We start from the raw sequence: 57671 nt of genomic DNA on the forward strand, positions 1-57671 counted from the left end.
AACTTTGGTTACTACGCCGTTATACACCGTCTGCACTAGTGGCAGATCGGGTAGGGCCTGCTCCAGGTTGTGCTGGCAGTAGCGCGACACAGCCAGAATCCGCTCGGCCGTGCGCAAGACCGGCGCAAAGTCGCGGCGACCTTCCAGCAGAAACTTGTTGTACTCGCCGTGCTCGGTAATCACAAACGGAATGCCCAGACGCTGGGTAAGAGGCGCACATATTTCGTCCGAGACGGTAGCGTGGCTATTCACCAGCTCGATGCGGTAGCGCTGCAGGCAATCGGCCAAGTAGGCTTGCTGCCGCTGCTTATAGAAGGTGGCCGGCCGCCCCAGCCGCTGTTGTAGCGCGTTTACCTTATAGGACCAGAACGTACTGCGTGGGTTATCGGCCATTGACAGCACCTTCACCTGCGGCGGCAATAGGCGGGCTACCAGCGCCGGATCAATCAGCTCGGCCCGCTGGTTGAACACAAATACATCGTGGCCGCGACGGCACAGCTCGGCGGCTAGGTTCATGGCCAGCACCTCTCCCCCACCTACCTGCAATGACCACGTGGAAATCAGTATCCTCATTATTGCTGCTCTATTCGTTTGTCAAGCGCTGAATATGTTTTATTTCTGATCTAGACTGCTATGCATAATGCTATGCAAACAGCGTAGTTCGATTAAACATGTCGCTCAATCAATTCGTCGTAGGTATGAACGGCAATGATTTTTCCGTCCTTCAGCTCATAGATTCTGTCGCACTGGCGCAAGGTGGTAATGCGGTGTGCAATGATAAGGATGGTGATATCAGTGGCAGAAAGCTTGTTAATAGCTTCACTCACTTCTTTCTCGGTCTGGGTATCGAGGGCACTGGTCGCCTCGTCCATCACCAGGATTTGCGTCTGCTTGTACATAGCGCGGGCAATGCCAATCCGCTGGCGCTGTCCACCAGATAAGCGGGCACCACGCTCACCCGAAACAGTATCCAGGCCTTGGGGCAGGGAGGCTACGAATTCGGCCAAGGATGCCTGTTCCAAGGCATACTGCAGGCGCTGGGGGTCAGGGTTGGTTTCACCAAGCGTAATATTATCGCGCAGCGAAGCCTGCATCAGAAAAGTATCCTGCTTTACGTAGCCTACCAGCCGGTGCCAAGCTTCCGTATTGTCTAAGCGCAATGGCACACCATCAACCCGGATTTCACCATTCTGCTGGGTGTAGAAGCGCAACAGCAAGTTCATCAAAGTTGTCTTGCCAGAGCCAGAGCTACCGATAAACCCAATTTTCTCGCCCTTCTTAACAGAGAAACTTACTCCTCGCAAAACCGGTGTTTCACTACCTGGGAAGGCGAAAGAGATATTATCAAACTCAACCTTATCCTGAAACTTAACCGCCGACTGCTGCTCAACTAAATGCTCCTGCCATTGTGGTTCCTCATAAGCATCCAGCGCCTCCAGCGTGTAGAAGTGCTGCTTCATCATAACCATGCTGGCCAAGATACGGTTGACAGATGGCATCAGCTTGTAGGCTGCCGCCGCAAACAACCCTACAATCGTAATTAGATTGGTGGAGTCGCCTGAGAAAAGCAGGGAGTAAATGATGATGGTGCTGACAGCCAGGATAGAAACCATTTCAATAATACGCACTGGCAACAATCCATATACGTATGCTTTGGCATCCAGACCTTGCATTAACGCTTGATTCTCATTTATGCGCTGGCGGAACAGCTGCAGTTTGTTGGCAAGCTTTAATTCAACATATCCAGCAAAAGTATCGCTCACAATACCGTATGCTTTGGGCGCCTGTAAGTCGCGCTGGTTGCCCAACTCTTGGGACCGGTTCCGCAGCAATTTGTAGGTAATAACAGTAGCCGGAACAAGCGTAAAAGCCAGAATCACAAACAAAGTGGGCTGATACACCAAAATACCTAACACCACTATTAGCACTATTACAATTTCAGAAAGCAGTACAAATACTTGCCGAACAATACCATTCAAGTAAGAGTTAGGTACAGTCAGCACTTCGTTGACAACTTCAAAAGTGCCTATTTCCTGAAATTTCCAAAAAGGCAGACCAATATATTTAATATACTGACTATCAATTATTTTCAAGGCAATTTCAGCGGTAAATTTGACCTGCTTATAATTAATCCAGCTGATAAAGATATTTTTAATTAAAAAGAATATAAAAATAACAACAACAACAAAAATAAAGAATCCTGCTTCGGTCTGAAAGCCAGTTGACTTATACAGGTACGCAGACCACTTTTGGTCCATAACAGATCCTGGGTGCGAAGCCAGCGTCACTACAGGAATTAGCGATGCCAGGCCAAATACATCCAGAAAGGAAGTGAATAGTTGCAGCAGAAACATCATTATCGCCCGTTTCTTCTCGGCCGGCGACAGATAACGCATGATGCTATTGACTGCTTCTGTCAGAATGTTATTTTTCAACATTTTTTTACTTAGGAACCTAGATACAGAGAAGGTTATGCGCTGAATCCCAGCACATCTACAGCTGTCCGATCTAACACTTCAAGCTGCAAAGGTACGGGATAAATGCCTGAGATATCCCAACTAACTACTCAGGACCTCACTGCTGCACTGGTAGGCTACCACAGTAGACAGGCTTAATTAGGCCTTTTTAGGCCTTATGCAGGAGCATAATATGGGGCAGTTTTTGGCCAGCACCGCGCAAAACCGCGCGGGTCATTACGCTGGTGGCCGTCGGATGGTTACAGGGTCTTGCTTACAACGGGCTCAGCTTAGTGTTAAGCCTAGTTGCTACCTCTATTTGCATGACTTTGCCAGCTACTGTCAACATTAGTGCGCTGACGGTAGCTGGCAAGCATAAGGTTCCCTGCCCTGATTGGTCTAGCGGCCCAGTAGGCGTTGCATACGTACTACTTTTTGCCCTGGTACGCCCAGCTTAGCTAGTATGTACAATACCCGGCTCACTACGTCCCGGCTATCTTCCCAACGCACCTTCAACCAATGCGCTGCCTTCGGGCTGCCTATCTGATAAAGCAACTCTGAGCGCAATCGTGTCTGAGCTTTGATAATGACATCGGCTTCAGGGCTAGCTCCACGGTGCTTGTTCAGCAGCATCAGGGAGCCTTCTTCCATCTGACGCTTACGCGTATCGAAAACGGCATTACCATGTCTGCGATACCGGGCACTTACTTTAGGCGAGTACACAAATTTATATTCTCTCGATAGTCGCAGCCACATATCCCAGTCTTCAAAAGGCAGGCTTTCATCATACAAACCCACCTTATCAAAACAGGAGCGCCGCATGAGTACACTCATGGCAGCTACTACACAGGATTTGAGCAACGTCAGGAAAATATCCTCCGGGTGAGGAATAGCAAAGTCGTTTGGCTGGGGAATGGTATTACCAGCTGCATCCATGAACTCAATTGCACTGGTAATAACGCCTACTTCTGGGGGTGCATTAAGCAGCAACGGCACTTGAGTAGCCAACTTATCGGGCAGGTACACATCATCAGAACCAATGATGCAAACAAATTCTCCCTGCGCCTGAGTTACAATATCATTACATACCCGGCACACCCCAAGATTAGTAGTGTGGCGAATAAGTTTGCCATTTACCTCTGGATGCTCTGCCAGCCATGCCTCCGCTACCGCTACCGACTGATCGGGAGAGGCATCATCCACAATTATCAGCTCGACATTTGGGTAAGTCTGCAGACGTATGCTTTCCAAAGTCTCGCGTAAGTATGCTTCATTCCCGTAAGAAGCGACACCAACCGTAACCAAAGGCATTTTTTCCATGAATCTGTACTGTGTGAAAAATTTCCGGCTTTGGTAACGAACTGCCATAAGGAACTAGCATCCTATTCCAACCAACGGAATTGGACGATGCTAGACACTATCTTTTCGTATTATCCCACTCAGATACTATCGACCATTCAACTTCCACTAGTCAGGTATCAGGCGTCAAGCGTTAGGCCGGTGCTCGTTTCACGATAGATGCGTTGGCCATCAGCAGAACGCCAAAGGCCAGGCTCAGCAGCCAGCAGCTTCTCCCCGGTCTCATCTACCCACCCTCGCTGCCGGGCTGGATTGCCATACACCAGTGCATAATCCGGTACATCGTGGGTAACGACGGCGCCACTGCCCACCAGCGCGTAGCGGCCTACCGTAGTGCCAGCCAATAGCGTACTATTGGCCCCGAGAGAAGCGCCCTTGCGTACTACAATAGGCAGCAAAGTAAAATCCTTATTTTTACTTCGCGGGTGCAAATCATTAGTAAATACCACATTAGGCCCTACAAATACATCATCTTCCAAGGTGGTGCCACGCCAAAGATAAATGCCGCACTTCAGGGTCACATTGTCACCTAGCACTACTCCTGCTTCGGCAAAACAATGGTCACAGATATTACAGTTTTTTCCTACCTGCACTCCTGGTAATAAGTGCACAAATGCCCACACGGTAGTGCCAGCCCCGATATCGGTAGTCTCAACTAACGATGAAGGATGTACATAATAGTCTGCGGTGTTCATTTCAGGCATTGTGAGTGATAAATGTGGGTTACTGTATACTAGACAGTGGTATTTTCAACCAGCTTTACATACTCATAATAGCTGCGGATGTAATCAGCTTCTTCATATTCCATTGATGCCAAGCATAACAATACTGCACCATGTCCAAATTTTATTTCCCGCCAGCACATCCGAGGAATGTATAAAACTTTGCTTGGATGATCGAGCAGGAAAGTATGCCTGACTCTATCGGGCGTTTCTACTGTCATTTCAAGGGTGCCATGCAGTGCAATAATGAGTTGTTGCAACTCATAGTGCGCATGATGCCCGCGAATTTTGTCGGAAGGAACGTCAAAAGTCCAGTATGCTCGCTTTATCGCAAAAGGCAAATTTGCACCTTCAGCTACTACTAACCGCCCAATATCTTCCGATCCAATGTCGGGCAATGAGAGAATGTGGGGTTGCGTCATTAAGGAAGTATTTATTGAGTGCCGAAGGTAAATAGCTATACTAACAAAGAATATGAACTTTGCTACCTGCCTTTTTATGAACTACAGTTTGCCGAGTCAGCCAACGCCTTGCGAGTGAAGGGCGCCGTAAACTGTCGTCTGACTCGGCAAACTGTAGGATTCTTTAGGCTTATGCGCCAGCGTAGAAACTCCGGATTGCCGTAGCAACCGCTGCGACATGCTCAATGGTCATACCAGGCCACATGGGTAAGCTCAAGCTTGTACGAGCCAATTCCTCCGCAATAGGATATTGTCCTTCGGCTATAGCTAGATGCGCATAAGCTTCCTGGCGGTGTGGCGGCACCGGGTAGTGAATAAGTGTCCCGATTTCTGCTGCCGTAAGATATTGCTGGAGTGCGTCTCGCTGAGCAGTGCGCACTACATACAAATGGTAGACATGGGTGCTACCTTCAGCCGTAGTAGGTAGCTGTAAATCTCCGATTCCGGCTAATTGCTCATCGTACCACCGGGCAACCTGTTGACGTTGAAGTGTCCACTCGGGCAGATAGTGCAGTTTTACCGACAATGCTGCCGCCTGCAGTTCATCTAGGCGAGAATTGTAACCGATTACTTCGTTGTAATACTTGCGCTGCGAGCCGTAGTTACGCAGTGTTCGGATCTTTTCGGCAACTGCCTCATCATTGGTTGTTACAGCTCCAGCATCACCCAGAGCACCCAAATTCTTCCCCGGATAAAAGCTTGTCCCGTTGGCATGCCCCATGCTTCCCGTCAGGTTGCCATCAGCTGAAGCTCCCTGCGCCTGCGCATTATCTTCAATCACAAGCAAGTTGTGCTGCCGGGCAATTTGCATAATAGCCGTCATTTCACAGGCCTGCCCGTAGAGGTGAACTGGCATGATGGCGCGGGTACGAGCTGTAATAGCCGCTTCAATTCGACGCGGATCAATATTATATGTCGCTGGATCGGGCTCTACTGGCACCGGCGTAGCGCCTACGTAGGATATAGCCAGCCAAGTAGCTATGTATGTATTTGAGGGTACGATTACCTCATCTCCCGCACCGATACCCAGGGCCAGCAGCGATAAGTGCAATGCATCGAGCCCATTGGCCACCCCAACTGCATAACGTGCACCGGAGAACGTGCTATAGGCTTGCTCAAAATCCAGCACATGCTGGCCAAGCACATACCATTGCGAATCATACACGCGGCCTAAAGCCGTCATAATTTCTTCGCGAATGGGCTGATGCTGAGGCGAAAAAGAAAGAAAAGGAACTTTCATACGAAACTAATGAGCAGAGTTACAGAATGGCAAAAGTAGGGAATGTTCTATACTGATGGTATAAGTTGAGATTTTCAGCTCGCTTGTTATGCCTAGCTGCCAAGGCCACCCACGAAGTACTAGACTATCATTCAACAGCTTACCTACCTGTGTTCAAAACCTCCTGCCCCACTTCCGATCAAGCTGCGGAATTAGAGTGAATACCAGAGCAGCAGCAACAAGTTTAACTTGAACACTTAAGCAGAAGGCTGGCTGTAAGCCAAGCGCATTTTTCTGGCAGCCATTTTATTGGATAACCAACGGTGCGCTCGGCTTTCCAATAGATGGTAAGATAAAATGGCTAAGATAAGATTAACAGCCAGAACCAATAAGCTTGATTTAATACTATGTGGTGCAAGTACACCTTTTAGAACTTTACCTTCAAGAACGAGCATAATTACAATTTGCCAGATGTAAAAGCCGTAGCTTACTTTTCCCAGATAAGCTAATACTGGAGAGCTTAGCAAGTTTAGCGGTAAGCCTGGGTTCCGGCAGATACCAATAATCAGTACTATTAAGACTGGCAGTAACAACCAATTGTGGCCAACATAACCTTCCAAAGAAGGGCCAAAGTAAGACAAATAGACGAACAGTATGCCAATACTAATTATTGGCGCCCATTTCGGCACTTGCCAGTCGAAACGGAATATCAGCACTGCTAAAAGTACTCCACAAACAAATTCGGGTAAGCGTGCTGGGGGGAAGGGATAGACCCAGTTAAAAAGCTTCATTTCCGAATTGAAAGCGGCGAATAAACCAGGCAAGGCAGCTAATACAATAACAAGCAGCAATAACATTACTATAGTACGCTGCTTCAACTTCAATGCTACGGGCAGCAATACCGGAAACAAAGAATAAAAAAACATTTCGGCAGATATAGACCATGATCCACTACTATACCACTCCATCGCAACTGGTGGTATCCAAGCATTCAGAAACGTGAGGTTAAGAAATACTAACCAAGGTAAATTAGCCGGAATTTCGTGCATTAATACCACAACCACTATTGCAGCTAACAGTCCTGCTAAGTAGACCGGACCCACGCGAATAATACGCTTGAGAATGAATGGAATAAAGAGAGTTGGCCCACGGTGCTCACCCATATGGCTGTAGGTGAGAACTAGGCCTGACAAAACAAAGAATATATTTACTCCTAGAGCGCCCTGGCCGATAATATTATTTAAACGCCAGCCAAAATCGGGCAGTATACCACGAAGTTGTAAGTGAAATAAGAAAACATACAAAGCTGCAATAAACCTCAGACCGGTTAGTTCTTTTATTTCTCTCATTTTATTTTAAAGAAGCTTGAAAACAGCAAACCACACAAAAAGCTTTTTGTCGTCCAAAAATACATCAAATATATTATTTTGACAATAAAAGCATGAATCAATGATTATTCAGATAGAGCAGATTCATATCTAAGTGCGTGGCTTTAGCTTGGGACGAACAGGCCTAAGGATATTGAGACCGGTGCTCCTAGAGAGCAAAAATCTACCTGAAGCTGAGCAATGGCATGCCAGATACTTAAGGCTAAACCTTCTTAAGTTGCAGAAGTCCCAAGTTTGAACTGCGCTCAACAGCCCCGCAGTGGAGCAGCAACACACGATTTGTCCCAACGTCAAAAGCTGCAGCCCTATACTCTGTTGATCAGCTACATGCGCCGACACTCTCCTACAACATACGTCGGCCTAGCTGCTGAGCTATTCAGTATTTAACCCACTGTCACCTCCTACTCCAGTCAATCAGGTTTAGAGCTTGCTAGGCATAGCAAGTGCCCCAGCGAATGGCTCAGTGTACCGACGGCAACTTGCTATTTCACTATTGATCGGCTGACCCCATTGTACCAAATTGTGGCCTACGTCGGACATTCAAGGCCGTCTATGGAGAAAACAAGAGTCTGCTTGAAGTTAGCAGACTCTTGTTTTACAAACACTTATTTCAAAAAGCATCTTTAAATAGAATGCAATTCATTTTCACACTCTGTATATATAATTTTCATTTGCCTATAACTCCCTTCAGGCGGCGCCACACATTACCCACTTCTGGATAGTCAAAATACGTTTCCAGAATTCGGTTATAAAACAACTGTGCTAGCCCTTTACGGGTAATAGTTTTCTTCATATAGCGCCCCAAATGCGCACGAGGTGACTGATGCAAGTATTGCGGATATAGAAAGCGAAATTTATTTTCGCAAGCACGATGCCACGGTTTATTACGGCCATTATAATGAATAATTACCTTGTCTTGCAAGAATTTCTCATAGTCCCGCTTTGGCAAATCATATGGAATATAAGCCTTCATTAGATTATAGCGGCTATCCAATCGATACCATTTGCCTTTAAACACCATATTCAAGGCATCTTGATCATGATATTGCAGCTTTTCTGGTTGAGTGGCAATTATTCTCAGAGCTTGATCGGTAATGTGTTGCTCACGCCACTTGTACATATCCATCAGCAGAACACCGGCATTGAAATAATCTTCCAGACGGTTCATACCAATCTCAGGCCGCAAAGGCATTTCTGCTTCCATAATAGCACCAACCGTATACTCACCAAGGTCAGTTTGATATAGTCCCAGTAAATTACCAACAATAAGCATATCTACATCTAAATAGAGTAAACGCTCTATTTCTTGTGGTATCAGACGCGGAAAGAAAAGACGATAATAGGTTGCTAATGTAATGTATGCCTCCTGCTCGTCGGGTACTGGAAAGCCTTCAGTAACTTCAGGACTCAACTCATAGAAATGCATGTTGCCGCCCTGCTGGCGAACATAAGCTACAATTTTGGCCTTTTCTGTATCCGACACATCTGTTGCAATAGCATGGACCTGAACCTGACAGTCCTTGTTATTTACGAAAATAGAAGTCAGCAATACGTAGACAGGTGTGATGTAGCCTTCATCAAAGGCTATTGCTGCGTGAATGACAGGTTGGGCGTTCATAAATGAGAATGGTAAGGCTCAGAAAATCTTTGCCGCAGCTAGCTGCTACAAACACATGATTTGCTTTGACTAGCAAAGATACGGCTTCCTTCCATACTAGCGTAACTGCGAAGGATGGTTTGATTTGCCTATGGTATTGCAAGAACCGATTGACTCCGACAACGCTTTATACTACTTTATCGGGAACCGTTCTTACTTACAAGGATGTGGCCTCAATCTTTCATTGAGCCTTTTTGCCGGCTATTTGATGTTAACAATTTATGAATGGGATGTTCCACCCACAGATAAGCCGCTACAGAAACAATAATAGTAGTCAAAAATTTCAAAAAAATATTGTTATAAAGAAATTGATTCATAAAGACATTTAGTATACCCCCGTGTAATAAATAGAATGCATACGAACTTCTACCCAAAAGATCCAACAATTTCGTTTCGAGTATTTTTTTAAACCATGTTTGTTCATAAAGAAGTCCCCAAAACAGCGTAGCTATACCAACGGGTAGGACAGCATTCCTTACTATTATCGCACTTACACTGAACAAATCTGTTCCCATTAAATCCCGTGGCACATTACGCTCTATTACCACTAACGCATATAATACTAACAAAACGCAAGCAAATCCAACAGCAGTAACGAACCCCCGAGAGGATTGTGCTTCTGCTTTTCTATAACTGATGAGTAATGCGAGAGTCATACCAGCGAAGAACTCCAGGCAGCGGCCAAAGAACGTCCAATTCAGCATGAATTTGACGGAGCCGAAGAAGCCGAAAAACTGATTGTGAAACCGGGTGCCAATTGTTGCCAACACCAAGCCAATTCCGAGCAGTGCTAACGGGTAGACTAGGACTCGCCACCACTGCCGACGAATACCAAGTAACAGTAGCGGGGCACTTAAGTAAAAGCACTCTTCCACTGTTAAAGTCCACCCCTGTCCGACTATAGAGAGATGATACCGGTCGAAAAAGCCGCGCAGGAAAGTTAGGTTGAGAAAGGCAACCCAAATCTTATCCTTCAGATTGTAAAACTTCCAAAGCCCTGATGGGTCATAAGCAATAGTGAGTTGACTAGCAACTACAGTTAATACTGTAATTAAGAAGTACATGGGGTAGATGCGCGCTACACGGTTTCGCAAATACTTTTTTATCCATGCCTTACTCAACTCAACCCCATTTTGATACCGCACCGTTATCAAAAATCCACTTAAAACGAAGAAGATAGACACGCCGATGTGAAAATGGCTACACACGTCATGTAAAAATCTATAGAAAGAATTCCTATTCGATAAGGAATCAAACGGATTATAGTGAACAAAAAAAACCAGATAAGCGGCTATTGCTCTGATACCTGTAAGGGCAGGATAGTAAGCTCCCGCTATTGCTTGATTGTTCTTCCTTATCATCACATCACGTTAACATTCAACATAATTTGCAGCAAATGCCTGATACGCATCATTTTACACAAAATCGTTACAGCTCCCATACACACTAGTCGCACAGGATAGTTTACAAGATATAACATAAATTAAAAGCATCTGGTCTACATCGTCGTAAGACAATGCACACCAGATGCCCTATCAAAAATATTTATTCCAATAATTATATTAAAACATCAATGTTTAACACATTGTTTTTATTTTTTACTGGCGAGAATTCGATGCATTGGATGCTCTACAAACTTATACAAGGCAATTGCCACAAAGTTTATTATAATAAACTTGCCTAATATATTTTTCGTCACGAAATCGTTTAGAAAAAAATCTAATACACCAACATGAATGAGGTAAAAAGAATAGGAGCTCTTGCCTAATAAATCAAATATCTTAGTCTCGAGCAGACGTTTCAGCCAAGTTTGTTCGAATAACAAACCCCAAAAAAGCAGCACTATGCCGATGGGAAGAATTGCATTTCTAACAAGAAACGAATAATAATTGGACATGTTCATCGCCCCAACTTGCGTATCACGTTCTAGGTAAGCCATCAAGCCAGCACAAACTGCCATCCAGATAATACCAAGGCAGGTAATTATCAACCCGCTGCCGGCTTTGACAGTACTTTTACGCATATACAATGCGAGAGCCATACCGGCAAAGAACTCCAGACAGCGGCCGAAGAACGTCCAGTCGAGCATGAATTTGATGGAACCGAAGAAGCCGAAGAGCTGATCGTGAAACTGGGTACCGACCATTGTCAATAGCAGGCCGATACCGAGCAGCGCCAGCGGGTAGATCAGTATGCGCCACCACTGCCGACGAATACCAAGCAACAGTAGCGGGGCACTCAGGTAAAAGCACTCTTCCACAGTTAGCGACCACCCCTGCCCTGCCATCGTAAATCGATACCGGTCGAAAAAGCCGCGCAGGAAAGTCAGGTTGAGAAAGACAACCCAAATCTTATCCTTCAGATTGTAAAACTTCCAAAGGCGCGAAGGGTCGTAACCAGCATTAAGAATAGTGCCGATAAGTGTGAATATCGTTACAAGGAAATACATTGGGTAGATACGAGCTACCCTATTTTGTAAATAGCGGCGAGCCCATTGCCAGCTTAGCTGCAAATTGCGCTCATAACGAATGGTTATAAGAAAGCCACTAAGCACGAAAAATACGGAGACACCGATAGAGAGTACCGCAAAAAAGCTAAAAAGGCCATTTTGTATCAAACTCCTGGGACCTTCACTATCGAATGGATTATCATGCGATAGAAACACCATATAGGCCGCAATGGCTCGCACGCCTGTCAAAACAGAAAAGTATTGAGCCTTCGTAGCCACAACAGGGCCAGATGATATAGGGGCCCCTGGGACGACAACTTGTGGTACTGACATGTAAATGTTTATCTCAAATTAAAATCCTTCAAATGAGTGACTATTAATGTACGCCTGTTTCTTGAAACCGCACTAAACATCAATTGACAATACGTAGCTGCAAATTTAAGGCATTAATAGTAGTTCTGAGTTACAACTCAGGAAATCAGATAAACTATTTTTAGTTATTAGAAGATTCTCAGCACAGATGTAACTATACTATAAATCAACACTTTGCTTACCTAAGTATCTGCTGACGAAACACGGTTCACGATTAAAACCAGGCTAACATTATGCCATCTATATTTTACCAATAATATTATAATATCTACATATTACGAATAAAGATGTATGATGCTCATCCAGGTCTTAATGAAGCCAGTGGTTGCTTAAGGTTGGGAAAAGATCATATGATGTCGTAGCACGGCTGTTCTGCTAGTTATAAGCCTGCAGGCAAAGATTGTAACTTATATATCTGATGCTGGCTTCGTAGCATATACCTCTTGTACTACATACAATGGACGTTTGCGCGCAGCATCCATTGAGCGCCATACATATTCACCAATGACACCCAAGGCAATCATCTGAAAAGCAGATACGAAAAGAACAACTACCATTAGTGTTGTCCAACCGGGAGGGCCCTGGGCATCCAACAGTTTCAGGCCAATTATATAAAGACCGTAGACAAGAGCCACCAGGCCGAGCAAAAGTCCAACAACGGAAATGGCACGGATGGGAAAGAACGAAAAAGACAGCAATGAGTCGATCAGCAACTTGATCTTCTTGGAAACTGTCCACCGTGACTTCCCAATTTCCCGCTTACGGCGTACATAAGGAATGTTGACGTAAGCAAAGCCGAGCCATACCATCAGGTAGAATACATTGCTATTACGCTCATGCATTTTAATGACCTCATCAGCTACTTGCCGGTCAAAAAACACAAAATCAAATCCACCATCTGGTATGTTGGGCAAGGCCAACTTTTTCATCAACCAGTGAAATGTTTGGGCAAACCACTTGGAAAAACCAGTTTCCTCTCTATCCTGACGGTTTCCAATCACAAGCTTAAACCCCTGTTTCCAGTGCGAGTACATTTGCACCATCAGTTCCGGCGGGTCTTGCATATCAGCTGTAATCACAGACATACAATCACCTGTTGCGTAGGTGATACCAGCTACTATAGCATTGTATGACCCTACATTACCAGCAAGCTGTATTACTCGAATCCGGTCTGGATAGCGCTGCTGCGCAGTTCGCAGCGCTTGTAGGGTGTTGTCGCCAGATCCATCGTCTACAAACACATATTCAAATGTTACCTCAGCTGGAAACTGCGCTTCATTACTGATCAATTCCTGTAGTGTGACCGGGATGTTCTGCTCGTTGTAATAGCAGGGAATAATGACCGAAAGCTTGGGCATGGTCTGGTATCAAATTAGTAAGAGTGGCTAAGGTACTACAGCAGAAGCTACAGTCAGCAAAGCTACTTAGCACAATGTGAACAGTGTGAAGAGTCAGGATACGTAATCAGCTACAACTGCCATCGTAAAGCGCTGAGTGAGCTGATCATGCGTAAATGACATGCAATACTGCCTTACAATTTACAAAAGAGAAAGCAATTCAGGCATAGGCATTATTTAAGTAAATAGCAGCGATTTATATCGATGCTATCAACTCCATGATAATTGGCAAAAGCTTGTGCATCCGATTCGCCATATTCTATTGTGTACAAAGTTTGAGGAAGCATATACCGCTCTTCCGGAAGAAACAAAGGTTGCAACAGTGCCTTTTTATTTCGGCTAGCTGCTTGCTTAATATTAGCATCTCGCCGCAATAATCGACGTTGATACTCAGGCGCTTTGAGTAAGTCCAAGTATGCGATATTAATATTACTACTTGAGCTGATAAATATTATAAACAAAAACAATCCCCTGCATACAGCAACAAAATGAACATGCATAATCAATTTGTTAATACCGTAATATTTTTCTAAATAAGAAGCAAATGCACTGGCTACTACTAACCAACCCAATAAGAAAAATACATAAATTGATTGCCAAGTATGTTCCCACACTGCTTGGTAGACTATTATCGATGGCAGAATACTAATACTAATACCCACGAAAAGCCAAAGGGCCAATAGTACAGGTGATACTGTAAGAGGAGACATTATATTTATCTCTTTCTTGTGTATTAGCTGTAAAAATAACAAAGTCCCAATCATCAATAGCAAATTATCTAGCCAACCTGTCATCGCGCCCGCAGCAAAGAAGAGGCTTTTGAATATCGACAGCAACAAACTGCTAACTGATATAGCCGGGTCAGAGGAATGGGAAGCAGCCGCTCGAGCTATGTTTCCTGGTGCCAGTACTGAAACTGCAGCACTTGACAGGCTAACAGCAAATAATACGCAAGCATCGGCAAAACCACTATTGATTAATTTAGCATATATCAAATTAGAAAGTGTAATCCATATGATCATCATCATTACTACCTCATATGACCCGACCGCTGAAAACACCAACAAACAACACAAGGCTAAAATCACATAGGTGAATTTAGATCTCAACCTATATAGCAACGCCAAAAACAAGATACTAAATATAACTCCATATGTATAAGCAGTGTAACCTCCAGACCAATAAAGAAAGGAACTAATGTTAGTAAAGCCGCTTAGCAGCATCACAAACAGCAAAACACTTATCTGAAAATATTTATACTTATAAAATATGGCCTTGCACAAAAACAACAAAGCGCCGAACAGCGCTACTAATGTTGTTAACGTAAAAATCTTTTCCCTTACTATTGAGTCATTGTATGTAAGCGGGCTAAGAGCAGATTTTAGCAACAGCTCAGTGTATCGTCCTGTCCAGTTATTGTAATTATTTTTAATATAGGCAATTCTACCTGCTTTTAAAATTGAATTGGCATCCAAGTAATCATCATGTATACTTGGATGGGTATAATAGCATAATAAAACAAAAGGCAGAATACACAGCAGCAGCCCGCTTTGCCATACAGGTTGCAAGCACTTGGCAATGAGATATTTTATCTTATTAGCAAGCAAATTATTGTCTACTAAAAAGCATACGCTAGTATGCAGTTAGTGCTTCCTAATTTAAAACCAAGTTTTTCACACGTGCGAAATACCGCCCGGTTTGTTGCCTGAGTAGTCATTAACACACAGTTGGCTTCCATAGTACGAGCGCGCTGTATAGTTTCAGCTACTAGCTTTATATGCCATCCGCGGTTAGATGGACCTACTGCAGTTAGGGTAATACGTGAAGAACGAAACGCTGAGTTAAATGCATAGACAGGAGAATCAGTAATTGCCAGGAAGGAATCGACCGGCAATTCTGGCTCAGCAGGAACTAAAACTGCATCACAATAGCCTTGCACGGCTGCTGTTGCATAACGACGTAGAAAGGCATCTGCTTTTTCATGCCCAAACCAGGAATCAGCATGAAATCGGTCGTAGTCATTACGAGCAGCACTCGAAATAGCACCAATATGCTCGGCTTCCGTAATGTTAGCCAAGCGCACAGGATAACGGTGTTGCTCAAATTTATCTACAGCATCATGGTAGAAATTTAATCTGGTTTCAACCAGTCGCCATCCAACGCTACCCAATGCCTGCGCAACACGTGTATCCTCAACCGGCAATTCCACAAAACAATATTGCACTTGCTGATGGGCTAATTCCGCTCGGAAAGCAATACTTGCAGCCTCCAGTACTGAAGCAGGTGTTTGATCAGTAAACAAGATGGTGAACACCTTATACACCTTAGCCTCAAAAAAGGCAGTATCCCAAGGAAGAAAGGTGTACAAAAATTGTACAACATCATTTCCACTTTGAAACTCGAATACTTGGTGGTTTGGCTCAGCAGTGTACTGCTGAGCCAAACCAGTACCAAATAGCTCCTGCTGCCTTCCGACATCCAGATAGCGCAGAAAATTGTAGGGAGAGTAAAAAAACAGCTTATCTGCCCTTGCCGCTACCAGCTCCGAGTTTACTTGCTGCCCCATACTTGCAGGAAGTTTTCCCGCTTCCGGATGTAATCCTCCTCGTTGTAGCGGGTAGACGCAAACACCAGCTGTACGGCAGTATGCGAATATTGCATAGTATGCCAAGCGTTTGGAGGAACATATAGTCCTACATGAGGCGACTCCAGCACAAAAGTCATCAATTCACCGTCGGGCATTTCGGTAGTAACAATAATGCGGCCAGCCACAGCAATTAGAATTTGTTCTGTTGCATGGTGTGCATGACGGCCACGGACGATACTTTCCGGTGTAAAATACGTCCAGAAAATACGCTCTATCGGGAACGGAACAAGCCCTTGTACTTCCTCAACAGAAATGTAGCCAATATCAGGAGCACCCAACTTTGGAAATTCAATGAGATGTGGCTTCTGCATACTCGCTAGCTACTTAGAACGTACGTGGAGTGTTGTCTACTTGGCCGGAAGTTACCCCTTGGACATGTTCCTTGAAGTATTCCAGAGTGCGGCGTAATCCTTCGGCACGACCTACTTTGGGCTCCCAACCCAGAATTTCGCGAGCCTTGGTAATGTCTGGCTTACGCTTCATAGGGTCGTTCTGGGGCAGTTCCTGGTAGGTTGGCTTAAACTCAACGCCCATCAGGTTGGCAATTTCTTCTCCGAACTCTTTGATGGTAATTTCGTCCGGATTGCCCACGTTTACTGGCAGCGCGTAGTCGCTCAACAGCAAGCGGTAGATGCCCTCCACCAAATCGTCTACATAGCAGAACGAGCGGGTTTGGGAACCGTCGCCGAATACGGTCAGGTTTTCGCCGCGCAGGGCCTGGCTCAGGAATGCTGGCAATACACGGCCATCGTTGAGGCGCATGCGGGGCCCATAGGTGTTGAAGATCCGGACGATGCGGGTCTCCAAACCGTGGTGGTTGTGGTAGGCCATCGTAATGGCCTCCTGGAAGCGCTTGGCCTCGTCGTAGCAGCCGCGGGGGCCAACGGGATTTACGTTACCAAAATACTCTTCTACCTGCGGATGAATTTCCGGGTCGCCATACACTTCCGAGGTGCTGGCAATCAGCATGCGGGCACCTTTCACGCGGGCCAGGCCCAACAAGTTGTGCGTACCGAGTGAGCCTACTTTCAGTGTCTGAATTGGAATCTTCAGGTAGTCAATAGGCGAAGCAGGTGAAGCGAAGTGCAGAATGTAGTCCAGCTTGCCGGGCACGAATACGAACTTCGACACGTCAGCATGGTGAAACTCGAAGTCTTCACGGCCGAATAAGTGCTCAATGTTCGCCAGATCCCCCGTAATAAGGTTATCCATGGCAATGACATGGTAACCTTCCTTCAAAAACCGGTCACAAAGGTGAGACCCAAGGAAGCCGGCACCGCCGGTAATCAGAACACGTTTTTTATCAGACATTGTAGTTGATTCTAGGTTGGTGGTTGTCAGTTGATTGTTGTCAGTTGTTAGTCATCAGAACTCCTGACAACTAACAACTGCTAACGGACAACTAGCTAACCGGCTCTTTGTGGTCGGTACGAATACCGATGCAGTGGTAGGTAAAGCCGGCTTCGTGCAGCTCCTTGGCGTCGTAAATATTACGACCATCGAAGATAGCCTTTTGCTTCATCAAGCGGGCTACTACCTCGAAGTTAGGCGAGCGAAACTCGGGCCACTCCGTCACAACCAGCAAAGCATCAGCATCAATGAGAGCTTCAAACTCATCTTTAGCGTAAGTGATACGGTCGCCGAGCGAGTGCTTGGCCTCGGCCACGGCCACTGGGTCGTAGGCCGTTACGGTGCAGCCTTCGGCCAGCAGCTTCTCGATAATAACCAGCGAGGGCGCTTCGCGCATATCGTCGGTTTTGGGCTTGAACGACAGACCCCAAACGGCCATTTTCTTGCCTTTCAGGTCGCCACCAAAGTGCTTTTTCACTTTATCGAACAGCACCTCCTTCTGAGCATCGTTTACGCTTTCCACCGCTTTCAGCACCTGCATCTCGTAGCCGTTTTCGGCCGCCGTTTTGATGAGAGCTTTTACGTCTTTGGGAAAGCAGGAGCCGCCGTAGCCAATGCCAGGGTAGATGAATTTGGTACCGATACGGGCGTCGGAGCCGATGCCTTTGCGGACCATGTTCACATCAGCACCCATGATTTCGCACAGGTTGGCAATGTCATTCATAAACGAAATCTTGGTCGCCAGCATTGAGTTGGCAGCATATTTCGTCATTTCGGCCGATGGAATATCCATGAAGATAATCGGGTGGCCGTTGAGCAGGAAGGGTTTGTAGAGTTTGGTCATTACCTCCTCGGCACGCTCAGAAGCCACACCCACCACAATACGGTCGGGCTTCAGGAAGTCGTCGATGGCAGCCCCTTCCTTCAGGAATTCAGGGTTGGATGCTACATCGAACGTAATATCAGCGCCGCGCTTAGCTAGGGCCTGCTCGATTTCGGCGCGTACTTTGGCGGCAGTGCCAACGGGCACCGTGCTTTTGGTGACGATAACGCCGTAGTTGTTCATGTTTTCACCGATGCCCCGGGCCACGGCTAGCACGTACTTCAAATCGGCCGAGCCATCTTCGCCGGGAGGCGTACCCACTGCGATGAAAGCTACATCGGCATCTTTGATACCCTCCGCCAGGTTGGTCGAGAAGTGCAGGCGACCTTTTTCTACGTTCCGGCTCACCATTTCTTCCAGGCCGGGCTCGTAAATTGGCAGAATACCCTTGTGGAGGTTGTCAATTTTCTTCTGGTCGATGTCAATACAGGTGACATCAATCCCTACCTCGGCGAAGCATGTGCCAGTAACCAAGCCTACGTAGCCGGTACCTACTACTGCAATTTTCATATTAGGGGAGTGTTTGGGAGAGATATTTATTGAGTTTAAGCCCCAACCGCGTGGCGAACGACGGTCTGTGATGGGCAAAAGATGTTAAGCGTAAAAAGCTGAATCGTAGGACAAAAGTACGACCAGGGGTACAGCTTCCAATCAGGCAGGCTATTGAGTAGCCAGCAGGCCATACTTAAGAATGCAATAGATGGCCCGGAACCCGTCGCGCCACCCGATTTTTTTTCCTTCCGCGTAGGTTCGGCCGTAGTAGCTGATGCCTACCTCGTAAATCCGGACGTTGGGTACCCGCGCTACTTTGGCCGTTACCTCGGGCTCGAAGCCGAAGCGGTTTTCCTCCAGCCGCAGGCCCTGAATAATGTCGCGGCGAAACAGCTTGTAGCACGTTTCCATATCGGTCAAATTCAGATTGGTGCACATATTCGACAGCATTGTCAGCCAGTAGTTGCCGATGCTGTGCCAGAAGAACAGGATGCGGTGCGGGTTGCCGCCCATAAAGCGGGAGCCGTACACGACATCAGCAAAGCCGCGCAGCACCGGATTCAGCAGCACGTTGAATTCTTCCGGGTCGTATTCTAGGTCAGCATCCTGGATGATGACGTAGTCGCCGGTGGCTTCGCGGATGCCGGTGTGCAGCGCCGCACCCTTGCCTTGGTTGACGGCATGCTTGAGGTAGCGGATGGGCAAATCGGGGTTGGCCGCTATATACCGCTCAATGGCTTCCTCGGTGTTGTCGCGTGAGTAGTCATTGACGATAATGACTTCCTTCTGCATGCCGCCGAGCAGCTGCACCGCCTTGAGCTTGTCCAGAATCAGGTGAATCGTGGATCCTTCGTTGTACGCCGGAATAACGATGGAAAGCGTACGAGGAGGAAACTGAATACCTGAAGACGGAGAAGTAGGCGCTGAAATCATTAAAACGAAGCAAACAGGGTGTAGAAAACGGCCGTAACGAAGCGGCTGCGGCTTACATCATGTGCCGTTTCCACCAGTGCTGGAACACGATAAGGGCCCAGATGCGGGCGTGTACGTCGCCGGGGCTGCGGGAGAACAGCTGGGTTTTCAGGGCCCGGATACCGTCGACGCTGAAGATGCCCTGGGCCTCGATGAAGCCGTCGGACAGCAGGTCGTCCTCAATCAGGGGGCGCAGCTCGTTGCGGAACCACTTGAGCAGTGGCACCTCAAACCCGTGCTTGGGGCGCTTGTAGAGCTCCTCGGGCAGCAGCGGCCGGAAGGCATCCTGCACGATCTTCTTCTTCATCTTCGCGTCGATTTTGCTTTCGACCGGGATAGAGAAGGCGAAGTTCACCACGTTGGGGTCCAGAAACGGCGGGCGCACCTCCAAGGAGTTAGCCATGCTCATCAGGTCTACCTTGGCCAGCATGTCGTAGGGCAGCACCAGGTTCATATCCGTGAGCAGCACCTCGTTCAGGTCGCCATCGGCATGCAGGTGCTGCAGAACATCCTTGCGGCGCTTCTCAGCCAGCTTCTTGCCCACTTTGCGGCGCGAATCGGCACTCAGAATATTGCGGGCGTCCTTTTCATTGACGAAGGTGGCCCAGTCCCAGTACCGGTCTTTGGGGCCGCTGAGCATGCCGCGCGAGAAGCGCTGAAACTGCCGGATGCGGTTGCCAAAGAAGGAGTTGCGCGACTTGGGCAGCACATCCCAGAGCAGGTTCAGGCCCGTTACGGCTTCGGCCTTGAAGCCGCCCTGCCGCACCTGAAACTCGCCCATATGCTTGTTGTAGCCGGCAAACATTTCATCGGCACCATCACCCGACAGGGCCACAGTAGCCTTTTCGCGGGTGCGCTTGCTGAGAATGTACACGGCCAGCGCCGACGAGTCTGCAAAGGGCTCGTCGATGTAGTCGAGGACGTCGAAGATGTGGTCGTAGAGGTCCTGGTTGGTGAGCGAGAAAACCGTGTGGTTGGTTTTGTAGCGCTCCGCTACCAGCTTGGCGTACTTGGTTTCGTCGAAAAACGGCTCGTCGCGGTACCCGATGCTGAACGTGTTCAGGTGCTGGGTGTGGCGCGAGGCCAGGGCCACGATAACCGAGGAGTCGATGCCGCCGCTCAGGAAAGCGCCCACGGGCACGTCGGCCACGAGGCGGCGGGCGGTGGCATCGTCGAGCAGCTCGACCAGCTTTTTCTGCTGCTGCTCGTAGCTGGTTTTATTTTTGGCGACTTTCTTGGGGTCGTAGGGAATCTTGTACCAGCGCTTCTTCACCACTTTCCCGCCCTTAATAAACAGGTAGTGGCCGGGCAGCAGCTTCTTCACGCCCTTGAAGATGGTGGCCGGGCCGGGAATGTAGTTGAGCTGCAGATAGTGGCTCAGGGCCACGTAATCGAGCTTGCGCGGTACGCCCAGGGCCAGCAACGACTTCATTTCGGACGCAAAGAACATCTTGTCCTCGTCGCGGTACACGAGCAGGGGCTTCTCCCCCATCCGGTCGCGGGCAATGAACAGCGAATCTTCCTCCTTATCGTAGATAGCCAGGCCGAAGAAGCCGTTCAGCTTCTTCAGAAAACCACGCCCTTCCGAGATATAGAGGTTCAGAATCACCTCGGTATCGGTTTGGGAATGGAACTGGTAGCCCTTCTTGATCAGCTTCTGGCGCAGCTCACGGAAGTTGAAAATCTCCCCATTGAAGACAATCGTGTAGCGTCCCGACGCGTCGGACATCGGCTGGTTGCCGTCAGCCGTCAGGTCGAGAATCGCCAGCCGGCGGAAACCCAGGCCGCAGCGGTCGAACACAAAATGCCCCTGAGAGTCAGGCCCACGGCTAACAATAGCGTCGGTTGAGGCATGCAACGCGGACAGCGAACGGCGTCCTGCGTCGGTAAAAGCGAATACTCCGGTGATTCCACACATAATTGGCGGGCAAAAGTACGAACTCTGAGGACTTACTTTCCGAAAAAGTAGCAGCGCGGCCTCGCAACCAAAGCCGTGCCATGGTAGTAAACCCTGTTACTTTTCCACTCTTTAGCTATTTCTGACCTTATGGACCTTCAGCAGCAAATGGATTTACAGCAGCAATTTGAAGCCGCTGTATCGCGCGTAGACAGCCTGCCGGGCGACAAAGCCGCCGCCCACATGACCGAACTCTACGGCTTATACAAGCAGGCCACCGAAGGCGACCATGATACGAAAGGAGAAACCGTCGGCGACGACTCCCCCGACAACCCCAGCGGCACGCCCGGCATGTCGCAGGCCCAATGGGACTCCTGGAGCAAGTTTAAGGGCGTTAGTGAGGACGATGCCAAGCGCCAATACGTAGAGAAAGTAAACGCGTTGGCGGGTCCCGTAGGCGAGCAACCGACGATTATTACCGGCAACGGCCAGCCTGCCACGTCCTCCCAGGTGGGCGGCGCCGATGCGGCCTCGGGCCCCGAAGTGGAGCTCGATGACAACACTACTACCTCTCAGCAGCCCAACAGCGGCCCCGGCGTTTCGCAGGGTGGCCTGCGCGGCGACATTACGGCTGGCGCTCCTTACGGCGGCGAAGACAAGCTCAAAGGCGACCAAAGCTAGGCTCTGAACCACGGATGTATCGGATTTTTCGGACAAGTCGGATTTTGTGGACGGCGGTGCCGTCTGCGCCATTTGGCTGATCCAAATCGTGTAAGCAAGCAAAAAGGCCATCCCTGCGGGTGGCCTTTTTGCTTGCCAGGAGTCGTCCACGAAATCCGACCAGTCCGAAAAAATCCGCCGGAATCCGTGATTAGTGCCTAAAAAATCTTGCCGGGATTCATGATGCCGTGCGGGTCGAACACCTTTTTGATGCCGCGCATCAGGTTCAGGTTGATGTCGGGCAGGGCAATGCCGATGTAACCTTTCTGCACCAGTCCGATGCCGTGCTCCCCACTGATGGTGCCGCCCAGCTTCACGCACAGCTCGAATATCTCGGTAATGGGCTGGCGCAGGCCTTCGTTCCACATTTCATCGTCGAAGTCGCCCCGGATGATGTTGACGTGCAGGTTGCCGTCGCCGGCGTGGCCGTAGCACACGCTCTTGAAGCCGTAGCGCTGCCCGATTTCCTTCACGCCCTTCAGCAGCGTAGGCAGCTCGGCGCGGGGCACCACGGTGTCCTCTTCCTTGTACACGGAGTTGTAGCGCACCGAATTGCCGATGTTGCGCCGGATTTTCCAGAGCTCTTCCTTCTGGGTGGCATTGTCGGCCAGCAGAATCTCGTCGACATCGTAGTTTTCCAGCACCCCATACACCTGCTCGGCTTCCTTGTAGAGCTGGTCCATATCCTGCCCATCGAGTTCGATAAGCAGGTGGGCGCGGATGTCTTCGGGCAGACTCAGCGGAATCTTTAGGTAGTCGGAGGACCAGGCAATGGCTTCGCGCTCCATAAACTCCATACCTGATGGAATAACCCCGGCCCGAAATACAGCCGATACGGCCTCCGCGGCCTGCTCTTCGCGGCGGAAGGGTACTAGCATCAGAATGTTGTGCTGCGGAAAAGGCAGCAGGCGGAACACTACTTTGGTGATAATGCCCAACGTGCCTTCTGAGCCCACCATGAGTTGGGTCAGGTTGTAGCCGGTGGAGTTTTTCAGCGTGTTGGCCGCCGTCCAGATAATTTCGCCGGTGGGCAGCACCACTTGCAGATTCAGCACATAGTCGCGGGTGGTGCCGTATTTCACGGCTTTGGGCCCTCCGCTGCTATGGGCCAAATTGCCGCCCAGAAAGCAGCTGCCCTTGCTGGCCGGATCGGGCGGATAAAACAGGCCCACTTCCTTCACCGCATTCTGAAATGTCTCGTTTACCACGCCCGGCTCCACGGTAGCCTGCAGGTTGCGCTCGTCTATTTCCACAATCCGGTTCAACCGGTCGGTGCTCAGTACTACGCCGTGGTGCACCGGCAGGGCCCCGCCGCTCAGCCCGGTGCCGGCCCCACGGGCCGTGACGGGCACATGATGCTCGTGGCAGAGCCGAACAATTTTGCTAATCTCTTCGGCGTTGCCAGGCCGGAGTACAACATCCGGCGCAAAGTGCAAATCTTCGGTATGGTCGCGGCCATAGTCGGCGTACGCGTCGGCTTCTACGCGCTGGGCAGTAAGCACATACGCTTCCCCTACGATTTGCTCGAAAGCGGCCACAAGTTCAGGAGTCAGCGGTTGGAAATTCATATATAGACGACAGAATGAGCGATTCGCGTATCTTTGTCCCGATGCGGGAACACCTTACGAAGGTACATTATTCACATCAACGCAGTCGTTGGTGGTCAGTTGTACTGCTTGGTATACTGGTATTTTTGGCAAGTTGCGGCGGCTCCCGAAAGCTCAACCAACGCAATGGCCGCTACTATTCGGCGCGCGAAATGGCCCGGATGAAGGCCGAGGAACGGCGGCGCCGGGGAGCCCGGCCGGTGGCCAAAGCCAAATCTAAGACTTCTACGCCGGTCGGCAAATCGAAGGTGGTGGTAAAGCGGGCCAGCAGCCCGGCCACCGTTTCCAGGAGCCTGGCCACGGTTATTGAAGCCGCTCGCTCCTACGAGGGCACCCCTTACAAATACGGTGGCACTACCCGGCTGGGCATGGACTGTTCGGGGCTGCTCTGCGCCGCTTTTGCCGCCATCGACGTGCAGATTCCGCGTTCTTCCAATGAGCAAGCCGTGTGGGGAGAGCCTATTAAACCGCAGGAGCTACAGGCCGGTGATTTGGTATTTTTGGAGCTTCACCTGGCAGCGGTACTATTACGCACGTCGGTTTGGTTACGGAAGCCAGCCCCGAGAGCGTACAGTTCATCCACTCCTCCAGCTCTTTAGGTGTTGTGGAGAACAGCCTGGAGAGTGACTATTACCTCAGTCGCTTTATCAAGGCTGTCAGACCAAGATTGTGAATTTCCCTCTTACCTTTGTGGTGTTGTAGTTGCTGAGCTGTGGACCGGAACCAAAGACAATGATTTGGTAATGAACCCGGTGAAATTCGTCCGTACTTTTGCATTCCTTTTCAACTTAAGCCTCCTCTTTTTTCACCTACTTACCCATTTATGAAACACTCACGTTTACGCCTCTTACTCTTGCTGGTGTTGACGCTGTTGTCAGCCCCAGAGGCGTGGAGTCAGGTAACTACTTCGGCTATGAACGGTGTTATCACCGACAAGTCTGGAGCCGGTTTGCCTGGCGCAACGGTAATTGCCGTTCACACGCCGACGAATACCCAATATGTGTCGCCTACCAACTCGGAAGGACGCTTCAACATCAGCGGCATGCGCGTAGGTGGTCCGTACTCGGTCCGCGTAACCTTCATCGGCTACAAAGAGACAGCACGTGATGGCATCTTCCTGACCCTGGGTCAGAACCTGCGCCTGGACATTAACCTGAGTGAGGCAACCACTGAACTGGCGAACATCGTGGTTCGTGGTCAGCGTGACAACATCATCAACTCCGACCGGACGGGTTCGGTAACATCGGTACAGCGCGAGCAGATCGAGCGTTTGCCCACTATCAGCCGGAGCCTAAACGACTTTACGCGTTTGACGCCCCAGGCCAACGGTGCCAACGTAGGTGGTGGCAACAACCGTCAGAACAACTTCACCGTCGACGGTTCCGACTTCAACAACAACTTCGGTATCGGCGGCAACCTGCCCGCCAACGGCTCGCCCATCTCCCTGGACGCCATCGACCAGTTGACAGTGAGCGTAACGCCTTACGACGTTCGTCAGTCGGGCTTCGTAGGTGGTGCCATCAACGCCGTAACGCGTTCCGGTACCAACAACTTCAGCGGCTCGCTCTACACCTACTTCCGTGACCAGAGCTTTATCGGTAACAAAGTAGGCAACGAGAAATTCGACCTGCAGAACTCGCAGTTCAACCAGTACGGCTTCCGTCTGGGTGGCCCGATCATCAAAGACAAGGTGTTCTTCTTCATCAACGCTGAAATTGAAAAGAACACCGTACCTGGCCAGACGCGCGTAGCCGCTACGGATGCCAACAAGTATGGCTCGGCCACGAACATTGCTCGTCCTACGACGACTGAGCTGGACAACATCAGCAACTACCTGAGCAACAGCCTGGATTACGCTACGGGTCCTTACCAGGGCTATGATTTCGTTAGCGACCGGACCAAAATCACGGGCCGTATCGACTGGAACATCAGCCAGCGTCACCGCTTCAACGTGCGCTACAGCCAGACGGAAGGCAAAACGCCTAACTTCCCCAGCACCTCGTCGAGCCCGCTCACGAACTTCCCCTTCGGCACCGGCCGGACCGACATTAACGCCCTGCCCTACAAGAATGCTGGCTACTATCAGGAAGCCAACTTCTACTCGCTGGCCGCTGAATTGAACTCGACCTTCGGCAGCACGATGGCTAACACCTTGCGCGCTACCTATACCAAGCAGAACGACCCGCGCAGCTCCGACAGCAGAATTTTCCCCTTCGTGGATATCCTGAAAGACGGCACGCCCTTCACCTCGTTTGGTTATGAGCCCTTCACGCTGGGCAACCTGCGCGATGTAGAAATCTACTCGTTCCGCGACGACTTCTCCTGGACGCTGGGTAAGCACAACGTAACTCTGGGTGCCCAGGTAGACCAGAGCGTTACCAAAAACGGCTTCCAGCGCTTTGCCGCCAGTTACTACCGCTTCAACTCCTTCGAAGATTTCGTAGCAGCCAGCGACCCGAGCCGTACTCCAGCACAGCGCGCTGCTGTGCTGCCAACCGACTTTGCCATCACCTATTCGCTGGAGCCCGGCTTTGCTCAGGCTTTCCCCTCGTTTAAGTTTGGCCAGTACTCGTTCTACGCCCAGGATGAATTTGCTCTCACGAGCCGTATTCGTTTAAGCGGCGGTCTGCGGGCTGATTACATCACCTTCCCGGATCCGCTGAAAGAGCACCCGCTGGTTTCGGCCCTGACCTTCGCCAATGGCGAGAAAATCAACACGGCTAACCTGCCCGAAGGCAAGGTGATGTGGTCGCCCCGTATTGGCTTCAACTGGGATGTGGAAGGCAACAGCACCATCCAGCTGCGTGGCGGCTCGGGTATCTTCACCGGCAAAGTGCCTTACGTATGGATCGTGAGCCAGGCCGGCGACGCCGGCATGCTGCAGGTAACACGCACGTACTCCGGTACGGCCGGTATCAACGGCCTACCAGGTGGCTACCGTGGCTTCAGCCCTGACCCTGCCTTCTACCGTCCGGAAACCGTTCCAGCTGCTGGTACGGTTATTCCGAACCCAATTTCGGCTGTTTCAACCGACTTCAAATTCCCCTAGACCTGGAAAAGCAGCCTGGCTGCTGACGTGAAGCTGCCCCTGGGCATTGTTGGCTCGCTGGAAGGCATTTACAACAAAGACCTGAACACGGCAATCTTCCGTAACCCCAACATGGTTGAGCCGAAGCACCTCAACGTAGGTGGTTATGTTGACAACCGTCTCATCTACCCTAACGCTAACCAGGACAAGTTTATCAACCCGATCAACACGGCTGGTAAAGCTGTACCAAATGGCACCGCCGGTGGTCAGGCCTTCAACACGATTGTTCTCGACAACGCTACGAAAGGTTACTACTGGTCGGTAACGGGTAAACTGGAAAAGCAATTCGACAGCGGCCTGTTCGCTTCGGTGGCTTACGTACGCAGCGATGCCCGCAATCTGTTTGACGGTGGTGGCGACCAGCCTTTGTCGTCTTGGCAGCAGAACCCCTCGATCAATGGGTCGAACTTCCCCGAGCTCAGCTATGCTAGCTACGTGGTTCCAGACCGTGTAATTGCTTCGCTCTCGTACCGTAAGGAATACCTCGAGCACCTGGGCACTACTTTCTCGCTGTTCTACGAAGGCAGCCAAGGCGGCCGCTTCTCGTACGTGTATTCGGCTGACTTCAACCGTGACGGCGCCAACGCTGACCTGATCTATATCCCGAAGGATCCATCGGAAATCACCTTCGCTTCGCAGACGGTGAACAACGTGGTAGTCGATGCTCAGACGCAGAGCGACCTGTTCTTTAAGTATATCGAGCAGGACAAGTACCTGAGCAAGCACAAAGGCGAATATGCTGAGCGTAACGGTGCCTTGCTGCCATGGCGCAACCAGATTGACGTGAAACTGCTCCAGGATCTGTTCGTGAACCTGGGCGACAAGCGCAACACACTGCAGCTGACCCTGGACGTATTCAACGTAGGTAACCTGCTCAACAGCGACTGGGGCACTACTCAGACGATCAACGCCAGCTCCGTGCTGATCCCGGCCAACCAGGCTGCCCTGGTTCCCGGTGGCACGGTGAAGCCAACGTTCCGTCTGCAGCTCGACCGTGGCAACCTGGTGCAGGAAACCTTCCGCCGGACGTTGTCGCCTTCGTCGACCTACTACATGCAGTTGGGTTTGCGCTACATCTTCAACTAATCCTTTCCCAGATTGGTCTCGAAAGCGGGTGGAACGTTGTTCCACCCGCTTTTTTTTGTTCCTAATTATCAGTACGATGCGTTTTTTACCGTTTTTTTTATTTCCCCGGGCTTGCACATTCTAAAACCAGCCTTACCTTTGCATCACAATTACGCAGTACACGACTGCTTAATACTACAAACGGGGGATTAGCTCAGCTGGCTAGAGCGCTTGCATGGCATGCAAGAGGTCATCGGTTCGACTCCGATATTCTCCACCAAAAGCCCAACCTTAATCGGTTGGGCTTTTTTGTTTTTATTCCGGCAGCTACGCAATGATTGGCTGACATAAAAAAAGCCCCGCTTCAACGGGGCTTTTTTTATGCGGACTTCCGGCTGCTTATACGAAGAGCCCATCTACCGACAAGTACCGCTCACCAGTATCGTAGCAGAAGGTCAGGACGCGGCTGCCCTGGGGCATTTCGGGGAGCTTGCGGGCAATAGCAGCCAGCGAAGCACCGGAAGAAACGCCCACGAACATGCCTTCTTCGCGCGCCGCGCGCCGGGCCATGTCGAAGGCTTCCTGCTGGCTGATCTGGATGGTGCCGTCTAGAATAGCGGTGTGGAGGTTGGCCGGAATGAAGCCTGCGCCGATACCCTGAATCGGGTGCGGACCGGGCGCGCCGCCACTGATGACGGGCGACAACTCGGGCTCCACGGCAAAGGTCAGCATGTTTGGAAACTTGGGCTTGAGCACTTCCGTGACGGCTGTGATATGGCCGCCGGTGCCCACGCCGGTAATGTGGTAGTCGAAGCCTTCGGGCGCGTCGCGCAGAATTTCCTGGGCCGTGGTTTCGGCGTGCACCTTGATGTTGGCGGGATTCTCGAACTGCATCGGCATCCAAGCGCCGGGCGTATCGCGCACCAGTTCGTGGGCTTTTTCGATGGCCCCTTTCATCCCCTTCTCCCGGGGCGTCAGCTCCAGATTGGCCCCGTAGGCGGCCATCAGGCGGCGGCGCTCAATCGACATCGACTCGGGCATTACCAGCGTAATCTTGTAGCCTTTCACGGCGGCCACCATGGCCAGGCCTACGCCGGTGTTGCCGGAAGTAGGCTCTACAATCAGGCTGTCGGGAGTCAGCAGGCCATCCTGCTCAGCCTGCTCAATCATCGACAGCGCAATCCGGTCTTTAATGCTGCCCCCGGGGTTGGCCCGCTCCAGCTTCACCCACACTTCCACATCGGGGCGCTGGGCAAACAGACGATTCAGACGCAATAGGGGCGTGTTGCCAATGGTATCAAGAATGGAATTAGCTTTCATGAGAAAGAAAAGATAAAAAGGTGAACGTGTAAGAGTTGGTTGAATACCACGGGCGGTAGGTGCGCCGGCCTTCGGGCAATCAGATGGAAAACGTAATGTCGGCGGTGGGGTCTTCCGAGCGGGTGACGTGAATCTGGGCCCGATGGTAAACCCGCGAATGGGACGGCACACTCTCCGTGAGCCACACGTTGCCACCGATGATACTGTGGCTGCCCACTACGGTGCTCCCCCCTAGGATGGTAGCCCCAGCATAGATTACGGCGTAATCTTCGATGGTAGGGTGGCGCTTGATGTTGGCTAGGTGCTTGGCCACGCTCAGCGCACCGAGCGTGACGCCCTGAAAAATCTTGACGTGGGCCCCAATTACTGCTGTTTCGCCAATAACGATGCCCGTACCGTGGTCGATGCAGAACGAGGGACCAATGCGGGCCCCCGGGTGAATGTCGATGCCGGTGCTGGTGTGGGCGTACTCGCTGAGCAAGCGCGGCACCCGCGGCACCTGCAGCTGATACAGCGCGTGGGCGAAACGGTGCAGGGCAATGGCGTAAAAACCCGGATAGGTGCTGATAACCTCCGCGCTGCCCTGAGCGGCCGGATCGGCGGCCACAATGGCAGCGGCGTCGCGCAGGAGCAGTTCCCGCAGCGGCGGCAGCCCCTCAATGCAGGTAGCCGCAATTTGGTCGGCGGCTTTGGCGTCGAGCACCGAGCGCAGCAGCTCTGCCAGCTCCGTTTGCCAATGATAGAGCACGGCTTCGATGGCATCGGTGCTGCCGAGGGGGCGCGCAATCCGCTCGGGAAACAGAACCTGCAGCAGCTGATCGGCGAGCAGACAAAAGGCTGGACCAGGTAGCGGCGCGGCGGCCTGCCGGTGGGCAGCAGCCAGCGACTGAATAAAAGCAGCGTGCATGAGGCGGGGCGAAAACTGGGGCCGCCCGAAAAAGGCGGCTGACTTGCGGCGCAAGATAATGGGCGCAACGTATGCTGCAACCGGCAGCCAGGCGGAAGGTTTGTCACACAACCGCCGGCGGCCGGGCTGCGTTAGTCTACCCAACATACGTTGTACTCAACCCCTCACCTCACTCCTACTTCATTATGGCTGATACCACCATCACCAAAATCGACTCTAAGTATTCACCCAAAGGCCACGACGGCGAGAAATACCTAGCCTCCGGCGTGCACGTATCTATGCGGCTGTGGGAAAATGAGCAACCCGGCGAGGCCAAAGAAGCCGTGACGCGCCCCTACGAAACGGTGGGCTACGTTATCAGCGGCCGGGCCGAGTTGCAGATCGAAGGGCAGACAGTGGTGCTTGAGCCCGGCAACTCCTGGGTAGTGCCCAAAGGCTCGTCGCACAGCTACAAGGTACTCGAAGCCTTTACGGCTGTGGAGGCTACCACACCCCCAGCCCAGGTACATGGCCGCGAAGAGGCCTAGACTTCCCTACAATTCTCATTATGAGAAGCGCCGGTCCTTATAAAGGACCGGCGTTTTTTATGGCAGTCGTTTGCATTTATCTGATACATACTAACTTCAGCAGACTGCGAAACCAACTAATATTTTTATCGTTTGGCCATTCTGATGAGCAGCTGGCGGCAAATAGAGCAGCAGCTATAAAATTATTTATATACATCTATAAAACAATTACTTATCTTATAACTTACTTCCAAACCACCCTGAATTTAGCACATTAGGGGCAGTAGAAGGCATGATCTGACAAAAATCAGAATTTCACGCCCTAAAACAGAATTATTCCTAACCTAACGCGGCTAAATCCCGTTCAGGGGCCACCGCACTTTCTCACTTTGGCTATGAAACACTCTGTACGACTTCTCCCTTTCTTTTTACTCCAGTTCCTGGCGGGTGAGTTTCTGCCGGCCGCGCAGGCCCAGCCCAGCCGGCCGGCGGCAGCCGCACTGTATGTGAATGATGCAGCCCAAATCGGGGACGCCTTCACGACGGCAACTGGCAATGATGCCACCGGTAATGGGAGCAGCAGCGCACCCTACGCCACTGTGGCCCAGGCCTTGGCTAACGCCGATGCCACGACAACAACGATTTTCATCGACGCTGGCACCTACCCGGAGCGGGTAGTACTCAACAAGAACATCAGCCTGCAGGGCGTGGATACGGCCCGTACAGTGTTTGACGGCGGCTTAGCCCCAAGTGACATCCAAACTCAGGAAACGGGCATTTTCATTACGGCCGTGGGTGGCACGCCCGGCAACCCAGTTACCATTGCTGACCTGAAAGTGCGGGCCTACGACTACGGTATTCAGAACGACAACCAGGTAAACCACGTCAACTTCCTCATTGAAGACGTGGCCGTGACCCAGAACCGGCAGTTTGGCATTTACTGGAACGGGCAGCTCACGTTCACCGAGAATATCACTTTTCGCCGGGTGCGCGCCACCAAAACGGCGTTGGAGCCCAATACGCGCAATAATGGCGCAGGCCGTGGCCTATTTCTGGTGAATGGCAACAAAATCAACATCACGATTGAGGACGGCGTATTTGAGCAGAATCGCCGGGCTGGCATCGACATCAACGACGGCAGCGTTAGTGGCCTTATTATCCGCAACAACCGGCTCGGCTTCAACCTCGGGCCGGGTATTGCGGTGCTGGGCGCGGCCGGCTTGCGCGACGGTGGCGGCAATTTTCTGACGCCGGCGGCCCTGATTGAGAACAACTTTATCCGCAACAACGCCTCTAATGGCCTAGAACTCAAGTCGTGCACGGGTACGGGCCGCAGTAGCGGCCCGGGCAGCTTCGTGGTGCGTAACAACTACGTAGTACGCACCATTGGAGCCCCCACCAACTTGGCGGAGGACAATGCTGGCCTGGCCTTCGTTGACCGGGACCGGAACGTTATTATTACCGGGGGTGGCGTAACCGGCGACCTGACCACGGGCGGCGCCTATATTCAGAATAACATCGTGCGCGGCTACCTGGCCGATGCTCTCCGCACGTTTATCGGTATCAATGGGTTTGGCATGGTGCTGGAAGGACCCAATAACAAGGTTTTTGGCAACGTGGTGGCTCAGTGCCAGCGCGGCATTCAGGTGCAGGACCGCCCCGCCAACAGCACTGGCTCCACAGCCTTTTTCGACATTGACCGCAACGCCTCGCTCAGCTCCGTGGGCGACAGTATTCAGCGCAACCGCCTCGACAGCTGCACTACTGCCATTCGGGCCGTAAACCTGACTTCCCTGGTAAATGCCTCCCTGAACTGGCTGGGCAGCAGCACAGCTACTACTGTGCGCGGTGCCAGCGGCCAGAACGGCTTGGTAATAACCCTGGGTGGACCGGCCACGAGCTTCGCGCAGGTATCGTCGCTGGGGGCTACGGGCCGGCTCGACTACACGCCTTTCCTGCATACCAGCACCGATATGGCGGCCACGGCTGGCTTTCAGGGCAACTTCAGCTACCTGCACGTCGACGGGTTCGGACCTAACATGGGCGCCGACAGCCGCTTACAGGAAGGCCTAACGAATGTGGAGGAAGCGGGTACCTTAGAGCTGGTAGCAACTACCTACGATGGCACGGCCACCGTTACCAAAACCGTAACCCTGACCAACGACGGCGCTACGACACTGCAAAACCTACTGCTGAACGCGCCGGCCAAAACGGCCAGCCTGGCCGCGCCCTTCAGCTTGTCGGGTAACCTTACGCTGACCAGCGGCTTGCTTAACACCTCGGCGGGCCTGCTAACTCTCACGGCCGGAGCTACGGCCACGGAAGGCAACGCAGCTTCCTACGTGAATGGGCCGCTACGCAAGCTTGGCAACACGGCTTTTGTATTTCCCATCGGTAAAGGCGGCGTGTGGGCCCGACTTGCTATTTCGGCCCCTGCTGATGCAGCCTCGGCTTTCACCGGCGAATATTTTGCCACCCGCTACGCTACGCTCACGGCGGCCCCGCCCCTGAGTGAGCCCAGCTACGTAGAATACTGGAACCTGGACCGCACTGGCTCGACCAGCCCCGTCGGCGTGCGGCTCTACTGGGAAAATAGCGGCCGCAGCGGTATCAACGAGTTTTCGAACGATTTGCAGGTGGCCCGTTTTGATGGCAGCACCTGGGTAACGGAAGGTAACGGCGGACTGGGCGGCACGTTGCCGGCCGGCTCGGTAGCCTCGGCCGGACCGGTGGCCAGCTTCGGACCGTTTACTTTCGGCTCGTTGTCGCCCAACGTCAATCCGCTGCCAGTGGAGTTGGTTGCCTTCACGGCCATCGAACGGCAGCCGGGCGTAGTAACGCTGGATTGGCGCACGGCTGCTGAGAAAAACAACAAGGGTTTTGCCGTTGAGCGCAGCATCGATGCCACGAAGTGGCAGCAGTTGGCTTTTGTGGAAGGCCAGGGGACTGTGACGAAAACCAGCAGCTACACCTACCGCGACCAGCTGGATGACGTGGCTGCTCCCCTACTCTACTACCGCTTGCGCCAGGTCGATACCGATGGGCAGGTGTCTTACTCGCCGGTTGCCTCCGTAGCTCGCGGCACCGAATCGGCGCAGGCAGTCACGTTTGCCCTGGTTCCCAACCCCGCTACCAGCTATACCACGCTGCGGCTTTCGGCACCCGTAACCGGGCCGCTTCAGGTTGCCATTACTGATCTGGCGGGCCGGTCGGTGTTGCGTACCGAAGTGCGCGACCCGGCCCGCCAGCAGCTGACGTTGCCCGCGACCCTGCCAGTTGGTACTTACTTGGTGCGGGTAACGGGTCCGGGCGTTTCCGGCCGTGCCCTGCGCTTGGTGAAACAGTAGGCCCTGCTTAGGATTCCATAAAAAGAGGCTACCGGAGTTCCGGTGGCCTCTTTTTATGGAATCCTGTTGGATTATTGCCGCTCAGCGCATCAGCTCAATCTTCTGGATACGGTCCCCGATTTCGAGGCGGCTTACGACGTCCATGCCACTTATAACCTGGGCGAAGATGGTGTATCGGCCGTCGAGGTGGGGCGTGGGAGCGTGGGTGATGAACCATTGGCAGCTCTCGGTGTCTTTGCCGGCCGAGGCCAACCCTACAGCACCTTCCCCATAGCGCAGGTCGGCAAACTCGGAGCGCAGGTTGTAGTCGGAGCTGCCCCAGCCGTCACCGCGCGGGCAGCCGCCCTGGGCCACGAAGTTGGGCACCACGCGGTGAAAGTTTTTACCGTTGTAAAAGCCCTTATTCACCAAATCCACGAAGCTGGCCACCGAGCCGGGTGCCTCATTTACGAGCAGCCGAAAAACCACTAGGCCCTTACTGGTGGTAATAACCGCCCGCTGGCCTGCTGGAATAGCCTGCACCGCGCTCCAGTTGATGGGATGGGTAGCGGCTTTGGCCACCGGGAAAGGCGCGGTTTCCTTTTTCTCCAGGTAATCAATAGTTTGCTGCAACGACTGCCAAGCTTCCAGGTCGCGGGGTAGTACCAGCTTTTCGCGGGCCTGCTTGAGAAAATCCGCGTTGGCAAACAGGCGGCGCATATCCAGCTTTGGGTCCCGGATGGCCTCGGCAGCCGTACCCATCAGGGCCACGTCGCCGCTGGCTATAGCCCGCTGCATGGTGAGGGCAAAGGCCGGCTGCTGCTCCACCGCAAATCCAGCTAGTCGCCGCATAGCCACCAATGCCTCGATGCCATAAGTACCGATGACCACGGGCCGGGCCGGAGCAAACGTAACTTTGGTTACGAACTCATACGCCCCGGCATCTTCACCCAGTGCCTTGAGCAGGTAGCCTTTCTCGTACACATCGGTAGCGGTGGCGTAACGTTCCTGCACAGCGGCCCGAATGGCATTCTGCTCGGCTCCACCCAACCTCAGGGCAGCGGCCAGCAAGGTGGCCCGGGGCCGCCAGGCAGTTAGCTTATTGGCTTTTTCCAGAAACATTACGCCCGGCTCCCCGGTGGCATTGTTCAGGAAAAACTCGGCCGCCGTAAGGGCTACGTGCTCGTGCGCATCAGTCAGGGCGGCCCAGGCGGCCTCTTTTACGGGGGCATACTGCGCGGCCGTCATGGCCCGTAGCGCGCTAATCCGGACTCGATAATCCGGGTCGCGGCGGGCCAGATTTGCCAACACGCCGGGCACGGTAGGGGCCTGGCTGGCTTTGCTCAAAGCAGCAGCGGCAGCGCTACGCACGGCGTAGGCTGGGTCGTTTTGGGCTACGCTGCCAATAGCCGCCGCGTAGGAATTCAGGTTCAGGCCCCGGGTGCGGGCCAGAGCACTGGCCGCCGCCAGCCGGGCCCGGTACGGATTGGCCGAGTTGAGCAGCTGCACAAGCCGCCCTACGGCTCCTTCCGATGTAACACCGCGCAGCCCGGCCCGGTACAAGCCCCAGGCCTGCCCCGACAAAGCGGCGGTATCGGCGCCTAGCGCCGGGGGCAGCCGCACGAGATTGCCAAGTCCCGCCCGCGACACGCAGCGGCCCAGAGACTCCAGCGCATACTGGCGAGCCAGCGCGTCTTTTTCCTGGAATATCCGCTCCCGCAACGCCATTTCGGCCGTGCTGTCGGCCGTTTGGCCTAGGGCATAGGCCGCCGCCACCCGCACCCCGGCATCCGCATCGCCCAGGCGGGCCGACAGGGCGGCTACGCTGGCTTTGTCCTGCACCGAGGCCAGAGCCAATGCGGCTTCGCGGCGGTAGAGGGCGTCGGGCCGGTCGAGGAAAGGCAGCAGAGCGGCCGTCTGGCGCTCATCCTGGGCGGTGGCAATCTGCCGCAGGGTTGCATCCGCGAATTTGTTGGGAGCCGTGGCGGTGGCGGCCGTGCGGGGCGAGATGGTACAGGCAGGCAGGCCCAGGCTCAAGGAGCCCAGCGCGGTAGTGGCCGCGGCCAGCCGGCAAAAGGAGAGGTGGTTCATGGTTGCCCCAAAATAGCCAAAATCCGCGGCGCTGCTACGCCCACGCCCGAACTATCGTGCACGGTAGCTCGGCGGGCGACTAAGTATTCTACCGGGCGGCTACTTCGCTTTCCACTTCCTTCAGCACGCCCGCCAGCTGCCGGAACAGCTCTTCGTTGCCGGTTTGGTGGTAGCCGGCCAGGGCCTGCTCGTAGCCGGTCAGGTCGTAGAGAAAGGCCTTCACACTGTCGGCCGTCAGGGCGCTGAAATGGCGGCCGTAACCCAGCTTCTCCACTTCGGCCGCGTTGAGAAACTGCTCGAACTGGGCCGGAATCGGGATGGCACAGATGGGCTTGCGCAGGTACACGGCCTCACTAATGAGCGAAAAGCCGCCGTTGGTAATAACGGCCCGGGCCCCGGCCAAATCGTCGATAAAACCCTGCTCACTAAAGCTCCTCAGCTGCACGTTGCCGTGGCTTTCTTCCTTATTGAAGCCATAAACCCGAAACTGCTGGCCGGGCAGCTGCTGCAGCATGGGTACCAGGTCCTTCTGGTTGGTAGCCGACTGGTACACGAGTACATAGTCGCCGCGGGTAGGCTTGGCGGCCAGAATTTCGGGCCGGATGATGGGCGGCACCAGCGTGGTATTTTCCCGGATAACGGGCAGCGGGAAAAACGTAGTAATGAGGTAATGGCGGCTACGCGGCAGCTTCACGCGCACAATTTGTCGCGCCAGGTTCAGGTTGGCCCGCTCGGCCGGCGGCACCGGCACATCCAGCTGGGCCCGGCTGATGATCTGCATGTTGTCGATGCTGATAAGGGGCAGGCGGCGCCACTTGGCAAAGAAGTAGCTAAACGACTCGAAGTCGGAAATAACCAGCTCGGGCTCGAAGTCGCAGAGCAGCTCGCGGTATTTGGCGAAGTTGACCCGCAGATTGTCCGGAGCTGTGCGCAGGGTGAGGGCCGCCGTGCGCGACTTCGACACCGTCAGGTTGCGGTAGGCCAGGTGAAAGCCGCGGATTTCGTGGACGCGGCCGGGGAAGTTGACGGCCAGCATCTGGTAGGCCCGGGCGCTGCTCACCACGCACACATTATGCCCCTGACTGAGCAGATGCCCGATAACAACTTTGCTGCGGGTAGCGTGGCCGAGGCCTTCGCCGGGCACGCCGTAGAGAATATTCATGGCTGGATTCTTAGCTGCTTGGTGCTGTCAAATAACCGAAATGTTGGCCATAGCCCGTTAGCTTCCCCAGCAGCCGGCGTATTTTCGCCGCCCAACGGCCCTTTTCCGCTCATCTGGCAAACCAGCCCTGCGTACTTTCGGCCTGGTTTTCGTTAACGGGCCTTGCTGGCTTCTCCCCTCCTACTCTAGCCGTACTGGCTGCTTTTAGCTTATGAAACGACCTACTCTCCTGCGTGCCGGCCTGGCCCTGGCTTCTCTGACTACGCTGCTAGCCACCAGCTGCACCGCGCCCCGCATCATGACGATGTCGGGCAAAGTGACGCCCAAGGGCGAATTCAAGGCTGGCGGCAACCTGGCATTTAACCTCCCGACGGAAACCATCAGCAAAACCAGCTCGGCCGTGAAGGAAGCCGCCACCCAGCTGGCCAGCCAGGATAAAGTAGACTACAGCACCTCCGGGGAGCTGGTGGAAAAGCTGCAGGTGGCGGCCCTGGCATACGTGCTGGACCCCGTACAGACGGCCCCCGACCTGTACGTGCGCTATGGCGTCATCGACCGGCTCGACGTGGGCTACAAGTACGCGTTTGGCTCCCATGTTTTTGATGGCATGTACCAGTTTATGGGTCCCGTGGGCACACCCGAGCAACCCGGCGGCGCGGCCGGCGCCATGTACGGCAGCATCGGGCTGCAATTTGCCACCCAGCGTGCCAAGCTGCCCGACATTCCTTACCTCGACGACATCAACGGCCTACTGCAGTTCCGGGCCACCCGCAACGATTTGCTGGTACCGCTGGTGTTCAGCCATTCCTTCGGACCGGAAGAGGAAATCGGAGCCATTTCTTACGGCGTGGTGTACTCGCACACGTTTCTGCGCTACGGCTTCGATCCGCGCAATATCTACGTCAGCAACTCGGCCAGCCAGCTGATTCCGAGCTTGCCGGAGCGCAAGCAAAGCTTCTCGTCGTACGGGGCTTTCGTGAACGTGAAAGTCGGTTTCCGCTACGCCTACATCGTGCCGGCTCTGGCTATGTACTACCAAAACTACGGCACTTACCAGCTGCTGAACAGCAAGAGCGCCAAGCTCAGCGGCATGACCTTTATTCCCTCCATTGGCGTGCAGTTCCGCATTCCCACCGGCCGCCGGTAACTATCCGTACTTTCTTTCCAACGCCCGACTACCGCGCTGCCGGTGGCCGGGCGTTGCTTTTAGAGGCTACCCGAAATCAGCCGCTGGGGGCAACAGCCGGCTTCAATGACAGAGCCTGGCTTTCCGGCGTGCCGACTTTTTACTAACTTCCGCTCTTCGCTTTGGTTTTTTCCGCTTCGCATGCTTCATTTTTACCTCAATAATCAGCGCATTCGCACCGAGCAGCCCGCGGGCAGCACCCTGTTGGATTTTGTGCGCTACCAGCAACATCTAAAAGGCACCAAAATCGGCTGCCGCGAGGGCGACTGTGGGGCCTGCACCGTACTGGTGGGCGAGCTGCAGCCCGATGGCACCGTGCAGTACCAGTCCATGACCTCCTGCCTCACGCCGCTGGGCAATGCGCACGGCAAGCACATCGTGACGGTGGAAGGCATCAACGCGGCGGCCGGCACGCTCACACCAGTGCAGCAGGCCATTGTGCAGGAAGGCGGCTCGCAGTGCGGCTTCTGCACCGTGGGCTTTGTCATGTCGCTCACCGGCCACAGCCTGAGCAGCCAGCCCGCCACCACCGAAACCGGCCTGGCTGCCATCGACGGCAATATCTGCCGCTGCACGGGCTACAAATCCTTGGAGCGGGCCACGGCACTGCTCACCAGTCAGCTGGCCCACCGCCCTACCGAAAACGTGGTAAGCTGGCTGAGCGAGCAGCAGTTTGTGCCAACTTATTTCAAGGAGGTGCCCTCTAAGCTCCAGGCCCTACGCACGGAACTGACCAGCGTGCCGGCCACCAACGGCCATTCTACCGAAGCCCCACAGATTCTCGGCGGCGGCACCGACCTGCTGGTGCAGCGCCCCGAGCACGTGCGCGAAGTACCCGTGCAACTGGTATACGACCGGCCCGGCCTGCGCGGCATCCGGCAGGAAGCCGACGGGCGCGTCGTGCTGGGTGCCGCTACCACGGCCGAAAACCTGCGCTCCTCGCCCCTGATGCAGCAGCTGTTTCCGCGCCTGCACAGCTATATGAAGCTCGTCTCGTCGACGCCAATTCGCAACATGGGTACCGTGGCCGGCAACTTCATCAACGCCTCCCCCATCGGCGACCTAACCATCTTTTTCCTGGCCCTGAACGCCACCGTAACCCTAGGTACGCCCGGCGGTGCCCAGCGCGACGTGCTGCTGCGGGAGCTCTACAGCGGCTACAAAACCCTGAATAAAGCCCCCGAAGAGCAGGTCCTCGAAATCAGCTTTGCCGCGCCCCAACCCGGCGTCTTTTTCAACTTCGAGAAGGTATCCAAGCGCACCCACCTCGATATTGCCAGCGTGAATTCGGCCATGTGGCTGCGGGCCGAGGGCGGCTTCGTGCGGGAAGCGCGCATTTCGGCGGGCGGCGTGGGTCCCACGCCGCTGTTTCTGGCCCGTACCGCGGAGTTTCTGGTCGGCAAGGAAATCGGTGCCGAAACCGTGGCGGCGGCTACTGAAATAGCCCAGCAGGAAATCAGTCCCATCAGCGACGCCCGTGGCACCGTGGAGTACAAGCGCCTGCTGCTGCGTCAATTGCTGCTGGCGCATTTCCTGGAGTTTTTCCCCGAGCGCCTCAGCTTCCGCGAATTGGTGTAAAAGCCGCGTATCAGACCGTCATGCCGAGCAACGCGAGACATCTCGCGTGCTGACGTTGTCACACTAACTGTCATCCTGAGCTTGTGAAGGACCTTATCATGATTGAACAACTTGTTTTGGCGTGATAAGGTCCTTCGCAAGCTCAGGATGACAGCCGATTTCTTAAAACACTTCCGGGAAGACGCGCCTATTTAAAGCCAAGGCTTCTCTCTGAATATTCCTTCCATGAATCATCTTGACCCGGTGCGCCACGTGCGCGGCGAATCCCAATATCTGGATGACGTTCCGGTGCAGCAGGGCACCCTACACGCGGTGTTGTTTGAGTCGCCGCTGGCCCACGGGGTGCTGCGCGCTATTCACCTCGACGAGGCCCTGCAAGCGCCCGGCGTATTCCGCATTCTGACGGCGGCCGACATTCCCGGCGAAAACCAGATTGGCGGCATCGTACCCGATGAGCCGCTGCTGGCCGAGGGCCACGTGCACTTCCGGGGGCAGCCCATTGCCCTCGTTCTGGCCGAAACCGAGCACCAAGCCCAGGCCGCTATCCGCCACATCCGCGTCGATATCGACCCGCTGCCCGTCATCACCGACCCACGCGTGGCCGCGGCCCAGGGCGAGCTGATCGTGCCGCCGCGCACCTTCCGCATCGGCGACTCGGCGGCGACCTGGAGCCAGTGCGCGCACGTTTTCGAGGGCGAAGCGGAGTCAGGCGGGCAGGAGCACCTGTATATTGAAACGCAGGGCGCCTATGCTTTCCCGACGGAAATGGGCGGTGTACGCATCATTTCCTCCACCCAGGGCCCCACGGCCGTGCAGCGCCACACGGCGCACGTACTCGGCATCGGGATGCACCAGGTGGAAGTGGATGTGACGCGCCTCGGCGGCGGCTTCGGTGGCAAAGAAGACCAGGCCACGCCCTGGGGCGCGCTGGCCGCGCTGGGCGCCTTCGTGGTACGCCGGCCCGTGAAGCTGGTGCTCGACCGGATGGCCGACATGCGCATGACCGGCAAGCGCCACCCCTACACCTCCGACTTCCGCATCGGCCTCGACGAAAACCTGCGGATCCTGGCTTACGAAGTCACCTTCTACCAGAACGCCGGGGCTGCCGCCGACCTCTCGCCGGCTGTGCTGGAGCGCACGCTGTTTCACGCCACGAATGCGTATTTCGTGCCCAACGTAACGGCTACGGCCTACAGCTGCCGCACCAATTTGCCGCCCAATACCGCCTTCCGGGGCTTCGGCGGGCCGCAGGGTATGTTTGTGATGGAATCGGCCATTGTGAAGGCAGCCGAAACCCTGGGAGTTTCGCCCAGCGCGATTCAGCGGCGCAACCTACTGCACGAAAACGACCTGTTCTCCTACCGGCAGCCGGCCGAAATGTGCAACGCCGAGCTGGCCTGGGACACGGCCGACAAGGTCTACGGCCTGCAAAAGCTGCGCAGCGAAGTGGAAGCCTTCAACCAGCAGAATGAGCGGCTGAAAAAGGGGTTGTCGGTGATGCCCATCTGCTTCGGCATCTCCTTTACTAAAACGCCCATGAACCAGGCCCGCGCCCTGGTGCACATCTACACCGACGGCACCGTGGGCGTAAGCACCGGCGCGGTGGAAATGGGCCAGGGCGTGAACACCAAGATTGCGCAGGTAGCGGCCCAGACGCTGGGTATTTCACCTAACCGCATCAAGGTGGAATCGACGAACACGACGCGGGTGGCCAACACCTCCCCTTCCGCCGCCAGCGCCACCGCCGACCTCAACGGCAAAGCCACCCAGATGGCCTGTGAAGCCCTGCGGGAGCGACTGTTGCAGCACGCCGTGCTGGAATACACTTTGAATTACGAAGGCCTGGAAATCCGGGACGAGCAGGTGCTGGCCGCCGGCGTACCCGCCGATACCAACTGGGAAAAGCTGGTATCGTCGGCGTACTGGAAGCGGGTGAACCTGACCGAAAACGCCCACTATGCCACGCCCGACATTCATTTCGACCCGGTAACCAACCAGGGCTATCCGTTTGCCTACCACGTGTACGGCACGGCCTACACCACCGTCACGCTCGACTGCTTGCGCGGCACCTACACCTTTGACGCGCTGCGCATCGTGCACGATTTCGGGGAAAGCATGAGTCCGGCCATCGACCAGGGCCAGATTGAGGGCGGCGCGGTGCAGGGCATCGGCTGGATGACAATGGAGGAGCTGATCTACAACGAGGAAGGCCGGCTGCTCAGCAACTCGCTCAACAGCTACAAGATTCCGGACCTGTACTCGGTGCCCCAGCGCATCGACGTGCATTTCCTGGATACGCCGGGCCATCCGCGGGCCATTCTGCGCTCCAAAGCCGTGGGTGAGCCGCCGCTGATGTACGGCATCGGGGCTTATTTCGCCCTGCGCGACGCCATCAGTGCCTTCCGGCCCGCGCACCGGCCCGCTTTTTCGGCCCCTATTACGCCCGAAAAAGCGTTGCTGAATCTGTACCCGACTGGTGTGCCGGCCCCGGCCCCGCTTGCAGCTAGTACCGCTCCGGCCGTAGCCTAACCACTCCTTTTACCGCCGTGCCACCGACCTTTCGCGGGTTGGTGGCACGGCTTTTTTCCAGCATCCAGCGTGCAATTGGTGAATCAACTTTCGGGCACTCCTTCAACTCCACGCGACTTTGCGGTGTGGCAGCACGTGGCCGCTACCCTGCAAATGGGCCAGCCGGTAATGCTGCTGTGCGTGCTCAGCAGCACGGGCAGCAGCCCGGGCCGGCAGGGATTTAAGATGAGCGTGGCCGCCGACGGTATGGCGGGCTCCATCGGGGGCGGCATTATGGAGCACAAGTTTGTGGAGCTGGCCCGGGCCCGGCTGCGGGAAGGCAATCCGGAAATGCTGATCCGGCCGCAGATTCACCGCAAGGAGGCTCCCGAAGACCGTTCGGGCATGATTTGCTCGGGCGAGCAGGTGATTCTGCTGTACCCGGTAAAGCCAGCCGATTTACCGGTAGTGGAGGCCATCCGTCAGGCTTTGCTGCAAAAGAGCCACGGTGTGCTGCACCTCTCGGTGGCCGGAATTCAGATAGTTAACGACAACACAGCAGCCGATTTCTACCGCTACCACCCCGGCCCAAACTGGCACTACCAGGAGCGGCTTGGCTTCCGCGACCAGCTCACGATTATCGGCGGTGGGCACGTGGCACTGGCCCTCTCGCGCGTGGCCGCTACCCTCGACTTCGAAATAACGGTAATCGACGACCGGCCCGAGCTGAACACCCACCAGCAAAACCCCTACGCCCACCACAAGCCCACCGTGCCCTACGATACGCTGGCCGCGCAGGTGCCGGAAGGCCCCCACCAGTACGTGGTAATTATGACCTTCGGCTATCGGCCCGATGAGGTGGCGCTGCGGCAACTGCTGCGGCACCGGGTGAAATACTTGGGGCTGATGGGCAGTGCGGCCAAAATAAAAGAGCTGCTAAACAGCCTGCTCACATCGGGCTACTCAACAGCTGAATTGGCGCATTTGCACGCCCCGATTGGCTTACCCATTCACAGCCGTACACCAGAAGAAATAGCCATTAGCGTGGCGGCCGAGCTTATTCAGGTCCGTAACTCAGGGAAACAGAAAAGCACGCCATGTTCAGCATGACGTGCTTTTCTGTTTCAAGCGGCTGCCAGCCAGCTTCACTACTTATTGGTTGCCCCCGTCCAGGTAGCCTTCGGTGAAGACGTGGTACTGGTCGAAGATGGAGCGCACCGAGCGGCGCAGCACCACCTCGCCCTGCACGCCGGGCGGCACCGTGACGCCGGAAGCGTAGCCATTCCAGACCGCCCGGTTGGTGCGGTTGTCGATGAGCGTGACCAGCAAGGTGCCCTCGGCCAGTACCATCCGCACGGGCTGATAGCCCTGCCGGCTTTCCTTGGGTGTTTCTTCGTCTTCCACCATGCCGGTGGTCAGCCAGTGGGTGAGGTCTTCCTGGGCGTAGCCGCGAAAGGCCATGTCGCCCTCAAACAGCCGGAACATGACCAGCAGATCGGGGCGGCTGCGGGCGGGCTTGTAGCCCTGCACCCGCATCCGGGTCCGGATGGCGTCGCGTAGCACCTCGCCCAGCTTGCTCGTATCGGCGGCCAGCCCCTGCCCGGTTACGAACTCGTAGGTGCGGTAGCGCCGAAAGTTGCCCGTATAACTATAATCAGACTCGATGCGGGCTTCGCGGGCGGCAAAGCAGCCCGAAAGGGCCAGACTCAGCCCGAGCAGTAGTGTAGAGGTGAGTTTCATGGGCGCGGATTTGCTCAAAGGTGGTACCTCCTAAGATACGACATCCTAGCGCCTTATGTATTGGCTGGACCTCAAAAAAAGTCGCAAAAAAATTTCAATCCGCGTTTTCCCGGCTGCCAGGGCCATTCTGCGCCGGGTATTTGTATCCTACCGGTAGCCGGCGGCCTGCAGCGCAAACAGCTCGGAATAGCGGCCGTTGCGGGCCAGTAGCTCCTCGTGCGAGCCAATTTCGACGAACTGCCCGTTTTCGATAACCAGAATCCGGTCGGCCATTCGCACGGTGCTGAAGCGGTGCGAAATGAGCACGGCTGTCTTGCCCTGAGTCAGGTCGGCGAAGCGTTGGAACACCTCGTGCTCGGCGCGGGCATCGAGGGCGGCAGTGGGCTCGTCCAGAATCAGGAGCTGGGCCTCGCGCATGTAGGCCCGGCCCAGAGCTATTTTCTGCCACTCACCCCCGCTCAGGTCTACTCCTCCCGCAAAGCGGCGGCCAATCATCTGGTCGTAGCCGCCGGGCAGCTTCTTGATAACCGTATCAGCCAGACTCTGGGCGGCGGCAGTTTGAATCCGGTCCTGATTTTCCTTTTCCTCGATGCGGCCCACGGCCAGGTTCTGGCTGGCCGAGAGCTGGAAGCGCACAAAGTCCTGGAAAATAACCCCGATTTCCTGACGGAGCTCAGCCGGGTCGTACTCGCGCAAATCGTGGCCGTCGAGCAGGATGCGGCCCTCGGTGGGGTCGTAGAGGCGGGAGAGCAGCTTGACGAGCGTGGTTTTGCCGGCCCCGTTTTCGCCCACCAGCGCCAGCTTTTCGCCGGCCCGTAGCATAAAGCTCAGGTGGCGAATGGCCCATTTACCCGAGCCCCGGTACTGGAAGCCCACGTTGTCGAACTCGAAACCGAGCTGGATAGGGCGCGGAAACGGCCGCACGGACTTATCGGCGGCCCGCACAATGTGGGGCTGCAAATGGAAGAAGTCGAAAAAATCCTGCAGGTACAGGGCCCCCTCAGCCACGCTGCTAAAACGGCTCAGAATGCCTTCGAGCAGGCCCCGCATGCGGGCAAAGGAGCCGGCCAGAAACGTGAGCTGCCCGATGGAAATGCTGCCCCGCACGGTTTGGGCAATGATGTAGAGGTAGGCCGCGTAGTAGCCGCCGGCCCCGATGGCGGCAAACAGCGCCCCCCAGCCAGCCCGCCGCACCACCAGCGTCTTGTTCTTGCGGTAAAACTCATCCGAGAGCAGCCGGAACCGCTCGATGAGAAAGCCCGACAGCCCGAAAATCTTTACTTCCTTGGCCGTTTCGTCGCTGGCCCCGGTCTGACGCAGGTAGTCTAGCTCGCGCCGCTCGGGCGTCCAGCTATGTACCAGCGAGTAGCTGCGCTCATTGAAGTGCGACTCGCCTAAAAAGGCCGGCACTACTGCCACGAGCAGCAGCAAAAGCAGCCAGGGGTTGAAAGCGGCCAGGCCCACGGCCAGAAACAGCATCGTAATAATATCCTGGGCCTGCGACAGGACCTGCGACATGAGCACGGTGCGCGACAACGTCTGGCGGCGGGCCCGCTCCAGCTTGTCGTAAAAGGCGCTGTCTTCGAACTGGTCGAGGTCGAGCTGGCCAGCGTGCTCCATCAGCCGAATGGAGGAGCGGTTGGCAAACAAGTCGCCGAGCAGCGAGTCGAGCAGGGCCACGCCCCGGCCCAGCACATCGGAGAGCACCGCCAGCCCGAACTCCAGCCCCACCAGCCCGATAACCGGCGTGAGCGAGCTGCCGGGCATGCGCGACAGCCCGATGACGGTATCCAGAATGAGGCGGGCCACATAGAGCATAGCCACCGGCAGGGCTGCCCGCAGCAGCCGTAGCCCGATATTGGCCAGCGTCAGGGCGGGGCTGGTTTCCCAGATGAGGCCCAGAAACTCAGGCAGGTTTTTCAGGGCCGATACCCGCTCCCGCACGCTGAGGGCGGGCTTACCGTCGGGCCGGGGCCGCTTGGCCGATATTTTCGCAAACTTTTGGGATAACCAAGACATAGACCCCGGCTACGTCATACTTCGGGCCGGAGTTGGTGAGCGGCCGTTTTGGCAGGGGAATAGGGCTTCATCTGCAGTAGTACATGATATACCATTCGGCTAATAAACAGACTACTGGCCAGCCTCTGAACTAACCCGGAACCCACCTGCGCGACGCCACGCCCGCCGCGGGCCCGCTCACGGCGGGCGCGGCTACTTCAGCCGCTAAAAAAACCGAAAGCCTCCGGTGTGAGACTATATACAACTGCCCCGCTCCTGCTTATCTTGCCCGGTGTGAGTACCGCACAAAACCTATTAAACCTAACCCCAGCCCTTTTTCATTCCATGAGAATACCTCTACTTCTGTTGCTGGCCCTTCCACTGTCGGCCGCGGCCCAAATGAATGGCTCCAGCTATGGCAATGCCCAGTACAATATGTCGCGGCAGCAGGCCCAGATGTCCAACGATTTTCAGCGGAGGACGATGGAGCGGTCCATGTCGCGCATGAATTCCTCGGCGGCTTCCCGCGCGCAGCTGGCGGAGTGGAAAGCACAACGAGAGAAACGGGTAGCCAAGCAGCAGGAGGCCGAGCTGAAAGCCACTGCTGAGTTGGCTCGTCTCGCCCGGCGCCAGGACAGTCTGCGGCTGGTGCACCCGGCCCCCAATGCCACCCAAACGGCCGCCCGCAAAAAGGCCGACGAGCAGGCGCTGGCGCAGCTGGCCACGAAAAATTACCGGGACGTATTTTTGCCCGGCCAGGTAATGACCGCCCAGGACGCCCGCTCGCTCCCAGAGCAAGGGATGCAGGACTGGCAGAACATCAGCAAAGAGCTACTCGACAACGAGTGGTGGAGCAAGCAGGAGCCCGCGCAGCTGCTAGAAAAAGTTACGGCCTACCGCGCCACCCTTACCTCGCTCACCACTGCCCTACTGGGCTTCGATCCGGCCACGGCCCCGAAAGCCGAGCGTATGCCCTCGACGGCGGCCCTGGAAGCCATGAGCGCCAAAGGCACCTTCGACCAGCAGGTAGCCGCGCAGTTTCTGCAGGACGCCGCGCGGGTTGAAAAAGTATCGGCCAGTCAGAAGCTGGTCAGCGCCCTCAACGACTTTAACCGCGAGGTAGCCAAGGCGGCGGCCCGCCCCGAGACGCAGCAGAATCCGCAGAAGCTGCGCAGTACCGTGAAATCCGGCCTGAACGACGTAAACAAAGAGATGATCCGCTACGAGGCGGTAATGGGGCAGTCGATGACGCTCGATTACGCGCAGGCAACCATTGCAAAATATGCAACTGCGGTGCTGTCCAAAAGTGGCAAAAATGCCAAGAAGCGGGCAAGCTAGCCGGTTTGGCCTCCTGCCCGGAACGCCTACAGTAATGGTGCGCCAACTACACTTTCACCCGCAATAAACCAGAAGCCCCCGCCGCTCCCGCCGCTGGGGCTTCTTTTTGCCCCTCAGCTTAAAACGGCCGTTTTACCCTTGCTTTACTTTACCCCATAGCGGCCACGCCCGGATTTTCTGCCGACCTTTGCGGCCGTACCGTGTTTGCCCTGAATGCTGCCCACCAAAACCAAGGTGTACACTGCCGGTTTCTGGCTGATGTGCCTGTCGTCGTTTCTGTTTTTCATGAGCTTCAACATGCTCCTGCCCGAGCTGCCCGACTTTCTGACGCGGCTGGGCGGGGCCGAGTACAAAGGCTTCATCATTGCGCTGTTTACCCTCACGGCGGGCCTTTCGCGGCCTTTCAGCGGCAAGCTGGCCGATACCGTGGGGCGCATTCCGGTGATGGTGTTCGGCTCGTTGGTGTGCTTTGTGTGCGGCTTCTTTTACCCCTGGGTAACTACCGTGGTGGGCTTTATGGGGCTGCGGCTGCTGCACGGCTTCAGCACAGGCTTCAAGCCTACCGGCACGGCCGCCTTTATTGCCGATATCATTCCCTACGAGCGACGGGGCGAGGCCATGGGCCTGCTGGGCGTGGCCGGCTCCCTGGGCATGGCCGCCGGGCCGGCGCTAGGGCCGCAGATTACGGCCGCTACCTCACTCGACACGCTGTTTTACTGCTCCTCCGGCCTAGCTTTGCTGAGTTTAGCAGTACAGGGCACCATGACCGAAACCCTGCCCGCCGAGCAGCGGCAGCGTTTTAGCTGGAGCCTGCTACGCCTCAACTGGCACGAGATTCTGGAACCCCAGGTGCTGGCCCCAGCCCTCGTGACGCTGCTGTGTCTGTTCCCGTTCGGGGCCATTCTAACCATCGTGCCCGACCAAAGCCGGGTACTGGGCCTCAAAGCTGCCGACAAAGGCCTGTTCTACACCTGCTACACGCTGGCCTCGTTGGTGGTGCGCCTAGTGGCCGGCCGCGCCTCCGACAAGTACGGCCGCCTGCCGGTGCTGCGCGTATCGACGGTGATGATGGTGGTAGCCCTGGTCCTGCTCACGCTCGTGGAGCACTCGGTACCGCTGTTTCTGGGCGCGGCTATGCTGTTTGGGCTGGCTACCGGCCTCAATTCGCCCACGCTCTACGCCTGGACCGTGGACCTAAGCCACCCGGCGCGGCGGGGCCGGGCCGTGGCTACCATGTACATTGCCCTCGAAGTTGGTATTGGGCTGGGCGCGCTGCTGGCCGGCTGGGTGTATAGCAACATCGACGGCCGCCTGCCCTACGTACACGCCATGAGCGTGGGCTGCACGCTGCTGGCGCTGATTTATCTGCTGTGGGGCGTGAAAAAGCAGCCGGCCGCGGGAGCCTGACAGCCTGGTGGGCATGGCACCCCGCCCCGCTGGGCTTATCATCCCGATTGGCCACTGTGTGCCGGAATTGTACAGCACCGCGGCGCACCAGGCTTTACCAAGACCGAAGGCCCAAACTCGTGTGTGAGGTTATAAGGCTGACAGCATGAAAAACGGATGAAGTTTGTAGTGCCGTTGAAATTTCTCACCTTTATATTACAACTTATCCGCCCCTTCTCTTTCGCCTCTATCTACTGTTCAATTCCACTGCTTTCGTGCTACCAGGGCCGAAGCTGCTGATCCTGTTACTTCTCTCTTTCATTACATTTTTCCTGTATGATTACAATTTTACTGCGCCGGGTTGCGGCGGCGGTTACACTTGGCGTGTGTGCTGCCCTGCCCGCTTTGGGTCAGGCCGACCCCATTAAGTTCGGCAAGATTGATGAGCGCGACCTGACCGGGGCCAACTTCGTGGCCGACAGTGCCGCCGAAGCGGTTATCCTCTGCGACTTTGGCCGCTCGCGCTTCGAGGTGGGTGAAAGCGGCATGAAAATCGTGTTTGAGCGGGTAACGCGCATTAAAATTCTGAAAAAGTCGGGCTACGACTGGGCTACCGTGCAGGTACCGCTCTACAAGAAGAACTCGGACGCGGAAAAGCTTACCAGCCTGCGCGGCTACACCTACAACCTGGTCAACAACCAGGTGGTGAAGGATAAGCTGGAAACGTCGGCCGTGTTTACGGAGCAGGCCTCGGAAAATACGCTGATCCGCAAGTTTACCCTGCCCAACGTACGGGAGGGTTCGGTGCTGGAGTACTCCTATACTATTACGTCCGATTTCGTCTTTAACTTTCAGGACTGGCAGTTCCAGAATGCCATTCCCACCCGCTGGAGCGAGTACCGGGCCGCCATTCCCGAATACCTGGACTACAAGATGGTGATGCAGGGCTACGAGCCCCTGGCCGTGCAGGAGCGCGACGAAACCACTGGCCAGTACACCATCCGCTGGGGTCGTACTCAGGCCACGCAGGTAAACCAGGAGGCGCATTCGGCAGGCTCTACGGCCATTACGGCCCGGGTAACCAACCACCGCTGGGCCATGAAAGACGTACCCGGCCTGCGCTCGGAGCCGTTTATGACCACCGTCCGCGACTATGTTTCCCGCATCGACTTTGAGCTGGCCGGCACCAAATGGCCCGACGAGCCTTACAAGAACGTGCTCAACTCCTGGGAGAAAATCAACGACATTCTGCTCAACGATGACGACTTCGGGGTGCAGCTCAAGCGCGGTGGCTTCTTAAAAGAGCAAACCACAGCCCTGGTAGCCAAATACCCCGACGTGCCGCAGCGCATTGCCGCCGTGCACGATCTGGTCCGCAAATCGGTGAAGTACAACGGCACCGACCGCTACTACGCCAGTGGTCCGCTGCGCCGCGCCTACGACCAGCACAGCGGCTCGGCCGGCGACGTGAACCTGCTGCTGATTGCGCTGCTGCGCGACGCCGGTATTCCGGCCAACCCCGTGCTGCTGAGCACCCGCGACCATGGCATGATCAACGAGAACTTCCCTTTGATCAGCAAGTTCAACTACGTGGTGGCCCACATAGCCCTACCTGACGACAAGGAAATGCTGGTAGATGCCACCGAGCAGCTCATCCCCTGCGGCATGCTGCCCGAGCGCTGCCTGAGCGGCGCCGGCCGGCTTATTCTGCCGGATGCGGGCCAGTCGCGCTGGGTAAATCTGCAGCCTTCGCAGCGCTTTCTGGAGTACCGCCAGATTCAGCTCGTGCTGGATGACAAAGGCGGCTACACGGGCAAAATTCACCAGGAGCACGGCGGCTACGCAGCCTTGCAAAGCCGGGAAAAGCTGCAAAAGAATGGAGAAAAGAAGTTTGTGGAGGAAATCGTAAGTAGCCACGAAGGCTGGTCTATCCCCAAATTTGCCTTCAAGGAGCGGGAGGTGCTGACCAAGCCGCTGGCCCTCGACTACGAGTTTTCTTCGCCGGGTGCCGATACGCCGGTGGGCACGATTTACTTTAGCCCCATGCGGCAGTTTAGCGGCGACAAGAATCCGTTTCGCCACGAGGAACGGCGCTTTCCGGTCGATTTCGGCGCTCAAACCGACGAAACCGTGATGATGACTATCACGCTGCCGGCCGGCTACCAGGCCGAGGAGCTGCCCAAGCCTGCCATCGTGGACTTGCCCGACAACGGGGGCCGCTTTTCCTACACCGTCGTCGACAACGGCCAGGGTACGCTGCAGATAGCCAGCCGCATGAGTCTGCGCAAGCCGATTTATATGGCCGAGGAATATGCCTACCTGCGCGAGTTCTACAACCGGATGCTGGCCAAGCAGGCTGAGCAAATCGTTCTGAAAAAGAAATCATGAGCCGGCCCTTATTAACAGTGGCAGCGGTATTGCTGGTCCAGAGTGGAATTGTATCGGCGGCCACGGCGGGCGCGGTTCCTCACTATGCGGTAGCCGACCTGCCGGCGGCCCTGCGCGAAAACGCCCACGCCGTGGTGCGTTACGAAGAGCAGACGCTGGTGGTAAAATCGGTGAGCCGCACGGTGGAAACCAACCGCCACGCCGTGACGATACTGGATGAGGCCGGGGCCGACTGGGCTACACAGCTGGTATACTACGACCAGCTGAACACGGTGAGCTACCTGCGCGGCACCGTGTACGATGCCGCCGGCAAAGTCATCCGGCAGCTGCGGGCGGCCGACGTGCGCGACTTCAGCCTTTCCGACGGCTTCAGCCTGGCCAGTGACGGCCGGGGCCGCGCAGCCGATATGCGCCAGGCCAACTACCCGTACACGGTAGAATATGAGTACGAAGTTGTTTCCACTAACCCGCTGTTTTACTCGTCGTGGTATGCGCAGCCCAAAGAGCAACTGGCGGTTGAGAAATCGACTTTTCGGGTAGTAACCCCTACAAATCTTCCCCTACGCTACAAGGAGCAGCATTTGCCAAGCGGTGCTTCGGTAGTGCATACTGCCGAAGGCGGCATGGAAATATACGAATGGCAGGTGCAGAATCTGGCTGCAGTGGAGGAAGAGCACGATGCCCCCCCGGTTGCCGAACTGACGCCGGCAGTATTTACCGCGCCCACTGAGTTTGAGGTGCAGGGCCACCACGGCACGCTCAACTCCTGGCAAACGCTGGGCCAGTGGAACTACGACCTGAATGCGGGCCGCGACGAACTACCCGCTGCTATGAAGGCCCGGATTGCCAGCCTGGTGCAGGGCGAAACCGATGAGCGGGCCCGCATCCGCAAGGTATACGAGTTTCTGCAGGCCAACACGCGCTACATCTCCATCCAGCTGGGTATCGGCGGCTGGCAAACGTTTCCGGCTTCCTCAGTAGCAGCCAATGGCTACGGCGACTGTAAAGCCCTGACCAACTACTGCAAAGCCCTGCTGCAAGCCGCCGATGTGAAAGCCTATTGCGCCCTGGTGCGGGCCGACGAGCCCGATATCCGCACCGATTTTCCCAGCAGCCAGTTCAACCACGTCATTCTGTGCGTGCCCCTGACCAAAGCCGCCAAGGCCGACACTGTGTGGCTGGAATGCACCAGCCAGACCAACCAGTTCAACTACATGGGCAGCTTTACCGGCAACCGGCACGCGCTACTGCTCACGCCGGCCGGTGGCAAGCTGGTGCGCACGCCCCGCTACGGCGTGGCCGAAAACCGGCGCGAGCGGCGGGCTGACGTGTACCTCGATGCCCAGGGCAATGCCACTGCCACCGTTCGTACGCTGCGCACGGGGCTGGAGCAGGACAATTTTAACGCCCTGTTTCACAGCCTGGCCCCGGCCGAGCAGAAAAAGCGCGTGGCCGATATTCTGCCGCTGGCTAATTTCAGCATCACCAAGTTCAGCCTGGCACCCGGCGCGCCCACGGGCTTGCCCACGATGGTCGAAAACCTGGGTTTGGCCCTGCCCAACTTCGCTCCTCCGAGCGGGCGGCGGGTTTTCCTGTCGGCCAACCTGCTCAGCCGCTGGTCGTCGCTGCCAGCCGCGGTGGGTGAGCGGCAAGCCGATATCTGGCTCGACAACGCCTTTACTCATTCCGATACCATCCGCATCCACGTGCCGGCCGGCATGAAGCCAGAGAGTCTGCCGGCGCCGGTGAAGCTGACCACAGCGTTTGGCACCTATTCCAGCCAGGTGCTGGCCCTGCCCGACGGCACGCTGCAATACGTGCGGCAGCTGCGTATGCCTCTCACCCACTTTTCGCGCACGGAGTATGCGGCCTACGTCGAGTTTCGACGCAAAATCAGCGCAGCCGACAAAGCGCCGGTGGTATTCGTCAAAACGGATTCCTAAGCTTAAAAACAGGCTTCCAACTCGTGAAAAGACCGGCTGGTGTAGCACCCAGCCGGTCTTTTGTTATTCACCTAACCGGGTGCGCAGCCCCAACTGGCAAGAAATGCGTAATTCGGCAGGGTTCTGGCGTATTGCAGTCCGGGTTCGTCGTTTTGGCCAGCTCCCCTCTACTTTCCCAGCCTATGCTTTCCGCTCTCAGCCTCGCTCTTGCTACCGCAGCACTGCTTGGAACTTCGCCCGCTGCTACTCCCCTGCCGCTGGCTGCCGCTGTCGTTCAGAAGCCGGTGCCTGCTCCCTTGTGGCAACCCCTCACCGCTACCCAGGCCCGGCGCCTGGGCCTGCCCCGGCTACGCCCCCAGCAGTACCAGACGGTGCGCCTGAATCTGGCGCAACTCAGGCAAGTGTTGGCTACTGTGCCGGCCGGTCCAGCGGGTCCGGTGTTGCAACTGCCCCTGCCCGACGGCACCCTGGCCCAGTACCAATTGCGCACGACTCAGGTAATGGCTCCGGAACTGGCGGCGCGCTATCCGGAGCTGCAAACCTACGCGGGACAGGAAGTAGGCCGGCCGGCCAATAGCGTGCGCCTGGAATTTACGCCCACCGGCCTGCGCGCCATGCTGATTCGTAACGGCCGCACGCTCTTTATTGAGCCCTACCGCCTCCACGATACCCAGCATTACATCTGCTTCGATAAAGTCAGCCTGCCCGCCGGCAGCAAGGCGGGATTTGAAACTTCGGCCAAATAAGCCATCCATTAGCCAGAGAGGCAGGAAATACGGGATTCGACAGCAACGTACTAGGCAAAAGCCCTATATTAGAGGCCTACAACCTGGTACTGACCTTTCTTCATTTTTTCCTGATTCTACTTTATGGCTTCAACTTTTACGAACTCGTGGCGCACGTGGCGGCCCGCCCTGTTGGGTGGTTTGCTGCTGGCGGCGGTGGGCGCTCCGCATCAGGCGGCCGCTCAGCGCGTCCTCTGGGCCGACGATACGCAAGTGCCCGGCGCGGCCCGGCAAACGACGGATGCTCTGCGCCAGTTCCGTCCGGTTTCCTTTCAGCTCGATGCTGTGCGCGACGTGCTCCGGCAGGCTCCGGCCGAAAAGGGTGCCGGTGCCCGCAACTCTACCACAGTTATTTCACTGCCGCTGCCCGATGGCACCTCCCAGCGCTTCCGCGTCGTGGAGGTTCCGGTAATGGAGGCTGCATTGGCCGCCCGCTATCCTTCAATTAAGACCTACGAGGGCCAGGGTATCGATGATCCGTCGGCTACGGCGCGGCTGGATGTGTCGCCTGCTGGTTTCCACGGTATGATTCTGGGCAGCCACGGCAAAACGATTTATATCGACCCGGCCGCCCAGGGCGACAATGTGCACCACCTGGTATTCGACCGGCAGGCCATGAACCAGGCCGCGCTGGGCGCGGTATGCCTCACTACCGATGAGCCGGCAACAGCGAATATGCCGCAGCCAACGGCGTTTCAGCGCCAGGCCAACGGCACGACGCTGCGGACCTACCGCCTGGCTATGGCCTGCACCGGCGAATACGCAGCCACCAAAGGCGGTACCAAAGCCGGAGCCCTGGCGGGTATCGTTACGTCGGTAAACCGCGTGAGCGGCGTGTATGAGCAGGAACTGGCCGTGCGGCTGGTACTGGTAGCCAACACCGATCAACTGATTTTCCTCGACCCAGCCACCGACCCGTACACGAACGATGAAGGGTCTATCATGTTGAACGAAAACCAGACTACGGTCACGTCCATCATTGGTAGCGCCAACTACGATATTGGCCACGTATTCAGCACCGGTGGCGGCGGTATTGCTCAGAAACCGTCGGTGTGCCTAGCGGGCAAAGCACGCGGCGTAACCGGCCTGCCCAACCCAGTGGGCGACGCCTTCGATATCGACTTCGTAGCGCATGAAATAGGTCACCAGTTTGGCGGCGACCATACTTTCAATAGCAGCAGTGGCAACTGCGCCGGCACCACCCGGGCCGGGGTATCGGCTTACGAGCCAGGTAGCGGCACCACTATTATGGCCTATGCCGGCATCTGTGCCCCGCAGAACTTGGCGCGCAACAGTGAGCCATATTTCCACTCCCGTAGCTTCGACCAAATCGTGTCGCACATCACGGGCGCGGGCAACTGCGGTGTAAATACGCCGACCAACAACATCCCGCCGGTGGTAAATGCCGGGGTCAACTACCGGATTCCGGTCAGAACGCCCTTCACACTTACCGGCTCGGCTACGGATGCCAACAGCGACCCGCTGACGTATTCTTGGGAACAGTACAACCTGGGCCCGGCCGGCGACCCGACGCAGCCCGTCGATGACGCCCCGATCTTCCGGTTCTTCACGCCGACTTCTTCGCCTTCGCGCACGTTCCCCAAAATCTATAACCTGATTACCAACACCGATACCATCGGGGAGCAGCTGCCAACGTACGGTCGGCGCCTGATTTTCCGCTTGGTAGCCCGCGACAACCGCGTGGGCGGTGGTGGCGTCGACTACGACTCCATGCACGTAGTAGTGGTAGCCACGGCCGGGCCTTTCGTGGTAACGAGCCCCAACACCAACTCGCCGGTGCCCACACGGTGGCTGGCTGGTGCCCCGCAGCAGGTAAGCTGGGATGTAGCCAACACTACAGCAGCGCCCATCAGCGCAGCCAATGTAGATATCCTGCTTTCGACCGACGGCGGCAAGACTTTCCCGACGGTATTGCTGGCCAATACGCCCAACGACGGCAACCAGCAAGTAACTGTGCCGGCCAGCGTGGGTAATTCAGCCACGGCCCGCATCAAAGTGCAGGCTTCGGGCAACATCTTCTTTGATATCTCGAACAACAACTTCACCATTGAAGTACCCACGGCCCCAACCTTCTTCCTGACGCCTACCACGGCTTCGGGCGAAACGCCGGCCATCTGCCCCGGCACCTCGACTACCGTAAGCGTAGCCGTTGGGCAGCTGCAGGGCTTTACCGGAACGGTGGCTCTGACGGCCTCTAACCTGCCCACGGGCATGACCGTGACATATGCCAACCCGAGTGTAGCAGTGGGCGGCTCTACTCAGGCTACTATCTCGACCACTGCCGCTACGCCCTCCGGCACCTACGTTATCAACCTGGTAGGAACCAGTGGCAGCGTAACGCAGCAGCAGCAATTCCGGATTGTCATCAACCAGGCGGCTACGCAGGCAGCCAGCCCGATTGCACCAACTACAACTACGGCGGCTACCCAGCGCCCCCGCTTCTCCTGGAATGCCGTACCCAATGCAACAGGCTACGAAATAGAGGTTGCTACCAATGCTACCTTCACCAGCCCCATCGTGGCCCTGACTGCCGTCACCGGCACCAGCTTCACGCCTAGCATTTCTCTGCAGCCTAACACGACCTACTACTGGCGCGTACGGGCTACCAGCCCCTGCGCCACTGCTCCCTTCTCGGCCGTTACCCAGTTCCGGACTGGTACCTCGGCTTGTCAGACGATTGTAGCCACGGAAGTGCCAAAGGCTATTCCAGCCGGCGGTGTGCGCACGGTAACGTCTGGTATCACCGTTGCCACTACTGATGTCGTATCGGATATTAAAATTCGGAATCTGGTGCTTACTCACCCCGACGTGAGTGAGTTGACGCTGACGCTGACCAACCCGCAGGGCCGTACTGCCACGCTGGTGGCTAATGCCTGCGCCGGTACCGCCAACATCGACTTGAACTTCGACGATGCGGCTGCAACGGCTGTTAGCTGCCCGCTCACCGGCGCTGCTACCGTACGTCCGGCTAGCTCGATGGCCGAGTTGCTCAACGGCGGCGCCAACGGCCGCTGGACCCTGACCGTCAACGATAACAACGCGGCAAACGGTGGCTCACTCCGCTCGTGGAGCCTGGAGCTTTGCACGCTAGCCTCGTTGCCACCCGCGCCGTTCTCGCTGCAGACCCTCTACAACACGTTCAGCAACGGCACCGGTAAAGTAGATGTTATCTGGTCGGCTAATGCAACCAGCAATGCTACTTCGTACGAAGTTGAGCGTTCCTTCCAGAACAACACCAACTTCCAGCGCGTAGCGACGGTAGCGGCTCCTGCTACGTATTACGAAGA

Annotated in this window: 42 protein-coding genes and 1 tRNA gene (2 of these 43 cut by a window edge); 17 read left to right on the plus strand and 26 right to left on the minus strand. The window is 55.3% G+C overall.

What is annotated here, in order from left to right; all coding sequences use genetic code 11:
- The 18 genes from LGH74_RS10980 to asnB all read right to left on the minus strand — a co-directional run.
- Positions 1–573, minus strand: partial view of a glycosyltransferase family 4 protein gene (locus LGH74_RS10980; protein WP_226175618.1) — the 5' end (the start) only. It extends 627 nt beyond the left edge of the window; only the first 573 of its 1200 coding nucleotides appear in the window; it begins with the start codon at positions 571–573; the stop codon falls past the left edge of the window.
- A gap of 92 nt (positions 574–665) precedes the next feature.
- Positions 666–2438 (minus strand): ABC transporter ATP-binding protein, encoded by a 1773-nt coding sequence (locus LGH74_RS10985; protein WP_226175619.1) that lies wholly within the window; start codon positions 2436–2438, stop codon positions 666–668.
- A 417-nt stretch (positions 2439–2855) separates the two neighbouring features.
- Complete coding sequence (locus LGH74_RS10990; protein ID WP_226175620.1) at positions 2856–3824, minus strand: glycosyltransferase; 969 nt, start codon at positions 3822–3824, stop codon at positions 2856–2858.
- 110 nt (positions 3825–3934) lie between these two features.
- The gene (locus LGH74_RS10995) at positions 3935–4519 is read right to left on the minus strand and encodes an acyltransferase (protein ID WP_226175621.1); all 585 of its coding nucleotides are present in this window, start codon (positions 4517–4519) and stop codon (positions 3935–3937) included.
- Between the two features lie 29 nt (positions 4520–4548).
- Positions 4549–4959 (minus strand): sugar 3,4-ketoisomerase, encoded by a 411-nt coding sequence (locus LGH74_RS11000; protein WP_226175622.1) that lies wholly within the window; start codon positions 4957–4959, stop codon positions 4549–4551.
- A 169-nt stretch (positions 4960–5128) separates the two neighbouring features.
- The gene (locus tag LGH74_RS11005; RefSeq protein ID WP_226175623.1) at positions 5129–6238 is read right to left on the minus strand and encodes a DegT/DnrJ/EryC1/StrS family aminotransferase; all 1110 of its coding nucleotides are present in this window, start codon (positions 6236–6238) and stop codon (positions 5129–5131) included.
- Between the two features lie 236 nt (positions 6239–6474).
- Positions 6475–7566, minus strand: coding sequence for an acyltransferase family protein (locus LGH74_RS11010; protein ID WP_226175624.1), 1092 nt, complete (start codon positions 7564–7566; stop codon positions 6475–6477).
- Between the two features lie 706 nt (positions 7567–8272).
- Positions 8273–9223, minus strand: coding sequence for a glycosyltransferase family 8 protein (locus LGH74_RS11015; protein ID WP_226175625.1), 951 nt, complete (start codon positions 9221–9223; stop codon positions 8273–8275).
- 212 nt (positions 9224–9435) lie between these two features.
- Positions 9436–10623: an acyltransferase family protein gene (locus tag LGH74_RS11020; RefSeq protein ID WP_226175626.1), complete on the minus strand. Its 1188-nt coding sequence runs from the start codon at positions 10621–10623 to the stop codon at positions 9436–9438.
- A 230-nt stretch (positions 10624–10853) separates the two neighbouring features.
- On the minus strand, positions 10854–11990 hold the full coding sequence (locus LGH74_RS11025) for an acyltransferase family protein (protein WP_226175627.1): 1137 nt from the start codon (positions 11988–11990) through the stop codon (positions 10854–10856).
- Positions 11991–12490: 500 nt separating this feature from the next.
- Positions 12491–13441: a glycosyltransferase family 2 protein gene (locus tag LGH74_RS11030; protein ID WP_226175628.1), complete on the minus strand. Its 951-nt coding sequence runs from the start codon at positions 13439–13441 to the stop codon at positions 12491–12493.
- Positions 13442–13653: 212 nt separating this feature from the next.
- Entirely contained in the window at positions 13654–15087 is a 1434-nt protein-coding gene (locus LGH74_RS11035) for a hypothetical protein (RefSeq protein WP_226175629.1), read from the minus strand.
- 11 nt (positions 15088–15098) lie between these two features.
- Positions 15099–16046: a hypothetical protein gene (locus LGH74_RS11040; protein ID WP_226175630.1), complete on the minus strand. Its 948-nt coding sequence runs from the start codon at positions 16044–16046 to the stop codon at positions 15099–15101.
- Positions 16031–16438 carry a sugar 3,4-ketoisomerase gene (locus LGH74_RS11045; RefSeq protein WP_226175631.1) on the minus strand — a complete coding sequence of 136 codons (408 nt, stop codon included), beginning with the start codon at positions 16436–16438 and terminating at the stop codon, positions 16031–16033. Before LGH74_RS11045 ends, LGH74_RS11040 begins: the two co-directional genes overlap by 16 nt.
- 13 nt (positions 16439–16451) lie before the next feature.
- Positions 16452–17438 carry a UDP-glucuronic acid decarboxylase family protein gene (locus LGH74_RS11050; RefSeq protein ID WP_226175632.1) on the minus strand — a complete coding sequence of 329 codons (987 nt, stop codon included), beginning with the start codon at positions 17436–17438 and terminating at the stop codon, positions 16452–16454.
- Between the two features lie 91 nt (positions 17439–17529).
- A complete protein-coding gene (locus tag LGH74_RS11055; protein WP_226175634.1) occupies positions 17530–18870 on the minus strand; it encodes a UDP-glucose dehydrogenase family protein in 1341 nt (446 codons plus the stop codon).
- A 150-nt stretch (positions 18871–19020) separates the two neighbouring features.
- Positions 19021–19785 (minus strand): glycosyltransferase family 2 protein, encoded by a 765-nt coding sequence (locus tag LGH74_RS11060; RefSeq protein WP_226175636.1) that lies wholly within the window; start codon positions 19783–19785, stop codon positions 19021–19023.
- Positions 19786–19837: 52 nt separating this feature from the next.
- Positions 19838–21742: an asparagine synthase (glutamine-hydrolyzing) gene (gene asnB / locus LGH74_RS11065; RefSeq protein WP_226175638.1), complete on the minus strand. Its 1905-nt coding sequence runs from the start codon at positions 21740–21742 to the stop codon at positions 19838–19840.
- A gap of 129 nt (positions 21743–21871) precedes the next feature.
- Here asnB and LGH74_RS11070 point away from each other — a divergent pair, with 129 nt between their 5' ends.
- Positions 21872–22402, plus strand: coding sequence for an acyl-CoA-binding protein (locus tag LGH74_RS11070; protein ID WP_226175639.1), 531 nt, complete (start codon positions 21872–21874; stop codon positions 22400–22402).
- 197 nt (positions 22403–22599) lie between these two features.
- Here the strand turns inward: LGH74_RS11070 and LGH74_RS11075 are convergent, their stop codons facing one another.
- Both LGH74_RS11075 and LGH74_RS11080 read right to left on the minus strand, forming a co-directional pair.
- The gene (locus tag LGH74_RS11075) at positions 22600–24009 is read right to left on the minus strand and encodes an FAD-binding oxidoreductase (RefSeq protein WP_226175640.1); all 1410 of its coding nucleotides are present in this window, start codon (positions 24007–24009) and stop codon (positions 22600–22602) included.
- Positions 24010–24184: 175 nt separating this feature from the next.
- The gene (locus LGH74_RS11080; protein WP_226175822.1) at positions 24185–24349 is read right to left on the minus strand and encodes a hypothetical protein; all 165 of its coding nucleotides are present in this window, start codon (positions 24347–24349) and stop codon (positions 24185–24187) included.
- Between the two features lie 67 nt (positions 24350–24416).
- Here LGH74_RS11080 and LGH74_RS25205 point away from each other — a divergent pair, with 67 nt between their 5' ends.
- The 4 genes from LGH74_RS25205 (at position 24417) to LGH74_RS11100 (ending at position 28481) form a co-directional block, all read left to right on the plus strand.
- Positions 24417–24647: a C40 family peptidase gene (locus LGH74_RS25205; RefSeq protein ID WP_431357447.1), complete on the plus strand. Its 231-nt coding sequence runs from the start codon at positions 24417–24419 to the stop codon at positions 24645–24647.
- Positions 24648–24871: 224 nt separating this feature from the next.
- Positions 24872–27097 carry a TonB-dependent receptor gene (locus tag LGH74_RS11090; protein ID WP_226175643.1) on the plus strand — a complete coding sequence of 742 codons (2226 nt, stop codon included), beginning with the start codon at positions 24872–24874 and terminating at the stop codon, positions 27095–27097.
- A 27-nt stretch (positions 27098–27124) separates the two neighbouring features.
- Positions 27125–28222 (plus strand): hypothetical protein, encoded by a 1098-nt coding sequence (locus tag LGH74_RS11095; RefSeq protein WP_226175644.1) that lies wholly within the window; start codon positions 27125–27127, stop codon positions 28220–28222.
- A 182-nt stretch (positions 28223–28404) separates the two neighbouring features.
- A tRNA-Ala gene (locus LGH74_RS11100) sits at positions 28405–28481 on the plus strand.
- Between the two features lie 119 nt (positions 28482–28600).
- Here the strand turns inward: LGH74_RS11100 and cysK are convergent.
- Both cysK and LGH74_RS11110 read right to left on the minus strand, forming a co-directional pair.
- Positions 28601–29521, minus strand: coding sequence for a cysteine synthase A (gene cysK, locus LGH74_RS11105; RefSeq protein ID WP_226175645.1), 921 nt, complete (start codon positions 29519–29521; stop codon positions 28601–28603).
- Between the two features lie 79 nt (positions 29522–29600).
- Positions 29601–30428 carry a serine O-acetyltransferase gene (locus LGH74_RS11110; RefSeq protein ID WP_226175646.1) on the minus strand — a complete coding sequence of 276 codons (828 nt, stop codon included), beginning with the start codon at positions 30426–30428 and terminating at the stop codon, positions 29601–29603.
- Positions 30429–30613: 185 nt separating this feature from the next.
- Here LGH74_RS11110 and LGH74_RS11115 point away from each other — a divergent pair, with 185 nt between their 5' ends.
- Positions 30614–30955 (plus strand): cupin domain-containing protein, encoded by a 342-nt coding sequence (locus LGH74_RS11115; protein WP_226175647.1) that lies wholly within the window; start codon positions 30614–30616, stop codon positions 30953–30955.
- A 374-nt stretch (positions 30956–31329) separates the two neighbouring features.
- Complete coding sequence (locus LGH74_RS11120; protein ID WP_226175648.1) at positions 31330–34281, plus strand: right-handed parallel beta-helix repeat-containing protein; 2952 nt, start codon at positions 31330–31332, stop codon at positions 34279–34281.
- Between the two features lie 81 nt (positions 34282–34362).
- Here LGH74_RS11120 and LGH74_RS11125 read toward each other — a convergent pair whose 3' ends face one another.
- Together LGH74_RS11125 and LGH74_RS11130 are read right to left on the minus strand one after the other, a co-directional pair.
- Positions 34363–36351, minus strand: a complete 1989-nt coding sequence (locus LGH74_RS11125) for a peptidylprolyl isomerase (protein WP_226175650.1) — start codon at positions 36349–36351, stop codon at positions 34363–34365.
- A gap of 88 nt (positions 36352–36439) precedes the next feature.
- Positions 36440–37513 carry an MJ1255/VC2487 family glycosyltransferase gene (locus tag LGH74_RS11130; RefSeq protein ID WP_226175652.1) on the minus strand — a complete coding sequence of 358 codons (1074 nt, stop codon included), beginning with the start codon at positions 37511–37513 and terminating at the stop codon, positions 36440–36442.
- A gap of 211 nt (positions 37514–37724) precedes the next feature.
- Here LGH74_RS11130 and LGH74_RS11135 point away from each other — a divergent pair, with 211 nt between their 5' ends.
- The 4 genes from LGH74_RS11135 to LGH74_RS11150 all read left to right on the plus strand — a co-directional run bounded on the left by LGH74_RS11135 (position 37725) and on the right by LGH74_RS11150 (position 43895).
- Complete coding sequence (locus LGH74_RS11135) at positions 37725–38660, plus strand: hypothetical protein (protein ID WP_226175654.1); 936 nt, start codon at positions 37725–37727, stop codon at positions 38658–38660.
- Positions 38661–38840: 180 nt separating this feature from the next.
- The gene (locus LGH74_RS11140) at positions 38841–40277 is read left to right on the plus strand and encodes an FAD binding domain-containing protein (RefSeq protein WP_226175656.1); all 1437 of its coding nucleotides are present in this window, start codon (positions 38841–38843) and stop codon (positions 40275–40277) included.
- A 225-nt stretch (positions 40278–40502) separates the two neighbouring features.
- Positions 40503–42806 (plus strand): xanthine dehydrogenase molybdopterin binding subunit, encoded by a 2304-nt coding sequence (locus LGH74_RS11145; protein ID WP_226175658.1) that lies wholly within the window; start codon positions 40503–40505, stop codon positions 42804–42806.
- A 78-nt stretch (positions 42807–42884) separates the two neighbouring features.
- Positions 42885–43895 carry an XdhC family protein gene (locus LGH74_RS11150; protein WP_226175659.1) on the plus strand — a complete coding sequence of 337 codons (1011 nt, stop codon included), beginning with the start codon at positions 42885–42887 and terminating at the stop codon, positions 43893–43895.
- A 42-nt stretch (positions 43896–43937) separates the two neighbouring features.
- On the opposite strand, the gene LGH74_RS11155 is transcribed toward LGH74_RS11150, so the two are convergent.
- Complete coding sequence (locus LGH74_RS11155; RefSeq protein WP_226175660.1) at positions 43938–44525, minus strand: DUF4136 domain-containing protein; 588 nt, start codon at positions 44523–44525, stop codon at positions 43938–43940.
- A 147-nt stretch (positions 44526–44672) separates the two neighbouring features.
- On the minus strand, positions 44673–46544 hold the full coding sequence (locus LGH74_RS11160; RefSeq protein ID WP_226175662.1) for an ABC transporter ATP-binding protein: 1872 nt from the start codon (positions 46542–46544) through the stop codon (positions 44673–44675).
- A 324-nt stretch (positions 46545–46868) separates the two neighbouring features.
- On the opposite strand from LGH74_RS11160, the gene LGH74_RS11165 reads away from it, so the two are divergent.
- The 6 genes from LGH74_RS11165 to LGH74_RS11190 form a co-directional block, all read left to right on the plus strand.
- Positions 46869–47861, plus strand: a complete 993-nt coding sequence (locus LGH74_RS11165; protein ID WP_226175664.1) for a hypothetical protein — start codon at positions 46869–46871, stop codon at positions 47859–47861.
- A 213-nt stretch (positions 47862–48074) separates the two neighbouring features.
- Positions 48075–49268, plus strand: coding sequence for an MFS transporter (locus LGH74_RS11170; protein WP_226175665.1), 1194 nt, complete (start codon positions 48075–48077; stop codon positions 49266–49268).
- Positions 49269–49583: 315 nt separating this feature from the next.
- On the plus strand, positions 49584–51635 hold the full coding sequence (locus LGH74_RS11175; protein ID WP_226175668.1) for a transglutaminase family protein: 2052 nt from the start codon (positions 49584–49586) through the stop codon (positions 51633–51635).
- Positions 51632–53578, plus strand: coding sequence for a DUF3857 domain-containing protein (locus tag LGH74_RS11180; RefSeq protein ID WP_226175670.1), 1947 nt, complete (start codon positions 51632–51634; stop codon positions 53576–53578). The genes LGH74_RS11175 and LGH74_RS11180 overlap by 4 nt, the downstream gene beginning before the upstream one ends.
- A 182-nt stretch (positions 53579–53760) precedes the next feature.
- A complete protein-coding gene (locus tag LGH74_RS11185; protein ID WP_226175672.1) occupies positions 53761–54324 on the plus strand; it encodes a hypothetical protein in 564 nt (187 codons plus the stop codon).
- A 123-nt stretch (positions 54325–54447) separates the two neighbouring features.
- Positions 54448–57671 carry the 5' portion of a reprolysin-like metallopeptidase gene (locus LGH74_RS11190; protein ID WP_226175675.1) on the plus strand. The gene runs 364 nt beyond the window's last position, so only the first 3224 of its 3588 coding nucleotides appear in the window; it begins with the start codon at positions 54448–54450; its stop codon lies off the right edge, out of view.

This window comes from Hymenobacter lucidus (assembly GCF_020447265.1).
Classification (GTDB): Bacteria; Bacteroidota; Bacteroidia; order Cytophagales; family Hymenobacteraceae; genus Hymenobacter; species Hymenobacter lucidus.

Bases quoted from the DNA above. Each gene is read 5' to 3' on its own strand.
- LGH74_RS10985 (WP_226175619.1), bottom strand. From the start codon at position 2,438: ATGTTGAAAAATAACATTCTGACAGAAGCAGTCAATAGCATCATGCGT.
- LGH74_RS10990 (WP_226175620.1), bottom strand. From the start codon at position 3,824: ATGGCAGTTCGTTACCAAAGCCGGAAATTTTTCACACAGTACAGATTC.
- LGH74_RS10995 (WP_226175621.1), bottom strand. From the start codon at position 4,519: ATGCCTGAAATGAACACCGCAGACTATTATGTACATCCTTCATCGTTA.
- LGH74_RS11000 (WP_226175622.1), bottom strand. From the start codon at position 4,959: ATGACGCAACCCCACATTCTCTCATTGCCCGACATTGGATCGGAAGAT.
- LGH74_RS11005 (WP_226175623.1), bottom strand. From the start codon at position 6,238: ATGAAAGTTCCTTTTCTTTCTTTTTCGCCTCAGCATCAGCCCATTCGC.
- LGH74_RS11010 (WP_226175624.1), bottom strand. From the start codon at position 7,566: ATGAGAGAAATAAAAGAACTAACCGGTCTGAGGTTTATTGCAGCTTTG.
- LGH74_RS11015 (WP_226175625.1), bottom strand. From the start codon at position 9,223: ATGAACGCCCAACCTGTCATTCACGCAGCAATAGCCTTTGATGAAGGC.
- LGH74_RS11020 (WP_226175626.1), bottom strand. From the start codon at position 10,623: ATGATAAGGAAGAACAATCAAGCAATAGCGGGAGCTTACTATCCTGCC.
- LGH74_RS11030 (WP_226175628.1), bottom strand. From the start codon at position 13,441: ATGCCCAAGCTTTCGGTCATTATTCCCTGCTATTACAACGAGCAGAAC.
- LGH74_RS11040 (WP_226175630.1), bottom strand. From the start codon at position 16,046: ATGGGGCAGCAAGTAAACTCGGAGCTGGTAGCGGCAAGGGCAGATAAG.
- LGH74_RS11045 (WP_226175631.1), bottom strand. From the start codon at position 16,438: ATGCAGAAGCCACATCTCATTGAATTTCCAAAGTTGGGTGCTCCTGAT.
- LGH74_RS11050 (WP_226175632.1), bottom strand. From the start codon at position 17,438: ATGTCTGATAAAAAACGTGTTCTGATTACCGGCGGTGCCGGCTTCCTT.
- LGH74_RS11055 (WP_226175634.1), bottom strand. From the start codon at position 18,870: ATGAAAATTGCAGTAGTAGGTACCGGCTACGTAGGCTTGGTTACTGGC.
- LGH74_RS11060 (WP_226175636.1), bottom strand. From the start codon at position 19,785: ATGATTTCAGCGCCTACTTCTCCGTCTTCAGGTATTCAGTTTCCTCCT.
- asnB (WP_226175638.1), bottom strand. From the start codon at position 21,742: ATGTGTGGAATCACCGGAGTATTCGCTTTTACCGACGCAGGACGCCGT.
- LGH74_RS11070 (WP_226175639.1), top strand. From the start codon at position 21,872: ATGGACCTTCAGCAGCAAATGGATTTACAGCAGCAATTTGAAGCCGCT.
- LGH74_RS11075 (WP_226175640.1), bottom strand. From the start codon at position 24,009: ATGAATTTCCAACCGCTGACTCCTGAACTTGTGGCCGCTTTCGAGCAA.
- LGH74_RS25205 (WP_431357447.1), top strand. From the start codon at position 24,417: ATGGACTGTTCGGGGCTGCTCTGCGCCGCTTTTGCCGCCATCGACGTG.
- LGH74_RS11090 (WP_226175643.1), top strand. From the start codon at position 24,872: ATGAAACACTCACGTTTACGCCTCTTACTCTTGCTGGTGTTGACGCTG.
- cysK (WP_226175645.1), bottom strand. From the start codon at position 29,521: ATGAAAGCTAATTCCATTCTTGATACCATTGGCAACACGCCCCTATTG.
- LGH74_RS11110 (WP_226175646.1), bottom strand. From the start codon at position 30,428: ATGCACGCTGCTTTTATTCAGTCGCTGGCTGCTGCCCACCGGCAGGCC.
- LGH74_RS11115 (WP_226175647.1), top strand. From the start codon at position 30,614: ATGGCTGATACCACCATCACCAAAATCGACTCTAAGTATTCACCCAAA.
- LGH74_RS11120 (WP_226175648.1), top strand. From the start codon at position 31,330: ATGAAACACTCTGTACGACTTCTCCCTTTCTTTTTACTCCAGTTCCTG.
- LGH74_RS11125 (WP_226175650.1), bottom strand. From the start codon at position 36,351: ATGAACCACCTCTCCTTTTGCCGGCTGGCCGCGGCCACTACCGCGCTG.
- LGH74_RS11130 (WP_226175652.1), bottom strand. From the start codon at position 37,513: ATGAATATTCTCTACGGCGTGCCCGGCGAAGGCCTCGGCCACGCTACC.
- LGH74_RS11135 (WP_226175654.1), top strand. From the start codon at position 37,725: ATGAAACGACCTACTCTCCTGCGTGCCGGCCTGGCCCTGGCTTCTCTG.
- LGH74_RS11140 (WP_226175656.1), top strand. From the start codon at position 38,841: ATGCTTCATTTTTACCTCAATAATCAGCGCATTCGCACCGAGCAGCCC.
- LGH74_RS11145 (WP_226175658.1), top strand. From the start codon at position 40,503: ATGAATCATCTTGACCCGGTGCGCCACGTGCGCGGCGAATCCCAATAT.
- LGH74_RS11155 (WP_226175660.1), bottom strand. From the start codon at position 44,525: ATGAAACTCACCTCTACACTACTGCTCGGGCTGAGTCTGGCCCTTTCG.
- LGH74_RS11160 (WP_226175662.1), bottom strand. From the start codon at position 46,544: ATGTCTTGGTTATCCCAAAAGTTTGCGAAAATATCGGCCAAGCGGCCC.
- LGH74_RS11165 (WP_226175664.1), top strand. From the start codon at position 46,869: ATGAGAATACCTCTACTTCTGTTGCTGGCCCTTCCACTGTCGGCCGCG.
- LGH74_RS11170 (WP_226175665.1), top strand. From the start codon at position 48,075: ATGCTGCCCACCAAAACCAAGGTGTACACTGCCGGTTTCTGGCTGATG.
- LGH74_RS11175 (WP_226175668.1), top strand. From the start codon at position 49,584: ATGATTACAATTTTACTGCGCCGGGTTGCGGCGGCGGTTACACTTGGC.
- LGH74_RS11180 (WP_226175670.1), top strand. From the start codon at position 51,632: ATGAGCCGGCCCTTATTAACAGTGGCAGCGGTATTGCTGGTCCAGAGT.
- LGH74_RS11185 (WP_226175672.1), top strand. From the start codon at position 53,761: ATGCTTTCCGCTCTCAGCCTCGCTCTTGCTACCGCAGCACTGCTTGGA.